Source organism: Rodentibacter genomosp. 1 (assembly GCF_001999285.1).
Taxonomy (GTDB): Bacteria; Pseudomonadota; Gammaproteobacteria; order Enterobacterales; family Pasteurellaceae; genus Rodentibacter.
On the sequence record NZ_MLHN01000004.1, the window covers coordinates 57,672 to 115,342 of the forward strand.

The 57,671-nt window shown below is 39.4% G+C and carries 51 protein-coding genes and 1 pseudogene (2 of these 52 cut by a window edge); 9 read left to right on the top strand and 43 right to left on the bottom strand.

Annotation, left to right across the window (positions count from 1 at the left end; all coding sequences use genetic code 11):
• The 26 genes from rpoE to rsmG form a co-directional block, all read right to left on the bottom strand.
• A protein-coding gene (gene rpoE, locus BKK54_RS02730) for an RNA polymerase sigma factor RpoE (protein WP_077541290.1) crosses the window boundary here: on the bottom strand, nucleotides 1-26 show its beginning. The gene continues 550 nt to the left of window position 1, outside the view; only the first 26 of its 576 coding nucleotides appear in the window; its start codon is at nucleotides 24-26; its stop codon lies beyond the left edge, outside the window.
• 107 nt (nucleotides 27-133) lie between these two features.
• Nucleotides 134-391, bottom strand: a complete 258-nt coding sequence (locus BKK54_RS02735) for a succinate dehydrogenase assembly factor 2 (protein ID WP_077541291.1) — start codon at nucleotides 389-391, stop codon at nucleotides 134-136.
• Between the two features lie 150 nt (nucleotides 392-541).
• On the bottom strand, nucleotides 542-2,212 hold the full coding sequence (locus BKK54_RS02740; RefSeq protein ID WP_077541293.1) for a fructose-specific PTS transporter subunit EIIC: 1,671 nt from the start codon (nucleotides 2,210-2,212) through the stop codon (nucleotides 542-544).
• Between the two features lie 4 nt (nucleotides 2,213-2,216).
• A complete protein-coding gene (gene fruK, locus BKK54_RS02745) occupies nucleotides 2,217-3,158 on the bottom strand; it encodes a 1-phosphofructokinase (protein WP_077541295.1) in 942 nt (313 codons plus the stop codon).
• Complete coding sequence (gene fruB / locus BKK54_RS02750) at nucleotides 3,158-4,690, bottom strand: fused PTS fructose transporter subunit IIA/HPr protein (protein WP_077541297.1); 1,533 nt, start codon at nucleotides 4,688-4,690, stop codon at nucleotides 3,158-3,160. Before fruB ends, fruK begins: the two co-directional genes overlap by 1 nt.
• A gap of 73 nt (nucleotides 4,691-4,763) precedes the next feature.
• Complete coding sequence (locus BKK54_RS02755) at nucleotides 4,764-5,285, bottom strand: hypothetical protein (protein ID WP_077541299.1); 522 nt, start codon at nucleotides 5,283-5,285, stop codon at nucleotides 4,764-4,766.
• Between the two features lie 81 nt (nucleotides 5,286-5,366).
• Complete coding sequence (locus BKK54_RS02760; protein WP_077541301.1) at nucleotides 5,367-6,659, bottom strand: hemolysin family protein; 1,293 nt, start codon at nucleotides 6,657-6,659, stop codon at nucleotides 5,367-5,369.
• 160 nt (nucleotides 6,660-6,819) lie between these two features.
• Nucleotides 6,820-7,344, bottom strand: coding sequence for a DUF1523 family protein (locus BKK54_RS02765; RefSeq protein WP_077541438.1), 525 nt, complete (start codon nucleotides 7,342-7,344; stop codon nucleotides 6,820-6,822).
• A gap of 27 nt (nucleotides 7,345-7,371) precedes the next feature.
• The gene (locus tag BKK54_RS02770; protein WP_077541303.1) at nucleotides 7,372-8,154 is read right to left on the bottom strand and encodes a YchF/TatD family DNA exonuclease; all 783 of its coding nucleotides are present in this window, start codon (nucleotides 8,152-8,154) and stop codon (nucleotides 7,372-7,374) included.
• Nucleotides 8,155-8,204: 50 nt separating this feature from the next.
• The gene (locus BKK54_RS02775) at nucleotides 8,205-9,188 is read right to left on the bottom strand and encodes a DNA polymerase III subunit delta' (protein ID WP_077541305.1); all 984 of its coding nucleotides are present in this window, start codon (nucleotides 9,186-9,188) and stop codon (nucleotides 8,205-8,207) included.
• On the bottom strand, nucleotides 9,185-9,817 hold the full coding sequence (tmk, locus tag BKK54_RS02780; protein WP_077541307.1) for a dTMP kinase: 633 nt from the start codon (nucleotides 9,815-9,817) through the stop codon (nucleotides 9,185-9,187). Before tmk ends, BKK54_RS02775 begins: the two co-directional genes overlap by 4 nt.
• A gap of 1 nt (nucleotide 9,818) precedes the next feature.
• Complete coding sequence (gene mltG / locus BKK54_RS02785) at nucleotides 9,819-10,865, bottom strand: endolytic transglycosylase MltG (RefSeq protein WP_077541440.1); 1,047 nt, start codon at nucleotides 10,863-10,865, stop codon at nucleotides 9,819-9,821.
• A gap of 66 nt (nucleotides 10,866-10,931) precedes the next feature.
• Nucleotides 10,932-11,864, bottom strand: a complete 933-nt coding sequence (locus BKK54_RS02790; RefSeq protein WP_077541308.1) for a peptidylprolyl isomerase — start codon at nucleotides 11,862-11,864, stop codon at nucleotides 10,932-10,934.
• Nucleotides 11,865-11,939: 75 nt separating this feature from the next.
• A complete protein-coding gene (pyrR, locus tag BKK54_RS02795; RefSeq protein WP_077541310.1) occupies nucleotides 11,940-12,479 on the bottom strand; it encodes a bifunctional pyr operon transcriptional regulator/uracil phosphoribosyltransferase PyrR in 540 nt (179 codons plus the stop codon).
• Nucleotides 12,480-12,614: 135 nt separating this feature from the next.
• The gene (locus BKK54_RS11900) at nucleotides 12,615-13,022 is read right to left on the bottom strand and encodes a hypothetical protein (protein WP_208605811.1); all 408 of its coding nucleotides are present in this window, start codon (nucleotides 13,020-13,022) and stop codon (nucleotides 12,615-12,617) included.
• Nucleotides 13,023-13,347: 325 nt separating this feature from the next.
• Nucleotides 13,348-13,863: a hypothetical protein gene (locus BKK54_RS02805; RefSeq protein WP_077541312.1), complete on the bottom strand. Its 516-nt coding sequence runs from the start codon at nucleotides 13,861-13,863 to the stop codon at nucleotides 13,348-13,350.
• A 187-nt stretch (nucleotides 13,864-14,050) separates the two neighbouring features.
• Nucleotides 14,051-14,479, bottom strand: a complete 429-nt coding sequence (locus BKK54_RS02810) for a F0F1 ATP synthase subunit epsilon (RefSeq protein WP_077541314.1) — start codon at nucleotides 14,477-14,479, stop codon at nucleotides 14,051-14,053.
• Nucleotides 14,480-14,509: 30 nt separating this feature from the next.
• Complete coding sequence (gene atpD / locus BKK54_RS02815) at nucleotides 14,510-15,883, bottom strand: F0F1 ATP synthase subunit beta (protein WP_018355849.1); 1,374 nt, start codon at nucleotides 15,881-15,883, stop codon at nucleotides 14,510-14,512.
• Nucleotides 15,884-15,899: 16 nt separating this feature from the next.
• Entirely contained in the window at nucleotides 15,900-16,769 is an 870-nt protein-coding gene (gene atpG, locus BKK54_RS02820; protein ID WP_077541316.1) for a F0F1 ATP synthase subunit gamma, read from the bottom strand.
• Between the two features lie 17 nt (nucleotides 16,770-16,786).
• On the bottom strand, nucleotides 16,787-18,328 hold the full coding sequence (atpA, locus tag BKK54_RS02825) for a F0F1 ATP synthase subunit alpha (RefSeq protein WP_077541318.1): 1,542 nt from the start codon (nucleotides 18,326-18,328) through the stop codon (nucleotides 16,787-16,789).
• 15 nt (nucleotides 18,329-18,343) lie between these two features.
• Nucleotides 18,344-18,889 (bottom strand): F0F1 ATP synthase subunit delta, encoded by a 546-nt coding sequence (gene atpH, locus BKK54_RS02830; protein ID WP_077541320.1) that lies wholly within the window; start codon nucleotides 18,887-18,889, stop codon nucleotides 18,344-18,346.
• Nucleotides 18,890-18,902: 13 nt separating this feature from the next.
• Complete coding sequence (gene atpF / locus BKK54_RS02835; protein WP_077495785.1) at nucleotides 18,903-19,373, bottom strand: F0F1 ATP synthase subunit B; 471 nt, start codon at nucleotides 19,371-19,373, stop codon at nucleotides 18,903-18,905.
• Nucleotides 19,374-19,421: 48 nt separating this feature from the next.
• Entirely contained in the window at nucleotides 19,422-19,676 is a 255-nt protein-coding gene (gene atpE, locus BKK54_RS02840) for a F0F1 ATP synthase subunit C (RefSeq protein WP_005539567.1), read from the bottom strand.
• A gap of 56 nt (nucleotides 19,677-19,732) precedes the next feature.
• Nucleotides 19,733-20,521 (bottom strand): F0F1 ATP synthase subunit A, encoded by a 789-nt coding sequence (gene atpB, locus BKK54_RS02845; protein WP_077541322.1) that lies wholly within the window; start codon nucleotides 20,519-20,521, stop codon nucleotides 19,733-19,735.
• A gap of 29 nt (nucleotides 20,522-20,550) precedes the next feature.
• Nucleotides 20,551-20,925 carry an ATP synthase subunit I gene (locus tag BKK54_RS02850; protein WP_077541324.1) on the bottom strand — a complete coding sequence of 125 codons (375 nt, stop codon included), beginning with the start codon at nucleotides 20,923-20,925 and terminating at the stop codon, nucleotides 20,551-20,553.
• A gap of 123 nt (nucleotides 20,926-21,048) precedes the next feature.
• On the bottom strand, nucleotides 21,049-21,660 hold the full coding sequence (gene rsmG / locus BKK54_RS02855) for a 16S rRNA (guanine(527)-N(7))-methyltransferase RsmG (RefSeq protein ID WP_077541325.1): 612 nt from the start codon (nucleotides 21,658-21,660) through the stop codon (nucleotides 21,049-21,051).
• Nucleotides 21,661-21,887: 227 nt separating this feature from the next.
• Between rsmG and BKK54_RS02860 the strand changes: the two genes are divergently transcribed.
• A complete protein-coding gene (locus BKK54_RS02860) occupies nucleotides 21,888-23,984 on the top strand; it encodes a TonB-dependent receptor domain-containing protein (RefSeq protein WP_077541327.1) in 2,097 nt (698 codons plus the stop codon).
• Between the two features lie 148 nt (nucleotides 23,985-24,132).
• On the opposite strand, the gene mnmG is transcribed toward BKK54_RS02860, so the two are convergent.
• The 3 genes from mnmG to BKK54_RS02875 all read right to left on the bottom strand — a co-directional run bounded on the left by mnmG (nucleotide 24,133) and on the right by BKK54_RS02875 (nucleotide 27,154).
• On the bottom strand, nucleotides 24,133-26,025 hold the full coding sequence (gene mnmG / locus BKK54_RS02865) for a tRNA uridine-5-carboxymethylaminomethyl(34) synthesis enzyme MnmG (RefSeq protein WP_077541329.1): 1,893 nt from the start codon (nucleotides 26,023-26,025) through the stop codon (nucleotides 24,133-24,135).
• 422 nt (nucleotides 26,026-26,447) lie between these two features.
• A complete protein-coding gene (mioC, locus tag BKK54_RS02870) occupies nucleotides 26,448-26,885 on the bottom strand; it encodes an FMN-binding protein MioC (protein ID WP_077541331.1) in 438 nt (145 codons plus the stop codon).
• A 50-nt stretch (nucleotides 26,886-26,935) separates the two neighbouring features.
• Nucleotides 26,936-27,154, bottom strand: a complete 219-nt coding sequence (locus tag BKK54_RS02875; RefSeq protein WP_077541333.1) for a cell division protein ZapB — start codon at nucleotides 27,152-27,154, stop codon at nucleotides 26,936-26,938.
• Nucleotides 27,155-27,312: 158 nt separating this feature from the next.
• Here BKK54_RS02875 and glpX point away from each other — a divergent pair, with 158 nt between their 5' ends.
• Both glpX and BKK54_RS02885 read left to right on the top strand, forming a co-directional pair.
• Nucleotides 27,313-28,326 (top strand): class II fructose-bisphosphatase, encoded by a 1,014-nt coding sequence (gene glpX, locus BKK54_RS02880; RefSeq protein WP_077541335.1) that lies wholly within the window; start codon nucleotides 27,313-27,315, stop codon nucleotides 28,324-28,326.
• 195 nt (nucleotides 28,327-28,521) lie between these two features.
• A pseudogene (locus BKK54_RS02885) lies at nucleotides 28,522-29,139 on the top strand (gamma-glutamyltransferase); the annotation flags it as partial.
• A gap of 45 nt (nucleotides 29,140-29,184) precedes the next feature.
• Here the strand turns inward: BKK54_RS02885 and BKK54_RS02890 are convergent.
• The 3 genes from BKK54_RS02890 to BKK54_RS02900 form a co-directional block, all read right to left on the bottom strand.
• Nucleotides 29,185-29,610 carry a universal stress protein gene (locus tag BKK54_RS02890; RefSeq protein ID WP_077541337.1) on the bottom strand — a complete coding sequence of 142 codons (426 nt, stop codon included), beginning with the start codon at nucleotides 29,608-29,610 and terminating at the stop codon, nucleotides 29,185-29,187.
• 76 nt (nucleotides 29,611-29,686) lie between these two features.
• Entirely contained in the window at nucleotides 29,687-32,320 is a 2,634-nt protein-coding gene (locus BKK54_RS02895; RefSeq protein WP_077541339.1) for a TRAP transporter permease, read from the bottom strand.
• A gap of 76 nt (nucleotides 32,321-32,396) precedes the next feature.
• Complete coding sequence (locus BKK54_RS02900; protein ID WP_077541342.1) at nucleotides 32,397-33,359, bottom strand: TAXI family TRAP transporter solute-binding subunit; 963 nt, start codon at nucleotides 33,357-33,359, stop codon at nucleotides 32,397-32,399.
• 960 nt (nucleotides 33,360-34,319) lie between these two features.
• Between BKK54_RS02900 and gyrB the strand changes: the two genes are divergently transcribed.
• The 4 genes from gyrB to BKK54_RS02920 all read left to right on the top strand — a co-directional run bounded on the left by gyrB (nucleotide 34,320) and on the right by BKK54_RS02920 (nucleotide 42,677).
• Nucleotides 34,320-36,743 carry a DNA topoisomerase (ATP-hydrolyzing) subunit B gene (gene gyrB, locus BKK54_RS02905; protein WP_077541344.1) on the top strand — a complete coding sequence of 808 codons (2,424 nt, stop codon included), beginning with the start codon at nucleotides 34,320-34,322 and terminating at the stop codon, nucleotides 36,741-36,743.
• A 187-nt stretch (nucleotides 36,744-36,930) separates the two neighbouring features.
• Complete coding sequence (locus BKK54_RS02910; protein ID WP_244153091.1) at nucleotides 36,931-39,207, top strand: TonB-dependent hemoglobin/transferrin/lactoferrin family receptor; 2,277 nt, start codon at nucleotides 36,931-36,933, stop codon at nucleotides 39,205-39,207.
• Nucleotides 39,208-39,280: 73 nt separating this feature from the next.
• The gene (locus BKK54_RS02915) at nucleotides 39,281-41,026 is read left to right on the top strand and encodes an ABC transporter ATP-binding protein/permease (protein WP_077541346.1); all 1,746 of its coding nucleotides are present in this window, start codon (nucleotides 39,281-39,283) and stop codon (nucleotides 41,024-41,026) included.
• The gene (locus tag BKK54_RS02920; protein ID WP_077541348.1) at nucleotides 41,019-42,677 is read left to right on the top strand and encodes an amino acid ABC transporter ATP-binding/permease protein; all 1,659 of its coding nucleotides are present in this window, start codon (nucleotides 41,019-41,021) and stop codon (nucleotides 42,675-42,677) included. Before BKK54_RS02915 ends, BKK54_RS02920 begins: the two co-directional genes overlap by 8 nt.
• A gap of 41 nt (nucleotides 42,678-42,718) precedes the next feature.
• Here BKK54_RS02920 and BKK54_RS02925 read toward each other — a convergent pair whose 3' ends face one another.
• The 9 genes from BKK54_RS02925 to rbsD all read right to left on the bottom strand — a co-directional run bounded on the left by BKK54_RS02925 (nucleotide 42,719) and on the right by rbsD (nucleotide 51,663).
• Nucleotides 42,719-43,951 (bottom strand): aromatic amino acid transporter, encoded by a 1,233-nt coding sequence (locus tag BKK54_RS02925; RefSeq protein WP_077541350.1) that lies wholly within the window; start codon nucleotides 43,949-43,951, stop codon nucleotides 42,719-42,721.
• 88 nt (nucleotides 43,952-44,039) lie between these two features.
• A complete protein-coding gene (gene tnaA, locus BKK54_RS02930) occupies nucleotides 44,040-45,461 on the bottom strand; it encodes a tryptophanase (protein ID WP_077541352.1) in 1,422 nt (473 codons plus the stop codon).
• A gap of 96 nt (nucleotides 45,462-45,557) precedes the next feature.
• On the bottom strand, nucleotides 45,558-45,629 hold the full coding sequence (tnaC, locus tag BKK54_RS12255; RefSeq protein ID WP_077434851.1) for a tryptophanase leader peptide: 72 nt from the start codon (nucleotides 45,627-45,629) through the stop codon (nucleotides 45,558-45,560).
• 153 nt (nucleotides 45,630-45,782) lie between these two features.
• The gene (locus tag BKK54_RS02940; RefSeq protein ID WP_077541355.1) at nucleotides 45,783-46,799 is read right to left on the bottom strand and encodes a substrate-binding domain-containing protein; all 1,017 of its coding nucleotides are present in this window, start codon (nucleotides 46,797-46,799) and stop codon (nucleotides 45,783-45,785) included.
• Nucleotides 46,800-46,827: 28 nt separating this feature from the next.
• Nucleotides 46,828-47,748 carry a ribokinase gene (gene rbsK / locus BKK54_RS02945; protein ID WP_077541357.1) on the bottom strand — a complete coding sequence of 307 codons (921 nt, stop codon included), beginning with the start codon at nucleotides 47,746-47,748 and terminating at the stop codon, nucleotides 46,828-46,830.
• 74 nt (nucleotides 47,749-47,822) lie between these two features.
• Nucleotides 47,823-48,701 (bottom strand): ribose ABC transporter substrate-binding protein RbsB, encoded by an 879-nt coding sequence (gene rbsB / locus BKK54_RS02950; protein WP_077541359.1) that lies wholly within the window; start codon nucleotides 48,699-48,701, stop codon nucleotides 47,823-47,825.
• Nucleotides 48,702-48,710: 9 nt separating this feature from the next.
• Nucleotides 48,711-49,688, bottom strand: a complete 978-nt coding sequence (gene rbsC / locus BKK54_RS02955) for a ribose ABC transporter permease (RefSeq protein ID WP_077541361.1) — start codon at nucleotides 49,686-49,688, stop codon at nucleotides 48,711-48,713.
• A gap of 60 nt (nucleotides 49,689-49,748) precedes the next feature.
• Entirely contained in the window at nucleotides 49,749-51,230 is a 1,482-nt protein-coding gene (rbsA, locus tag BKK54_RS02960; RefSeq protein ID WP_077541363.1) for a ribose ABC transporter ATP-binding protein RbsA, read from the bottom strand.
• A gap of 13 nt (nucleotides 51,231-51,243) precedes the next feature.
• Nucleotides 51,244-51,663 (bottom strand): D-ribose pyranase, encoded by a 420-nt coding sequence (rbsD, locus tag BKK54_RS02965; RefSeq protein WP_077541365.1) that lies wholly within the window; start codon nucleotides 51,661-51,663, stop codon nucleotides 51,244-51,246.
• A gap of 225 nt (nucleotides 51,664-51,888) precedes the next feature.
• Here rbsD and BKK54_RS02970 point away from each other — a divergent pair, with 225 nt between their 5' ends.
• Both BKK54_RS02970 and BKK54_RS02975 read left to right on the top strand, forming a co-directional pair.
• Nucleotides 51,889-52,611: a lysine/arginine/ornithine ABC transporter substrate-binding protein gene (locus tag BKK54_RS02970; protein ID WP_077541367.1), complete on the top strand. Its 723-nt coding sequence runs from the start codon at nucleotides 51,889-51,891 to the stop codon at nucleotides 52,609-52,611.
• Nucleotides 52,612-52,739: 128 nt separating this feature from the next.
• Entirely contained in the window at nucleotides 52,740-54,977 is a 2,238-nt protein-coding gene (locus BKK54_RS02975; protein WP_077541369.1) for a TonB-dependent hemoglobin/transferrin/lactoferrin family receptor, read from the top strand.
• A 111-nt stretch (nucleotides 54,978-55,088) separates the two neighbouring features.
• On the opposite strand, the gene BKK54_RS02980 is transcribed toward BKK54_RS02975, so the two are convergent.
• The gene (locus tag BKK54_RS02980) at nucleotides 55,089-56,267 is read right to left on the bottom strand and encodes a hypothetical protein (protein ID WP_077541371.1); all 1,179 of its coding nucleotides are present in this window, start codon (nucleotides 56,265-56,267) and stop codon (nucleotides 55,089-55,091) included.
• Nucleotides 56,268-56,453: 186 nt separating this feature from the next.
• Nucleotides 56,454-57,671, bottom strand: partial view of a putrescine-ornithine antiporter gene (potE, locus tag BKK54_RS02985; protein ID WP_077541373.1) — the 3' portion only. The gene runs 102 nt beyond the window's last position; the window shows 1,218 of its 1,320 coding nt (coding positions 103-1,320); its start codon lies off the right edge, out of view — the gene reads right to left on this strand; the stop codon is at nucleotides 56,454-56,456.

The following is a 57,671-nucleotide window of genomic DNA, read 5'->3' on the forward strand; positions in this document are numbered from 1 at the left end:
GCTTGATCTGTTAGCTGTTCAGCCATATTTCTCCTAATGCTATGTCTAACACGCCTTAATATCCAAGACAGCAAGCTCTCACTGTTTTATCTGACATAGGGGGGGTTAAAAAGTTCAAAGGTTAAAAATAAATTTAAGTAGTGGGCATTTTTTGTATGATTTGAATATATTCCACTATATTTTGAATTTCAATATCTTCAGATTTACCTCGGTTAAAAAACCAAGAGAAAAGTTGCAAATCCGTGCAGGCAAGTAAGCGAATAAACACATCTTTTTGGTTATCTGAGAGCTGCTCAAAATGCTGTTTGTAAAATGGCATAATGATGTTATCCAGTTCCAACATACCACGCCGGCAATCCCATTCAATGCGAAGTTTGTTATATTTTTCCATATTGCCCTCTGTCTATAAAAGTGCGGTCAATTTTTTCAAAGATTTTTGGTTTATTTGTAGGGACACACAGTGTGCCCCCACGTTTTTCATTTTGTATATTTATTACATAGTGCTAAAAATACCCAAAAAGCCAACCGCACTTTAGTTGGATTATTCCGTTGCTTTCGGTTTAATCACCGCATAAATCACGCCGGTTACCAAAGCCCCTGCTGCAATAGCGGCTAAATAGCGCATTGGTTCGGAAACGAATGGAATAACAAATAATCCGCCGTGTGGCGCCTGTAATGTGATATCCGAAGCCATGGAAATTGCCCCTGCTGTTGCACCACCAATAACGGAGCTAATAATCACTCGAATCGGATCCGCCGCCACAAAAGGCAATGCCCCTTCTGAAATAAAACATAACCCTAGCACAAAAGAAGCTTTACCTGCGTCCCGTTGGTTGGCGGTAAATTTATTGCGGGCAATCCAAGTGGCAATCGCCATACCGATTGGTGGCACCATACCTGCCGCCATCGCCGCTGCCATTGGTGTGTAAATTTGCGAAGCGATCATTCCTACTGAGAAGGTATAAGCCGCTTTATTGACAGGTCCGCCCATATCAATACACATCATTGCACCGATTAGAGTCCCCAATACAATGGCATTCACTTCACCCATCGATTTTAACCATTCGCTTAAAGCACTCATCACTTGTGAAACCGGCGGATTGATCACATAGATCATCGCCAATCCCACAATTAATGAGCCTAAAAGCGGTAATATTAAAATCGGTTTTAGGGAGGTTAAACTTGCCGGTAATTTAATCGCAACGTTCAACCCTTTTACTACATAACCGGCAAGGAAACCGGCAACAATTCCCCCTAAAATCCCGGCTCCGGCCGTTGTAGCAAGCATACCACCAATCAACCCCACAGCAAGCCCCGGTCTATCAGCAATAGAAAATGCCACATAACCGGCAAATACGGCGATCATTAGATGGAAAGCTGCGCCACCGCCAATATCCATCAAGGCTTTTGGAATACCATGGAAAATAGTTTCATCTTTAAAGGCTTCAATACCAAACATAAAAGAAATAGCAATTAATAAGCCACCAGCAACAACCAAAGGCAGCATATGGGATACGCCTGTCATCAAGTGCTTATATATACCTTTTTTCTCACCAGTTTCATCAGCACTCGTATTTTCTGTATTCCCTCCCTCAAATACTTTGGCTTCTTTAAAGGCCTTGTCGAACTCTTGTGCTGTTTTCTTCAAAGCTAGCCCCGTAGAAGTACGATACATCGGTTTGCCTTTAAATTTGTCCAACGGCACATCAATATCTGCTGCCACAAAAACAAGATCAGCCGTCGCCACTTCTTCAGGGGTAATTTCATTACCTGCACCCACCTGACCTCGGGTTTCTACTTTTACATTCCAACCCTGTTTTTTCGCATAAGTTTCTATCGCCTCTGCGGACATAAAAGTATGGGCAACGCCTGTTGGACAAGCAGTAACAGCCACGATATTTTTCACGCCAGAAATGCCGGCAAAATTGACCGCACTTTCAGGTGCAACATAATCAACACCGTTTGCTAAAGCATTCGCCAAAGTCACTTCCGGTGAATTCATCGCAATATCAACGCCCACCATAAACACTTTTTTACCCATTAATACGGGATTATTTGGTAATTGTGAACCGAATACGAGGGCTAAATCAGCCTCTATGATATTTTCTACCAGTGAAACATTTGCTTTCTGTGCAGCCGCACGAAATACTTCACGTAATAAATAGAATTTTGCTCTGCCTATATCGGGTGATTGGGTTAAAAATAACTTCATTTTATTATCCTTCAATCTCTGTAATCTTCACTTGGTTTAAAATTGGGTCAAGTCGTGCAGGATCGCTTACTCCCACATTACTTTGCGAAACGGCAAACGCAGAAACCGCACTGGCAAAGGCTAAGGTTTCTGATTTTGATAAACCTTTTTCAATGCCATAAATTAACCCTGCCACCATAGAATCACCCGCCCCCACGGTGCTGACAATATTCTCACATTTTGGCGGCTGTGCTTTTATCACACCTTCATTATTAATCCATAATGAGCCTTCAGCCCCCATGGAAATGATCACATTTTCAATTCCTTGTGCTTTTAACTGCTGTGCAGCATTGATAATCTCTTCTTCTGTATTAAGCCGATGACCAATCCAACTTTCTAATTCACGATGATTAGGTTTTACCAACCAAGGATGCGCCTTCAAACCGGCATTCAGCGCCGCATTGCTTGTATCTAACACCACTTTTACGCCTTCCTGATGCAATTGATTTAACCATTCAGCAAATAATTCCGGTGTAACACCACGAGGTAAACTACCACACACAGCGACAATATCGTAATCCAAACAATAGGCTAAAGAATCCGCTGCAAATTGCTGCCAGGCCTGTGGATTAATGTCATAACCAAGAAAATTTAAATCCGTAACATCTGCTTCGGTTTCGGTGATTTTGACATTAATACGGGTTTTTCCGGCAACGCGATGAAATTTATCTTGCAAACCCTGTTTATTAAACATTTGTTCAAAATCACCGGCATTGTCTTCACCAAGAAATCCACCGACTGCGACATCAACGTCTAAATCCTTCAGCACTTTTGCCACATTAATGCCTTTACCGGCAGGGAAAAGCCCTAGGGTTTCAACGGTATTGACTTCACCTAATTCTATACGTGATAAACGACCGACTAAATCATAGGCAGTGTTTAAGGTTATAGTTGCAACCTTTGCCATCATTCTTCCCCTTTCCCTTTCCCTTCGCCAAGACCTGATTCAATGGCAAGACGAATACCTTCAATAGCTTCTTTTGCTTGCTCACCCGTTGCCACGAAACGTAAACGGGAACCTTTCACCACCCCTAACGCTACAATTTTCATCAGGCTTTTCGCACTCACTAATTGGGAATCACGATCAAGATTTTGTACGGCGACTGAAGCATTGTATTTTTTCACTTCATTGACTAATACGGCACTTGGGCGGGCATGTAAGCCGTGTTCGTTATTAATCACAAATACCGCTTCAATAGCATCGGAAGGTAACCCACTATCTTCCGCTACCGCCGGTGCATGACTTTGTTCACCCATCACTTCAATCGTATCCGGTTCTGCCGGCGAAACTGAAGAAACATTTTCGCCTAAGCCCTCGGCAATCGCCTGACCAAGAGATTCAATCGCTTGTTTGGCATCATCACCTTCCGCCACAAAACGCAGACGATGTCCTTGTATCACACCCAATGCCACGATTTTCATCAGGCTTTTCGCACTCACCACCTCACTACCACGAGTTATATTTTGTACGGTGATTTTTGCCGCAAATTTTTTCACTTCATTGACTAACACTGCACTTGGACGAGCGTGTAAACCGTGTTCATTACGAATCGTAAAAGTTCCTACCACAGTATTTGAAACCTGTGCAGTCTGAATTTTCTCCGAAACAGAAACATCACCGCCAGAAAGAGCGGTCAAAATCTCAGTAGAATTTCCATTTAATAGCGCTGTTTGCACATTTTCTTCAAGCAAACGGGCTAATACCGGAGCAATCGCATCACTCACAGCAGAAATGGTGATGACACCTTTTACCGGCTTGCCATTATGATTAAAAATAGTTTTTGCTCGGCTAAATACTAATGAATTTTTTAGATTACCCGAAACCGAATCAGTGACCCATAATCCTTTACCCAATGGTAATGCCGCATTACCAATCACTTCAGAAACAAAGCGATGTTCTACCGCACTTTGTGTTTGTAATTGACCGGCATTCATTGCTACCAAAGTCAGTAAACTTTGGGTATCAACATCTAAATGAATATTTTCTTTAGGAAGACAAAAATCTTCTGTCGTTTCGCCTATTAAAATGGCTCGAAACTGTGCCACATCCGTTATTTTCGCTAATTTTGCTGCGGTATCCTCATCACCAAGCACATGGGTTAATTGACGTAATAACGCCAAATGTTCATCAGAACGTGCGGCAATCCCAATTACTACATAGGCAATATTGCCTTCCCCCCATTCAATCCCTTGGGGAAATTGAAACACTTGCACACCGGTTTTTTTCACCATTTCACGGGTTTCCAAGGTTCCATGAGGAATGGCAATACCATTACCGAGAAACGTGGAGGTTTGCTGCTCACGCGCCAACATTCCCTGTAAATAGCCTGGTTCTACATTGCCCGCAGTTTCCAATGCTTGAGCAGCCATTTCAATGGCTTGTAGCTTAGTTTCTACGCGAATATTTAAATGAATGTTGCTTTCCGAAAGTTCTAACATTCTTACTCCTTAGTCTAAGATTTAGAAAAAGAAAAACTGTTGATAAAACAATTTTTATCAACAGTTTAATTTATTATTGAGATGTACAAATTTTTAACAGTTCATCGCTGCCTTTTGCGATGTATTCATCATTTTCATCTCGAGCTTTACCTTTCTTCAAATCACGCATAGCGTCATAAATCCCTTGGGTGATACTTGGTGAATCTAATTTGCTCCAACAAGTTTGACTTAAACGGTTGAAATTGTTTTGTAGAGCTTCTGCATGTAGCACGCCACTGTAATAAGCATATACATCGGAATCATGCCCACCGGTATAAAGGTTGTCTTGGATTTGTTTAATCGGCACTAAAATACGACCTAAATACCAATCATTAGCACCACTGGCAAAATTATCGACATAGAAGTTTTCATTCACACGGCCTTTATAAGTCGCCACCGTTGCTTCATACGCCGCCGCATAAGATTTCTGATCAATCTTGTCTTTATCTAAATTAATCACTTTTTTATCACTATCCATAAACGGGATATAGGATGTGACGGAAGAACAGGCTGTCAAAATAATGGAAAACAGCAATACTGAGATTTTTTTTAACATAGTCATTCCTATTTAATTAGGGTCTGAGATAAATCGCCGCCATTATACTGACTGAGAGGGATTACGCAAGAAAGCTGAGATTTATTCACTTTCTTTAACAAAAGACACTAAAATTTGGTCAATTTTAAAGTTCTCTGTATCAATCACTTCAAATTTATATTTGCCATAAATGACAAAATCGGTCTTTTTAGGAATTTTACGTAACATATACATCATAAAGCCGCTGATTGTTTCGTAATTTTCTTCATCGGGAAATGATTCTATATCCAATACACGCATAACATCTTCAAGAGGCGTTGCACCGTCAATCAACCAAGAATTTTCATCCCGGCTAACGATTTGTTCTTCTTCACTGGAAACCAATTCTCCCATCACAATACTCATTACATCATTGAGTGTGACAATCCCCACGACTAACGCATATTCATTAACGATAATAGCAAAATCCTCACCGGTAGATTTAAAAAGCTCCAGCACTTCATAAAGCGAAAGGGTATCCGGCACAAATAAAGATTTGCGTAATAACTTAGGATCCGTCAATGAGACATTCGCATTTTGCAGATACATTGTCAGTAAGGTGTGAGATTCGACATAGCCTAAAATTTTATCAAGCCCATTATCACAAATGACAATCTTAGAATGGGAGTCACGCGAGAGGGTATCCATGACTTCTTGACGGCTAAAAGTGCGGTCTAAATATACGATATTTTCACGTGTCGTCATCGTGGAGGTAACGGTACGTTCCTGCATATCAAAAATATTTTCAATAAGATAATGCTGTTGGGTCTTTAATACACCGGCTTCTGCACCGGCTTCAACAACGGCAACAATATCTTCCGGGGTCATATTATCATCACGTAGTGTTGACACACCAAAAAGTTTGAAAAGTAAATTTGATAATCCATCAAACACCCAAACGATTGGTTTTAATAGAAAAATAAGTACCTGCATAATGCCAACAGTCCGTAATGCAACGGCTTCAGGATTAATCAGTGCAAGCCGTTTCGGCATTAAATCCGCTAAAAGAATAAAAGAGCAAGTCACAAGCAGAAAAGCAATCCAAGATGAAGCGGAGTCAACCCAAGCTTCTTGAATATATCCACTCAAAAGGTGTTGTAAATGAATACTAAGGTTTGCTTCACCAATCATTCCTCCAAGCACCGCAACCATATTTAATCCAATTTGCACTACGGTGATAAATCGTCCGGGCTGTTCTTGCAATTTCAAGACTTGTGCGGCTTTCAGATTACCTTCATTTGCCATATTTTGTAATTTTATACGGCGGGCACCGGCAAGAGAAATTTCGGCGGATGAAACAATAGCACTAATAATAATTAATACGATTATGACTAAAATCGCTGCAAATAAACTCATAATTTTCTCGTAAACTTGATGGGGTTTAGTAGGGACACACTGCGTGTTTCCTCTAACATATTGAAATCATTTGATTTTATAACGGACACACGCAGTGTGTCCCTACATTAGTATTGAATAATACCGTTATTTTTGACCGTACTTTGAAAGAAATGAAATCTTAATTTTCGCTGTCAAACCAGCCGCGAACAAATTGAATGGAAAGGAATAATGTTACCAGTAAGAACGCATAAAACATCCAAGCTAAAATCGGATGGCTTGGGGTAACCTCACCACTGATTTCTTTCACGGAGACAGCATTACGGAATTCATCAAACATGGTGAGACGCCAACCATAATATTTGATTTGTACCAATTTATTTTCATTGCCCATAGCTTGTGCTTGAGCCTGTAAATTAGCAGAACCAAATTTAAAATAGAAAGGAAAACCCCAACGAGTATCTTCGTTGCGGTAAACCATAATTTTCCCCTCATCATTTTGTGTATTGATGTAATACACATCACGTGTTGGACCATCTGCCGGATTGGATTTGGTAATCGGCCCATCTTTATCAACACTTTTCACTTCCACACCCATTACTCGGGTGACATCATAGTGGGGGAAAACATAGTTCACCACGGAAAACATAAAACCGTGGAAAGCAAATAACACTAAAAATAGAAAATATTTGAAAAATTTACGCATCATGGTTTCTCTCTTGAATTTGGGCATTTATTGTACATTAATTTTAAATAAACGCTCGAAATTTTGTGTGGTGATCTGTGCAAATTCTTCCATAGACACACCTTTTAAGGTTGCTACATATTCACACACTTCCCGTGTATAAGCCGGTTGATTTTCCTTACCACGATAAGGCACCGGTGCAAGATAAGGCGAATCTGTTTCTACCAATAAACGATCGACCGGGACATAACGAATCGCTTCACGAATCGCTTCAGCATTTTTAAACGTAATAATGCCGGAACAAGAAATATAAAATCCTAAATCTAACGCTTTTTTGGCAAAATCTAAGGTTTCGGTAAAACAATGAATCACTCCACCGCACTTTTCTGCATGATGCTCACGCAACATAGAAATCGTATCATCTCCGGCTGAACGGGTATGAATAATCACCGGTTTATTGAGTTGATTTGCAATGTCAATTTGACTGGCAAATATCCCTTGCTGCTCCGTTTTATTATCTATGCTGTAATAATAATCCAATCCAATTTCACCAATAGCAATCACTTTTTTATCTTGTGCCAAACGCAATAAACGTGCTGCATCGTAAGGTTCTTCTTCAAAATCCAGCGGATGAACACCACACGCCAGTGAAATATTGTCAAATTGGCACAATGTCTCATAGGCTTTTTCAAAACGACTTAATGTCACACCAATCGCAAGTAGATGTTTCACATCACGTGCATAGGCTTTTTCTACCACATCAGCAATATTTTTGTGTAAATTTTCATAATCCAATGCATCTAAATGGCAGTGAGAATCAACAATAAACATCAATTTTTTCCTTTATATCTCAATTTTCAGCGGGAAATAACCTTCTATTATTACTTTTCAAACACATCCGTGACAAGTTTGGTTAATCCATCTAGCAACATTAATTCTACGTTTACACCATTAATGGAAAGGAGATCTGACCGCACTTTTTGCATAATTTGGATGGCTTGCAACAAACCAAGTGGTGTCTGTTCATCACTAAATTGTTGAACACCTCTCACTAAATCTGTCACTTGACGATGGCTATTAATGTCAAGTTTATATTTTAGGCTGTCGGCAAGAAACGCCAAAATCCAATCCAGTTGTCGAATATAGTGTTCTTTGTCAAATAGAGGGAGAAGTTCCAAAGGGGAGCGGCGGCGATAAAAACGCCAAAATTGGCGAAGAAAATCTTTCCGATGTTCAATCAACCCCTGTTGTAGTACCTCTAAGGCAAACAGTGGGCGACCTAAGCTCATTGAAAGTGCGGTAGAAATTTCTTGTATTTCTGCCTCACATTGCGTTTTCAGCCAATCCTGAGCCATTTGCTCTGAAGGAGCAGGCAAATTCCATACCTGACAACGGCTGTAAATTGTCGCTAACAAACTCGCAGAACTGTCCGCCTGCAACAAAAAATAAGTGTTTGGGCGAGGTTCTTCCAAAGTTTTAAGCAACGCATTAGCTGCCGCTTCCGTCAAGCGTTCTGCTTCTTTTATATATACGACTTTATTGCCATTTTGTTGGGCGTGCTGTGCGACAATCTCATTAATTTCACGCACTTGATCCACACCAATATCTTTCCCTTCTATCGGGTGTAATTCGTGGTAATCAGGGTGACTTTGAGCCTTCATCAAATGGCAAGCATGGCATTGCCCACAAGGTTCAGTATTTTGAGGAGCCAGACACATAATATAGTGAGAAAGCGTCTCAAAGAGGTATTCTACACCTAATCCCGAATCGGATTTTATTAGCACAGCATGATGTCCTAAACCTTCTGAGAAGGTTTGGGCTATTTTGGTGTAAGTCGGCACAAGCCAGGGGTAAAGTGCGGTCATTTTTCGTTATGTTTCCACCAATTTTTAACTGCACTTTCAATATCCGCACGCACTTGTTCAATGCTCTGTTCTGCGTTGATAGTAACGGCTTTTGGATTATCTTTCACCAATTCCAAATAACAGGCTCGGGTACGGTAGAAAAAATCAAGATTCATTTGTTCAATGCGATCCAGCTCCCCCCTCCCACGCGCACGTGCTAAACCAATAGTAGGATCAATATCTAAATAGAGGGTCAGATCCGGCTCAAAATCTCCTAGAATGGTCTCTTTCAAAGTTTTCATTAAATATGAATCAAGCTGACGCCCGCCACCTTGATAAGCTTGTGATGACATATCGTGGCGATCACCCACCACCCATTTGCCTTGAGCAAGTGCCGGCTTAATCACATTTTCGACTAATTGAATTCGAGCAGCATAGATCATTAATAATTCCGCTTTATCGGTTACCGGCTCTTCTTTTTCGTGTTTTATCAGCTGACGTAATTTTTCCGCCAAAGGCGTTCCCCCCGGTTCTCGGGTAAACACAACATCGTCAATTCCCAATTCATTTAATACATCCACAACTGATTGATGTGCGGTACTTTTTCCCGCCCCTTCTAATCCTTCAATGACTATAAATTTTCCGGTCATATTATTTTCCATTCTTTTGGCTACGATACCAGTGTAAATAGTCTTGTACCGCTTTATTATGTTCATTTAAATTACGTGTAAATTTATGTCCACCACTTCCATCAGCGACAAAATAGTAGAAATCCGTTTTTTCAGGATGTGCAACTGCCTGCAAAGCACTTTCACTCACCATCGCAATGGGGGTTGGAGGTAATCCATCAATAATATAGGTATTATATGGTGTAGGTGTCTCTAAATCTTTTTTACGAATATTTCCCTGATAATTATCTCCCATACCGTAAATTACAGTTGGATCTGTTTGTAATTTCATTTTTGCATTGAGACGATTAATAAACACAGAAGCCACTTTAGCCCGTTCAGCCGCAATACCTGTCTCCTTTTCTACAATAGAAGCCAACACTAACATCTCGTGAGGGTTTGCTAAGGGGAGATTCTCATCACGTTCATTCCATGCCTTATTCAAGGCTTTTTTCAAACGTTCCGCTGATCGTTGGAGCAATTCTAAATCAGTTGAGTTTGGTGTGTAATTATAGGTATCGGGATATAACCAACCATCAAGATTTTTGTATTCATCAATATTTTTTACGATATGAGGAATATTAAGTAAATTAAAAATTTCTTGATCACTTTTATCTTTTAAAGTTTTCATTAAGTGCGGTGCATTTTCGAGGTTTTTTCGCCACTCTTTGAAGGTTTTTCCCTCAATAAATTGTACGTTAAATTGTGCCTCTTTTCCCGAATTAAGGAGAATTAATAGCTCTTGTATGGTTTTAATTCCATTTAAAGAATAAACACCTGCTTTAATTTTGTTTAATTCCGGCTTGAATTTTAATAAATAAGGAAGAAGCTGAACATTCTCAATTAATTTTTCTTGTTCAAAAAGTGCGGTCAATTTTTTTCCTGTTGTGCCACGTTCAACAAACAAAAGCTGATCGGGTTGTGCCTTGATGGTTTCTTGTTGAAAAGCGGTGAGTTTTTGATAGCCAAAAAATCCGGCACTCATAAAAACCAAAAGAAAAATAAATAAGCTAATAAAAAATTTTTTCATAGAATTAAGACAATAAAGTAAAAACAACAAAAGGGGCAAAACGCCCCTCTCATATAAAATGCGAAATTATTGATTAAAATATTGAATATCTGCCGTTTTACGTAATGCTTTTACCCAATCTTTGGTGGCTTCTTGTAACTGGCTATTCACTATTTTCTCATATGCTTTTTGACGGTATGCATCTTCTGTACGATCGCCATCACGTATACCGGTTACTTCCAAAATATGCCAACCAAATTCCGATTTAAAAGGTGCTGAAATGCTACCTTGTTTAGTCGTTTTTACCGCTTTTGCGAAAGGCTCAACATAGGCTTCAGGGAAAGCATAACCTAAACTCCCACCATTAGCGCCTGATAAATAATCTTTAGAATATTTTAATGCAGCATCAGCGAAAGTCGTTTTACCGGAAAGAATATCCGCACGAATTTTATTAAGCTCTGCCTTTGCTTGCGCATCATTTAATAAAGGGTTGAGTTTTAAGAGGATATGGCGAACTTCATATTGTTTTCCGGTCACTTTTTGTTCTGTTCCATTAGCTCTTGCTTCGTCTAACATTTTTTGTCCAAGCGTATCCACTTCTTCCCGTGAGATTTGTACGCTGTTGCTAATCGCATGATTACGTACTCCCGACATTATCATTTGATTCGCAATTTGTTGGCGAAATGCGTTAAGGGAAATCCCCTGATAATCCAAGGCATCTAAGAACTGACCATAGGTTAAACCATTTTTAGCTGCAATATCTTCCACAATAAAATCAATCTCACGAGGATTAACCTTCACACCAGATTCTTTAATCGCTTTCTGAACCAAAATATCATCAATAACTTTATCTAATGCTGCTTGGTAATTACCTTTTTTACCCATTGCTGCACGCACCTGACTTTCTAATATAGGCGCACCATCCACCGTTGCAACAACACGTTCTTCAGCATTAACAAAGGAAAATGCAAATATACCCAATACAGTAATAAAAAGAGATTTTAGTCCTGATTTTTTCATCTTCATCGTTCTTTAAATAAGTCAACAACGCTCGTTAGAGTATCAATTTTAAACAAGGTTCACAATAGATTAGGATTATTTTGATAATAGTGCCACTTCATAGCATCCATCATATTTTTGAGTACGAACTTGCACTTTTTCTTCTCGGCTGGTCGGGACGTTTTTACCTACATAATCTGCCCGAATAGGCAACTCACGATGTCCACGATCAACAAAAATAACCAATTCAATTTTTGCAGCACGACCAAAATCAGTGAGTGCATCCATTGCCGCACGGATGGTTCTCCCTGTAAATAAAACATCATCAATTAAAATGACATCTTTATCTTTCACATTTAAATATTGTGATGCACCACTATACACCGGCATTGAATTTTCAGGCTCAATATGCTGTAAATCATCACGATAAAATGTGATATCTAACTCCATTGAAGGGAGATCCACATTAATCAAATCCATAATTTTACGTTTGATTAACGTCGCAATTTCAGCACCACGACGTTTAATGCCAACAATGACAATATTGTCTAGGCTAGGGTGTTTTTCAATAATTTCATGAGATATACGAGAAATCGTGCGATGAAACTGATTTTCATCAATAATGATCTTTTCCATAATTCATCCAAATTAACTGTGAAATAGTCGGTAAAATAGCACAAAAAGCAAGGAAATTTAATTACTTTTAAGAATGGTTGGTATAGAAAACAAAAAGTGCGGTTAAATTTAACCGCACTTTAGTAGATAACAATACTACTTTTCATTTTTTGACCCAATTATCCAAAATCCTAAATCTAGCAGTTTCATTTGTGGATAAGGTAATTTTCCATCTATGTTAGATGATGCTCTTACCTCTTCAAAAATTGCACGATTTTTTTCATAAAATTCAGCTAATTGATAAATTGATTTTTTGATTGACGTCAATTGATAAATATTCTTTGTGATATCGTTTTTTTGTATTCCATTTACAAAAAAACGATCATAGGAGGGTATGCAACCTAATGTACCAAGTAAAACTTTTGTAATAAGAACAATAGAAACTTCTTTTTCCTTTAATATCTCATTCTTTTCTTGATAAACAATTTCTCTAATATCACTATAGAGTATATTCAGGTGATAACTTAAATCGACTAAATTATTTTGCACAGTAACATCATTCAATAAAGTACGGCAATCAAGCCCTAGTAAACAATCATATTTAGGTTCCAAAATTTTTTAACGATCGGAATATGTACTTGATAATCATATTGTAATAAGAATGATGAACCTCGATACACTCCCCAACTAGCTAAATAAAAAGCAAGATGTAAACTTAGTTTATCAATTAATTCATCAGTTTTTTGCTTATTATCTCTTGCATGATAAAATTGTTGATAACAATATTCCCATGATAAATATTTCTTGTTTTTCCTTTTTGATAAAACTAATCAAAGGATTTAATAAGTTCTTGAACTAAAAAGTTCATATTTTATTTCCTTTTTTATAGTTATTGATTCTGTTTTTGTTTTTCTAAATATTCTTTTATTTTTTTCTTTTCTGAGCCATATTTTCTTTCTATCATATCCTTTAATTTAGTTTTGGCATTATCATCAACAGTACATACTTCTTTACCATACACACTCTCAATTGCCAGCGCTTTATTAAAAAGATTGGCTTCAGCTCCCCCAAGAACAAAAAGTTTTGGGATTTGACTTCTGTCTTCATGTAATTTCTGCATCATACTTAATATGCGATTTGAAGAGCCTACATACATGAATGCTAACATATAGTCTGTACAAGCACCATTTTCAATATCAACTCTAACTTTTTGCATTGGATCATTATACCTATCTTCCAATTCTTCCCAAGAAGTGTCTATCATTACACTCTTTCCTGTAATTGATGATATATCTTTAGAAAGTACTTTTTTAAATTCTTCAACATAAATATTAAGGCTTGAATTTGCAAAAGATGAAGAAATAAAAAATAGCCCACCCAATATTAATAAAAATTTTTTAAACATAAAATTATGTCCTTATACAAAAATAATTTTTTTACCAGAGGTATTTCATTAGATATGTCAATATCTAATGAACTCAGTGTACACTGAGTGAAAATTGATTATTTTTGAATGGTCACTTAAATATTGGGAGGATAAATATATCTACGAGAGAAATAAAAAAGTGCGGTTAAATTAACCGCACTTTTTATTATCTTTTTGATTTCACAAGTTTTTCTGTCAACTCGTAGGCTCGAAGTTTTGCCAATTCTTTGGAAAGTTTTGCCACCAGTAGCTCATGATCAACATCAGCAGCATGTGCCACAATATTTTCCTCAGCTTTGCGTTTTGCTTCTTGAATACGGCCAGCATCCAATTCACTACCACGAATTGCTACATCAGCCAAAACAGTAACGATTTTCGGTTGGACTTCTAAAAAGCCGCCTGACACGTAGATCACTTCTTCTTTATCATCTTCAAGAGTGAATTTCACAATTCCCGGCTTAATCGCCGTTAACAATGGTGTGTGGTTAGGTAAAATACCAAGTTCACCTTCCACGCCTGTTGCTTGGATTTGTTTCACTGCCCCTTCAAAAATTTTTCGTTCTGCACTGACTATTGTTAGGTTAAATGTCGCCATTTTTGTTCTCCTTCAAATGACTTGAAGTGATTACATATTTTTGGCTTTTTCTAGCACTTCTTCAATTGAACCCACCATATAGAACGCTTGTTCTGGAATATGGTCGTATTCACCCTCTAAGATACCTTTGAAACCACGAATGGTGTCTTTTAATGACACATATTTACCCGGTGAACCTGTAAAGACTTCTGCAACGAAGAACGGTTGTGATAAGAAACGTTCAATTTTACGAGCACGTGCTACCACAAGTTTATCTTCTTCAGATAGTTCATCCATACCAAGAATAGCAATAATATCTTTCAACTCTTTATAGCGCTGTAAGATACCTTGTACGCCACGTGCAACATCATAATGTTCTTGACCAACTACAAGCGGATCTAATTGACGTGATGTGGAATCTAATGGGTCAACCGCCGGATAAATACCTAAAGAGGCAATTTGGCGACTTAATACCACCGTTGAATCCAAGTGTGCGAAGGTCGTAGCCGGAGAAGGGTCGGTTAAGTCATCCGCAGGTACATAAACTGCTTGTACGGAAGTGATAGAACCTGTTTTAGTTGATGTAATACGTTCTTGCAATACACCCATCTCTTCTGCAAGGGTCGGCTGATAACCTACTGCTGACGGCATACGACCTAAAAGTGCCGAAACTTCAGTACCTGCAAGGGTATAACGATAAATATTATCCACGAAGAATAATACGTCACGACCTTCATCACGGAATTTTTCAGCCATAGTTAAGCCTGTTAATGCAACACGTAAACGGTTACCCGGTGGCTCATTCATTTGACCATAAACCAACGATACTTTATCTAATACGTTAGATTCTGTCATTTCGTGATAGAAATCGTTACCTTCACGAGTACGTTCACCTACACCGGCAAATACGGAATAACCGGAGTGTTCAATCGCAATATTACGGATTAATTCCATCATATTCACGGTTTTACCTACACCTGCACCACCGAAAAGCCCAACTTTCCCCCCTTTTGCAAAAGGACAAATTAAGTCGATAACTTTAATACCGGTCTCAAGTAATTCCGTACTATTTGATTGTTCTTCATAACTTGGCGCTGCACGGTGAATAGACCAATTTTCTTCCGCACCGATTTCACCACGCTCATCAATTGGTTCACCTAACACATTCATAATACGCCCTAGGGTTTTAGTCCCAACCGGTACTTGAATTGGATTTCCGGTATTTTCTACTTTTAAACCACGTTTCAAGCCGTCAGATGTACCCAATGCGATACAGCGAACAACACCGCCACCTAATTGTTGTTGAACTTCAAGGGTTAAACCGGATTCAACTTTTAATGCATCGTAAACTTTTGGTACTGCATCTTGTGGGAATTCAACGTCAATCACCGCACCGATGATTTGTACAATTTTTCCTGCTGACATTACCTTTCCTCTTTCCTTAAATCGCAGCCGCACCGGCGACGATTTCATTTAATTCATTTGTAATACTTGCTTGACGGGCTTTGTTATAAACTAATTGCAAGTCATTAATTAAATTTCCTGCGTTATCAGTTGCCGCTTTCATTGCTACCATACGGGCAGCTTGCTCGGAAGCAAGGTTATCCACCACAGATTGATATACTTGTGATTCCAAATAACGAGTAAGCAAACTATCTAATAAAACTTTTGGCTCCGGCTCGTAAAGGTAATCCCAAGTATTTTGTTTTTGTTCTAAATTATCGGTTTCTAACTCCGGCAATGGAACCAATTGCTGATAAACAGGTGATTGTGCCATCGTATTGATGAATTTATTGTAGGCGATATAAACAGCATCTACTTCACCATTTTTATAAACATCAAACATCCCGTTTGCTACACCAATTAAGTCTTCCATTGATGGATTGTCACCCAAACCAGAAAGTTGTCCACGCACAGATAATCCTAACGAACGGAAAAAGTTAATCCCTTTTGAACCAATTAAACCTAATTCTACGGAAACACCTTTATCCTTCCATTGCTTGATTTCTGTCATTACGGTTTTGAATAAATTAATATTCAACCCACCACACATTCCACGGTCTGTTGAGACAACTAAAATCCCAACCTTTTTCACTTCTCGTTGAACTAAAAATGGATGTTTATAACCGATATTGGCTTTAGATACGTGGCTGATAACATTTCGTATTGTTTCAGAATACGGGCGAGAAGCTGCCATACGATCTTGCGTTTTACGCATTTTCGAGGTAGCAACCATTTCCATTGCCTTAGTAATCTTCTGTGTACTTTGTACACTGGCAATTTTGGTTTTTATCTCTTTTGCACCTGCCATCTTCTTTCTCCGTTATATTACCAAGCACCGTTGGCTTTAAAACTATCCAAAATCGCTTTCAATGTGCCTTTTATCTCATCATTGTAATTACCGGTTTTGGTTAATTCTGCCATAAAGTCGCCATGGTTACGGTGAGCATAGTCTAAAAGAGCGGTCTCAAAACTTGCAATTTTTTGTAGTTCTACATCTTCCAAGTAACCAAACTCAACAGCAAAAAGCAACACAGATTGCTCCGCAACACTAAGTGGTGAATATTGCTTTTGTTTCAATAATTCTGTCACTTTTTCACCATGAGAAAGCTGTTTACGGGTTGCATCATCAAGGTCAGAGGCAAATTGTGCAAATGCAGCTAATTCACGATATTGTGCTAATGCGGTACGAATCCCACCGGCTAATTTTTTCACCACTTTAGTTTGTGCAGCACCCCCTACGCGAGATACCGAAATACCAGGGTTTACCGCAGGGCGAATACCAGAGTTAAATAAGTTAGATTCTAAGAAAATCTGACCATCGGTAATAGAAATAACGTTGGTTGGTACGAATGCAGACACGTCACCGGCTTGGGTTTCAATAATAGGAAGAGCAGTTAAAGAACCGGTTTTTCCTTTTACTTCACCATTGGTAAATTTTTCTACATATTCTTCATTAACACGTGCTGCACGCTCAAGTAAACGTGAATGTAAATAGAAAACATCTCCAGGGTAAGCTTCACGACCCGGCGGACGACGTAGTAATAATGAAATTTGACGATAGGCTACAGCTTGTTTTGACAAATCATCATAAACAATTAACGCGTCTTCACCACGATCACGGAAATATTCGCCCATCGCACAACCTGCATAAGGTGCAAGGTATTGTAATGCGGCAGATTCAGATGCTGATGCAGCAACCACAATAGTATTTGACAATGCACCATGTTCTTCTAGTTTACGCACAACGTTTGCGATAGTCGATGCTTTTTGACCAATTGCAACATAGATACATTTAATACCTGAATCACGTTGATTAATAATTGCATCAATAGCTAGAGCTGTTTTACCGGTTTGACGGTCTCCAATGATCAATTCACGCTGACCTCGACCAATCGGCACCATAGAGTCCACCGCCTTATAACCGGTTTGTACCGGTTGATCGACTGATTTACGTTCGATAACCCCCGGTGCAATCACTTCAACCGGTGAAAATCCATCGTTTTCGATCTCACCTTTACCATCAATCGGTTCACCAAGAGTATTAACAACACGACCTAATAAGCCACGACCTACCGGCACTTCTAAAATACGACCTGTACATTGAACTTCCATACCTTCAGCTAAATCAGCATAAGGTCCCATTACAACCGCACCAACCGAGTCACGCTCAAGGTTAAGTGCCATTGCGTAGCGATTCCCCGGTAATGCAATCATTTCCCCTTGCATTACATCGCTCAAACCGTGAATACGAATAATACCGTCACTTACGGAAACAATTGTCCCAGTATTGCGAGCTTCACTTACTACATCAAACTGAGCAATTCGTTTTTTAATCAATTCACTAATTTCTGTTGAATTTAGTTGCATCTTTTATTCCTCTTATCATTGCAACTCATTTGCGAGACGGTCGAGCTGTCCACGACTACTGCCATCAATCACAAAATCTTCCGTACGGATAATTACACCAGCAATAAGTGAATTATCCACGTTGCAATTTACTTTCACTTTGCGAGCTAATCTTTTTTCCATTGCCGCCACAATTTTTTCAATTTGAGTTGCATTCAATGGTTGTGCAGAAGTTACTTGTACCTCTGCTATGGCTTGATGTTCTTCCACATAATGGGTAAATTCGGAAAATACCGCAGGAATAGCACTCAAACGCTTATTTTCAGCCATTAACCGAATAAGATTTTGCCCATATTGATCTAGCTGTTCACCACAAATTGAAATCACCACATCTGCAACTTTTTGTGAAGAAAGTGAACTAACGAGAAATTCTTTCATTTGTTCATCTTCCACAAGAGCGGTCAAAAATTTCAACATTTCTGTCCATTTTTCTACCGCACTTCTATCATTCACGGATTGCTCTATGGCAAAATCAAATGCTGCTTTGGCATAAGGGCGAGCTATCGTAGTTAATTCTGACATAAGCTAAAGCCTCTTATAGTTCTGCAACTAATTTATCAATAATGTCATTGTTTGCCGCTTCATCAATTGTGCGACCCACAATTTTCTCGGCACCGGCAATTGCTAATGAAGCCACTTTAAGACGTAATTCCTCTTGAACACGTTTACGTTCAGCTTCCACTTCAGCATATCCTTGTTCAATAATTTTTGCTTTAAGTTCTTCTGCTTCAGTTTTCACTTCGTCAAGCACTTCATTACGTCGCTTGTTTGCAGCATCTAAAATTTCTTGAGCCTGAATTTTCGCTTTTGAAATTTCTTCTTCAGCAAGTAATTTAGTATCTGCTTGCTCTTTCTTCGCAGCTTCCGCAGACGCTAATGCATTGGCAATTTGGCTTTGACGTGTTTCAATTGCTTTAATAATTGGCGGCCATACAAATTTCATGCAGAACCACACGAATAGTGCAAATGAAATAAGTTGACCAATTAATGTTGCATTTAAATTCACAACGTCCTCCTTAAAATGCTTGTTTCACGTTGATAAGCAAATAAGGGATTATTGTAATAAACCGATAAATGGATTTGCAAAGATGAATAGTAAGGAAATACCAACCGCAATCATCGCAATCGCATCTAAAAGACCTGCTACGATAAACATTTTAGTTTGTAGGCTTGACGCAAGTTCAGGCTGACGCGCTGAAGATTCTAAGAATTTACCACCTAAGATAGCAAAACCAATTGCAGTACCTAATGCAGCAAATGCAAGAAGAATCGATGCTCCGATGATTGTAGCTGTAATTACAGTTTCCATAATGTTCTCCAATAGAAGTTAAGTTTTAGCCCTAGAGCCGGTTAATAAAAAAACGATTAATGATCTGCTTTATTGTAAGCAATGCTTAAATAAACGACCGTCAACATCATAAAAATAAACGCTTGTAAGGTAATAACCAAAATATGGAAAATTGCCCAAGCAAGGTGTAAAGGAATACCCAATGCAGCGATAGCCATATTAGCTGAATACATCACAGCAATAAGGATAAAGATCAATTCCCCTGCATACATATTACCAAATAGACGGAACGCAAGAGAAATAGGTTTAGCGAGTAAGGTGACTGTTTCCAAAATAAAGTTAACAGGAATAAATGCCCAATGATTAAATGGATGAAGGGTGTATTCTTTCACTAATCCCTTGAAACCTTTGGACTTAACGGTGTAGAAAAGAATTAAGAAGAAAACGCAGAGAGACATACCAAGCGTTGCACTAATATCAGCGGTTGGTACTGCGCGCAAATAATGGATACCAAATAGGCCGGCTAACTGTGGTAAGAAATCAACCGGAATTAAGTCAATCGCATTCATCACAAATACCCAGCAAAAAATAGTTAATGCTAGGGGAGCAATAACATCACGTGAACCATGGAAATTTTCCTTAACAATACCATTGATCCATTCCACCACAATTTCAACCATACATTGCATTTTTCCGGGTACTCCGGTTGTGGCTTTTTTTGCTACACGAGAAAAAATAAAAAGAAAAATGACTGCGGCTAAAATAGAAAAGAACAAAGTATCCACATGAACATGCCAAAACCCATCTCCTGTTTTTAGAAAAGATAGATGGTGACTAATATATTCCGATGTTGTTTGTCCAGACATAGCGAATCCTTTAGAACGATAGAAAAAAATCAAATTCGGCGAAATAAAAATGGAATCAAATTATTCAACATTAATGCCATAAAAAAACCACTAAAGAAAATCACAAAGTTTGTCACAAAAAACCACTTTAACGATGCAATGATCAATATGATAGTTAGCACAAACTTAATGGCTTCACCTCTATAAAGTGCGGTCAATTTTGCAGATAAATATTGTTTTCGATAAAACACGATATATACAAAAACGCTGAAAGGAAGCAATGCCGAAAGAAACCCTAATAAAAAATCAAGTGCATTTCTTGTTTGCCAAAAAGCAAAAAAACAAGCAAGTAGTAACATGATGGCTATTTCAATCTGAATAGCTTTTCGATACTGAATTTTCGCTTGTTGTACAATTCTCGACATTATTTTCAATAACCTTAAACCTTGGCAATTATACTCTTGAAAAAATCAGATTCAACTTAAAAACTACCAAAAAAACGTTAACTAAATCACAGTTTTGAAAAAAATTTACAAAAATGTAACGATTTACTGCAAAATGATTAAATGTCGTTCACCCACTAATTCCGGAACCTGTAATGGTATTATTTGTTGCACGGTATATTTATCATTCAATTCTTTAACTTCTTCGATGTGATAGATCCCTTTTAATGCATAAAAATATCCATTTTCTTTCGGAAGATGGTGACACCAATTTGTCATATCTTTAAGTGAAGCAAATGCCCGACTTAACACGCCATCAAATTTTTCATTGGGTTGATATTCTTCTACACGGCTTAATATTGGCGTCACATTTGTCAATTTTAGCTCACGCACAGCGTTTCGAATAAAATTAATACGTTTACCAAGGCTATCCAACAAAACAAATTGTTTATCCGGATTCGCAATTGCCAAGGGCAAACCGGGTAAACCAGGGCCTGTACCAACATCGATAAAAAATTCCCCCTGCAAATAAGAGCTGACTACAAGACTGTCTAAAATATGTTTTACCAACATTTCTTGTGGATCACGCACTGAGGTTAAATTATAAGCTTTGTTCCACTTGTTCAATAAATTGACGAAATCAATTAGTTGCTGTTTTTGTTGATCGTTTAGTTGAATATTTGCCTGCATAAGCAATCGATCTAGCTTTGTTTTCATTGATGATTACTTCTCTATGTAAGAATATGCCCCATTCTACTTGAAAGTGCGGTTGTTATTCTATGTCTTTTTTCGTTTTCTCTCCTTTACTATCCAATAGACTATTTCAAATATCTGCTTTCCTTTATTCCTGTACATTTTATTTAATTTATGAAGTTGACATTTAATACAATATTAACAATAATTATGATAATTATTATCATTAAATTAACTAAAAGGAACCTTAAATGAGAAACCTCAAATTACTTCCTCTCACTACTGCAATAATGGGTGCATTATACGTAGGCAATGCCTCAGCAGAAAATAATGATGTTGAAACACTTGATACGGTCGTTGTTACAACCAATCAAGGTTTGAAAGTGCAAAGCAATGTTGTTACGACTAAACTGAAAGATGAAAGCACTGAAACCGATTTGCGAGGATTACTCAAATACGAACCAGCCATTAGTTTAGGAGGGGGTAACGGTACCTCTCAATTCCTTTATATTCGTGGTATGGGACAAAATTCTATTGATGTCAAAATTGATAATGCCTACTCAGATAGCCAAATTCATTATCACCAAGGACGTCATATGCTTGATCCTGCCTTAGTGAAAATAGTCTCTGTACAAAAAGGTGCGGGAAGTGCTTCAGCAGGTATCGGGCAAACCAATGGTGCAATCGTTGCGAAAACTTTAGATGCACTAGATTTATTGAAAGAAAGCAATAAAAACATTGGAGCAAAAATAGGTGGAGGCATAAGTACTAACCATGCTCACAACTATAATGCTTCAGTATTTGGCAAGGGTGAAATTTTTGATGCGCTCATAGCTGGTAATCGTGTAAAAGAGAGTGATTATCGAGGCGGTAAAAATTATCAAAGCGGAGCAAATCCAAGTTCGAATCGTGTTCCTAATTCTGCACTTGATAAAATGAGTTATTTAGTAAAATTAGGTGCAACTATTGGTGATCAGCATTTCGTGTTAAGCCATTTAAATGAACAACACGAAGGTGAACGCACAGTGCGTGAAGAATTCCCTATTGATGAGTCAAATCCTCGTTTAAACGCAGCAAGACAAGCACCTACTAACCGTAAAATGTCTGTCACTAATACTAACTTAGAATGGACAGGTAAAAATTTAGGATTTGCACAAGAGGCAACAGCGAATGTTTATCGTTTAATTCATAGTCGTTGGTCTGCAGATGATAAAGGTAACGGCTATGCTGGCGGTAATCGAAATAGTGGTTCAACGAAAGCAAAAGTGGTGACTCATGGTGCAAATCTTAATTTTGATTCCTCACTTCATGAAAATATATTACTCAAATACGGTATCAATTATCGTCATCAAGAGGTGAAACCTCACGCTAAATTTAATCCTCAAGTTGTTAATCAGGAAAAAACAGACACAGGTATTTATATTGAAGCCATTACAACGCCTATTGACAAAATTATCTTAACAACAGGTTTACGCTACGATCATTTTAACTTTAAAGCGATGGATGGTAAGAAACGTCATGATGGTGCGTTCAATCCAAGTGTGGGAATAATTTATGAACCTATTGAACACTTAAGTTTAAGTGCAAGCCATAACTATGCCACCCGTAGCCCACGTATGCACGATGCGATTATGTCTCATGGTGGCGGCAGTATTGTTACAATTGGCGATAACACTAAAGCAGAGCAAGCCCGCAATACTGAGATTGGCTTTAATTATAATGACGGTACATTTAGTTTCGATGGGAGCTATTTCTGGCAACATATTAAAGATGCACTAGGTACAACTAACGGGCGTGATAATCATGGCAATGATGCGCAGGAGATAGTCAATGCAGGTAAAATTAAAAATCGTGGTTATGAGTTAAATGCGGGATACCATAATAATGGCTTTACCGCTCGTATCGGTGTTGCACACAGTAAACCTCGTTTCTATTCACAAACGAGATGGGGAACAAATCGTCAGGGACAACCTCAAGAAATCAGCCTATTAAGTGGTAATCCTGAATATGCTTCTGCAATTGGTAGAACTTGGACTGCTTCTTTAAGCTATCGCTTTGAACAACCAAATTTAGAAATTGGCGTACATCATCGCATTGTAGAAAAAGTCAAAGCATCCGATAACTACTTTATCACAGGCGGAACATTAAAAACCGGCTCAGATAAAGGCAAAGATGGCTATAATGTCACAGATATTACATTAAACTGGAAACCATTCAATAATGATCAAATGAATGTCAATTTTGCAATTGATAATATCGCTAACAAGCTTTATATCGCTCACGGTCAACGTGGGGATCTCCCTGCTCGTGGTCGTGAATATCGCTTAGATGTCAACTACACATTCTAGTTTCTATTGAGTGGATAATTCCACTTTTACAAACAAAAATGCCTTTACTTACTAAAAGTTAAAGGCATTTTTCTATCCCCAAATTAATTTTCACGAAAGGGCTATTTCGTCATAAAAATAAGCAAAAATTCAACCGCACTTTTTGATTTTACAGTTCCCCTCGCTTCAGCATTCCTTGTTTTTTCAAATTAACTAAGATAATTGAAATTGCCGCCGGGGTAATACCCGAAATCCGGCTTGCCTGCCCGATAGATACCGGACGATGTTGCTCCAATTTGGCACGGACTTCATTAGACAAACCCGATACTTTGGAATAATCAAATTGTGGTGGAATTGCCGTATTTTCATGACGTTTTTGTTTTTCGATTTCTTCTTCCTGATGTTCAATATAACCTTGATATTTTATGGCGATTTCCACTTGCTCCACCGCTTCTTTATCAGCCATTGCCGGTTGATAAGGGGTTAAGGTAGTTAAAATCTCGTAATTCATTTCAGGGCGGCGTAATAAATCTTCCCCATTGGCCTCACGCACAAGCGGACTGCTTAGCACTTTATTGGCTTCTTCTAAATATTCTGAGCGAGGATGTAACCAAATACTGCGCAAACGTTGACGTTCAAGCTCAATATTTTCCATTTTTTGATTAAAACGAGCCCAGCGAGCCTCATCAATTAAACCAAACTTATGGGCAATCGGTGTTAAACGAATATCTGCATTATCTTCACGCAGTAATAAGCGATATTCTGCACGAGAAGTAAATACCCGGTAAGGTTCTTTCGTTCCTAGCGTGCAGAGATCATCAACCAACACGCCAATATAGGCCTGATCACGACGTGGGAACCATGCCTCTTTCTCTTGTACATAAAGCCCTGCGTTGATCCCTGCAAGTAATCCTTGTGCGCCCGCCTCTTCATACCCGGTCGTTCCATTAATTTGACCGGCAAAAAACAATCCTGAGATTGCTTTAGTTTCTAAAGTAGGTTTTAGATCACGTGGATCAAAATAATCGTATTCAATGGCATAGCCCGGTTTGATAATTCTGGCATTTTCTAAGCCTTTCATGGAATTAACGATTTTCACTTGAACATCAAACGGAAGACTGGTTGATATGCCGTTTGGATAAACTTCATTACTGGTTAATCCTTCCGGTTCTAAATAGATTTGATGAGAATTACGATCCGCAAAGCGCATCACTTTATCTTCAATAGATGGGCAATAACGAGGTCCGATCCCCTCGATCACACCGGTGTACATTGGACTACGATCCAAATTATTACGAATGACTTCATGAGTTTGATCATTTGTATGGGTGATATAACAAGGAATTTGTTGTGGATGATCCGAAACAGATCCCATAAATGAAAACACCGGTAATACGGCGTCCCCATGCTGTTTGGTGAGTATATTAAAATTGATCGTACGGGCATCAATACGGGGTGGTGTGCCTGTTTTAAGACGATCGACACGTAAACCGAGATCACGCAAACGTTCTGCAAGAGTCATTGAAGCAGGATCACCTGCTCGTCCCCCTTCATAATTTTTCAAACCAATGTGGATCTTACCTGCTAAGAAAGTACCGGCAGTTAAAACGACTGATTTCGCGTGGAATTTTAATCCCATTTTAGTCATGACACCGCTAACGCGATCATTTTCGATCAAAATATCGGTCACTTCCTGCTGGAAAATGTCTAAATTAGATTGATTTTCTAATGCAATCCTGACAGCTTGTCGATATAACACACGATCTGCTTGCGCACGAGTTGCACGCACAGCAGGACCTTTACTACTGTTTAGCGTACGAAATTGGATCCCCGCTTTATCCGCGGCATGTGCCATTAATCCACCCATCGCATCAATTTCTTTCACTAAATGACCTTTTCCGATCCCACCAATAGCGGGATTACAAGACATTTGTCCTAAAGTATCGACGTTATGTGTTAATAAAAGGGTTTTTAATCCCATACGGGCAGGTGCTAATGCCGCTTCTGTTCCGGCATGACCACCGCCAATTACTATCACATCGTAAGTTTCAGTATAAAACATTGGTTTTCTCTATTTTATTCGGATCTTAAAATGCGTGCTATTCTACAAAAATTCGATTTTGCTTGAAAGCAAGAAATTTGATCCTAAATGATATGGATAAAAAGATCGAAAATGGTTCTTGTAGTAAATATAAGATCTCTATTTATAGATAAAGATCTTATTATTGTTACTATTAAGATCCTTTTAGATTGTGAATAAGATCTTTTTAGCTTTATAAATGAATAAGTTAGATCTCATTGAAATATGTTGATCAATGGTAAACATCATCAGTATTTATTGTGGATAATTTGCTTAGTTATCCACAGACAAGAAAAAATTAGATATTATTCAGTGATAAAATACAGCTTTTTGACAGGTTTTTCTCTAGTTATCCACAGATAATAAAACGATGATTTTAAGATCATCGTTATTTTCCTTAATACTTAGAGTGTTTGAATAAATTTAGGGAGCCATTCTTCGCTATAGTGTTCAGGATCATCAACATTTAGTACATCAATCTTCAAGGTTTCACAAAGTTTAACCGCACTTTTCTGCGTTAGAATTTTTTCAATATGATTTGTGGCATAACAAAAAGTATCATAATCTGAATTACCTAAACCAACGATGGCAAAACGCAAATATGAAAGATCGAGATCGGATTGCATTATTTGATCGAAAAGTGGGTGTAAATTATCAGGGATTTCACCTGCACCATGGGTAGAAGTGACGATCAACCACAGAGGCTCATTAATCACCTCATCATACTGTGCGCCGTGAAAAAGTGCGGTTGAAAATCCTTGTTTTCTTAAAAAATCTTCCAAATGTTCAGCGACATATTCTGCAGTACCAAGGGTGCTGCCCGAAAGAATACAAATTTTCATAGTTGATAGTACCCAAAGAAAAGGCTTAGAAAACTAAGCCTTTGATATGATTATACATTGTCAAATTTACCAAGTAATGAACGAATATGCTCTTGCCAGTTACGGTGCTCATTTTTTAATTGTTCATTTTCACTTTGTAATGCTTCTATAGTTTGCTGAGATTGACCGTTTTGTTCTTTTAATTCTTCTACTTCAAGTTGAAGTAATTGAATGGTTTCTACCGCTTGCTTAATCTTGTCTTCAAGCTGGTTTAAGATTTCTAATGACATAGTGATTTTCCTTTTAAAATAAAGTCCGAAACGGCTTTATTGTACCCACTTCACTTTTCTTTTTAAAGCTTTCAGTAAAAATTTATTATGCAAACGTTTGCATAGTGTTAGAATGACACGATTTTTTGCTTGGAATAAATTAAATGGAGATATAAAGAATGAATCGTGCGTTGGCTATTGAATTTTCTCGTGTGACGGAAGCGGCAGCACTGGCTGCATATACTTGGCTCGGACGTGGTGATAAAAATGCGGCTGATGAGGCCGCAGTGAAAGCAATGCGTTATATGCTGAACCTTATTCACATGGATGGTGAAATTGTTATTGGAGAAGGCGAAATTGATAAAGCCCCTATGCTTTATATCGGTGAAAAAGTCGGTTCCGGTAATGGGGAGCTTGTTTCTATTGCTGTTGATCCCATTGATGGTACACGTATGACGGCAATGGGACAATCCAATGCTATTTCTGTGTTGGCAGCTGGAGGAAAAAGAACTTTCTTAAAAGCACCGGATATGTATATGGAAAAAATTGTCGTAGGTCCGGAAGTCAAAGGAATGATTGATCTCAATTTACCTATTGAGCAAAATCTTCGTCGCACCGCTTCACGTTTAGGAAAATCCTTATCCGATCTAACAGTAATGGTGCTAGCTAAGCCTCGCCACGATGTTGTTATTCAACAAATGCATGATTTGGGCATTCGTGTTATGGCAATTCCGGATGGAGATGTTGCGGCTTCCGTTTTATGCTGTTTACCCGATGCTGAAGTGGATATGGTTTACGGCATTGGTGGGGCGCCTGAAGGTGTGGCCGCCGCTGCTGCAGTTCGAGCATTAGGCGGTGATATGCAAGCGCGTTTAATTCCTCGTCATGAAGTAAAAGGTGAGACCGAGGAAAATCAAAAAATTGCGGCTGAGGAAATTCAACGTTGCGAAGAGCTGGGCGTTAAAGTCAATGAAGTGCTGAAACTAGAAGATTTAGTTCGTGATGATAATCTTGTTTTTGCTGCTACCGGTATTACCCATGGTGAATTACTTAAAGGTATTTCCCGTCGAGGCAATCTTGCTACCACTGAAACCCTATTAATTAGAGGCAAATCACGTACTATTCGTAAAATTCAATCCACCCATTATTTGGATCGCAAAGATTTCGAAATTTATAATATTTTGAGAAGCTAGCGATAATAAAAGTGCGGTTAAAATTTAATGAGTTTTTTACATTATTCATAACTTTAAAAATAGGGACTGTCTGGATAACTAAAACAAATTTCCATTTAAGTCCCTATTGTTAGAACGCTGTTCACACTCCGTCAACTGTACTCAAATGAGCTTTGAGAATATCTCTAAACTTCTGTAAATGCTGTTTTGCTTGATGCTAAGGAAATTAAGCCCGGTAAGCCTCAACCCTATGAAAGTGATCAAACCACGCACTATTCGGTTATGGATAATGCCGGTAACGCTGTTGCCGTTACTTATACACTAAATCTGAATTTTGGTACCGGTATTGTTGCTGAAGGAACAGGTATTTTACTAAACAATGAAATGGATGATTTTTCTGCTAAACCCGGAGTGGCCAATGCATTCGACTTAATCGGCGGTGATGCAAATGCAATTGAAACGAAAAAACGTCCGCTTTCGTCAATGACACCGACTATCGTGCTAAAAGATAATAAACCTTGGCTAGTGACAGGTAGTCCGGGTGGGACTCGAATTATTACAACGGTTCTACAAAGTATTTCTAATACTATTGACCACAATATGAACCCTGCGGAAGCGATTGTTGCGCCAAGAATTCATCATCAATGGTTACCGGATGAATTACGCATTGAGGAAGGGATTAGTCCCGACACCTTCGCATTACTCACCGCTAAAGGGCATAAAATTAAGCTAAAAGCCCCAATGGGACGTGTGCAAATTATTCAAGCGCGCGACGGCGGCTTCTATGGTTATTCCGACCCTCGTAATCCTGATAGAAAAACATTAGGATTCTAATAAATATAAAAATCCCTGCTTGAGTATTTCAGGCAGGGATTTTTGTTATTTCAAAATCAATATCGGTTTGTTCCCATATTTTGCCACTCGTCGGGTATTATTACTTAAGCCTTTAGTGTGAGGCTTGCTACTGGCGAGCATGATGATTAAATCTACCGATTTTTCTTCCGCAATCCGATTAATTTCCTCATAAATTGTGCCGTGTGCGACGATGTGTTGCACTTTAGCATTTGCCGGAAAATGTTTGGCGGTAAAATAGTGTAACGCTTTATTCACTTCTGCAATCAGGGATTTATCAAAATTTTTTGGTAGGAAAGCGGAAATAAAGCTATCATCTACCGGCTCAACAATGGTAACGACACGAAATAGTGCATTGGGATTATGTTCAACCAAGCGTAATGCAGTCTCAACCACTTTTTCTGAACCTTTTGGATTGTTCAGATCAATGGCGAGCAGTAATTTGTTATACATAATTTATCCTTTTCATCAGTATGGCGGACATTCTTAATCTTAATCAAAATATATTCAAAAATGACCGCACTTTTCATTAAGATTTTGCTCTTCGCCGCTGATTCCAGCCGACAAAAGCGATAATTAACAATCCCGGAATAAACATCCATTCTTTGGCTAATGAAACAAGCGGTAAAGAAATATCAATGATGGTTTGATCCCAATTCAATCCTGCTTTTGCTGCCGGAGAATCCGTTTCCACCATATCAATCACGACTTTATCTATTTGTTTTCCGTCCACCTCAATTTTTTCCTGCGTATGCAATAGGGTTAAACCGAGATTTTGCAAACGTTGTTCACCCGTTTCTCCCTGCGGTACGGAAAGTTGCGAGTAAAATTCGATTTGTTTACCGTAAGGATTCATTCCCGATACCTTGAGCAACAGATTTTGCCCGGCCGGTGTTTTTTCCAGCTCTTGTACTAAATATGACGGCTCAATATGATGAGATGTTGGTGATACATATTCCATAAAAAAGCCCGGTCGGAAAATGACAAATGCACCCAAAATTAATAGTGCCGTTTCCCACCATTTGTTTTTCACAAAGAAATGATTCATCGTTGCTGCGGTAAATGCCAATATAGCCAATGTTGAAACCACCGCGACTAGGGTTCCTTTTACCCAACCAACATCCAGTAACAATAAATCCGTATTAAAAATAAACAAGAAAGGAAGAATTGCCGTACGCAGGCTATAAAAGAACGCGATCATTCCGGTTTTTATCGGATTTCCGCCCGAAACTGCGGCAGCGGCAAACGAGGCTAATCCCACAGGGGGTGTTACATCCGCCATAATGCCGAAATAGAACACGAATAAATGCACGGCGATGAGTGGCACAATCAACCCGTTTTGTTTGCCGACTTCAACGATAACCAATGCCATTAATGAGGAAACAACAATATAGTTAGCGGTTGTCGGTAATCCCATTCCCAAAATCAAACTGAATATGGCGACGAGAATCAGCATTAATAAAATATTGCCCATCGACAACACTTCAATAATCCCCGATAGCTGTACGCCGAATCCGGTTAAAGAAACAACGCCGACGATAATTCCGGCGGTTGCCGTTGCAATGCCGATACCAATCATATTTCTCGCCCCTGTTTCTAACCCGTCGATTAAGGTTTTTACACCTTCAATGAAAAGCGAGGAGTTAATCGGTTGCTTACGGAAATAATGTAGCAGCGGTTTTTGTGTGAGTAAAATCACCGCAAGCGCCATTGTTCCCCAGAATGCGGAAAGCCCCGGCGATAACATTTCCACCATTAAACACCAAATTAATACCACGACGGGAATGAGAAAATGCAGCCCAGCATTCACCGTCGGTTTGGCTGACGGCAGTGCGACCATCGGCGCATTAGGATCATCGACTTCCAAATCAGGAAATGTTGCCACTCGGTGGATAAGTAATAAATAAACCGCTGTAAGCAATGCGCAAACAATCAGGAAAGCATAATTCGGTGCAACGGTTTTAATCCACCCCAAACCAAAATGAACCACGCCGGTTAAGCCGATGACGACTAAAAGTGCGGTCAAAATTTTTAATAAAACGATCAAAATCGGATTAGGTGGATCGGTTCTTGGTAAACCTTGTAAATTCATTTTTAAGGCTTCCAAATGAACGATATAGACCAAGGCAATATATGAAATTAATGCCGGTAATGCCGCGTGGGTGATTAATTGGCTATATGGCATATTCACATATTCAATCATCAAAAAGGCGGCAGCACCCATAACCGGTGGCATAATCTGCCCATTTACGGAGGAGGCGACTTCAACCGCGCCTGCTTTTTCGGCGGAAAAGCCGACCCGTTTCATCATCGGAATAGTAAATGTTCCCGTCGTTACCACATTGGCAATAGATGAACCGGAAATTAATCCGGTTAAGCCTGAGGATACGACAGCTGCTTTCGCCGGGCCACCGCGTAAATGCCCTAAATAGGCAAAGGCGGTTTTGATAAAATAGTTGCCCGCACCAGCTTTATCCAGTAACGCACCGAATAAGACAAATAAAAACACATATTTCGTGGAAACGCCCAATGCCACGCCAAATACGCCCTCTGTGGTTACCCATTGCTGATTGACTATTTGAGAAAGTGAGCCTGAACGGTGGCTGATAATCCAATCTGTCGGTAAAAATTGTCCGAAATAGTTATACAGTAAAAAGACGGAAGCGATAATAACCAAAGGTAATCCTAAACTACGCCGACAAGCCTCCAGTAGCAAAATAATCCCTAAACAGCCGGCGATAATATCCGATGTATTGGGTGCGCCGAAACGGGTAACTAATCCCTCGTAAAAGAAAATATAATATGCCCCTAAAAATGCGCCTAAAACGGCAAACAACCAATCTTGATAAGGAACACGGTGTTTTGGAGAAGCGGCAAACGCCGGAAATGCCAAGTAAGCCAGAAATAGAGCAAAAGCTAAGTGAATGGAACGCGCTTTGGTATCATCAACTACCACATTCCATTCCCAACCCCAACTGCGGATCACTTCTTGCAACCAAAAGGGAAATGGCGAGGTGTAATAAAGCTGGAAGATTGACCACAAAATAGCCGTAACAATAATTAGATTTTTGGTTAAGCCTTTTGGATTTCGTCCTCCCGCATCATTAGATGCAACCATATCTTGCAGATCGTCATAATCCGATTTTTCAGATTTTACCGACATAAAACCTCCGAAAATAAATATTACCGATTAAAACAGGAAAGGCAGGATAACACCTGCCTAAATTTAATATGCTCGGCTATTTTAACCAGCCTTTTTCTTTGTAATAACGTACTGCGCCTTCATGTAATGGTGCGGATAGCGCATTTTTGATCATCTCTTCCTGTTTTAAATGAGCAAATGCCGGATGGAGACGTTTAAAGCGATCAAAATTGTCGAAAACGGCTTTAACAATGGCATAAACACTGTCCTCATCCACATCGGAGGAGGTGACTAAGGTCGCATACACCCCAAAGGTATCCACCGGATTATCTGTGCCTTTATACAAACCGCCCGGAATGGTTGCTTTCGCATAATACGGATTATCAGCAACCAATTTGTCAATTTCCGTACCGGTAATAGGCACTAAATGCGCATTGCACGAAGCCGCCGCTTCTTTTAACGCCCCATTCGGATGACCGACATTATAAGTAATTGCATCTAAATTGTTATCACACATTACCGACGCCATTTCTGCCGGTTTTAATTCTGACGCGACTTTAAATTCTTTATCCGTCCAACCTTTCGCGGCTAAAATCACATTCATTGTTGCCCGCGTACCAGAACCCGGATCGCCCACATTGACACGTTTTCCTTTTAAATCATCAAATTGTTGAATCCCCGAATCGTCGCGGGCCATTAGCGTAAAAGGTTCAGGGTGAATAGAAAAAACAGCACGTAATTTATCATTTTTCTTGCCTGCAAATGAACTTGTGCCGTTATAAGCGTGATATTGCCAATCGGATTGGGCGATCCCCATTTCCATTTGATTTGCCGCAATCGCATTCAAATTGGCAACAGACGCACCGGTAGAAGGGGCATTACACTTAATTTGGGTTTTTGCCGTATCGCGGTTTACTAATTGGCAAATGGATTGACCCACCACATAATAAACACCGGTTTGTCCACCGGTGCCGATGGTGACAAATTTTTCTGCGGCTTGAGCAGAGAATACGCCCATTGCTAATAATGCAGCAAGAGAAAGAGTGGAATATTTTTTCATTGTAAAGCCCTCTTATCGTGGATTGTAGAAAATTTAGTAAGATGTTGTGTTATTTTTATTCAATAACCCTGACAACATATACTTGTGCGCCAATATGCGCAATCGTTTTCTTTCAAAAATATGAGGTATTTCACATTTTTTTAACATGAAAAATACAATTTATCTCTAAAAGTTCATTTCTATTAGAGAAAAAAGTCATTGGTCATACTGTTACAGTCCACCTTACCGGTATTTTTATCTTATTTATAGAAATCACCACACCTGTTATTGAAACCTATGATCTATGCCCAAATCGGTTATTTAGTGATTCTTTTGCACGAAAGTTTAGCTGTGCAATTTGTTAGAGCCTTAGATGAAAAATTCTTGCTCCTGAGTTTAATAAATTAGCATAGCAAGGATTGTTATTTGAAAAATTGGAGAAATGAATAGTGAATCAAAAAGTTATTATGAGATTTTATAATAGTGGATATGAGATTAGATTGCGATAATAACAGCCTGTTCATTCTTGTTGGCCAGTCTGTGAAACCTGTCATACAGGTAAAGAGAGCTATTTTCATCCGTTTGAACAAACTTCAGAACCTGATTAGGTTTTATTCATTAAATTAGTATAACTGATAGCCAGTTACAAAGGGACTGACCCGCAAATTTCCTACATCGCTCAGCTGTATATGAAAGGCATAAAATGGAGTGTGCAAAAAGTCGGGGAAGAAGAAAGTAAACCGACTTGGCTGACACGGTTCAGGATCGCGAAGAAACCATTTGCGAAGCTATCGATCTAACCTATCACCTCACTGTTTTATTGGCAGATGTGATCGGTAAATTGAAAGAATATCATACGGGATAATTTTCACCTCAAGGAACTGCTTTTTAGAATAAGAGCCTTTTTGGTTATTATTCGCTAATTAGCCCATTTTTTGCTATAATCCCGCCCAATTTTCATTTACAAAATAGAGATTAATTATGTCAGAAACGACCACAACCGATAACTATGGTGCATCCAGCATTAAAGTATTAAAAGGGCTTGATGCCGTCCGTAAACGCCCAGGGATGTATATTGGTGATACCGATGATGGCACGGGATTACATCATATGGTATTTGAAGTGGTGGATAATGCGATTGATGAAGCATTGGCAGGTCATTGTTCTGACATTATTGTCACTATTCACGATGATAACTCTGTTTCTGTTCAAGATGATGGGCGTGGTATTCCGGTGGATATTCACCCTGAAGAAGGGGTTTCAGCAGCGGAAGTGATTATGACGGTGCTTCACGCAGGCGGTAAATTCGATGATAACTCTTATAAAGTATCAGGTGGTTTGCACGGCGTGGGGGTATCGGTCGTTAATGCGCTTTCTGACAAATTACAGCTTACTATTCGCCGTCAAGGTCATGTGCATGAACAGTTCTATCATTTAGGTGAACCGCAAGCGCCATTAGCCGTGATTGGTGATACTGATGTCAGTGGTACGACCGTGCGTTTCTGGCCAAGTCCAGATATTTTTGCCATCACAACCTTTGATTACAAAATTCTGGCAAAACGTTTACGTGAGCTTTCATTTTTGAATTCTGGCGTATCCATTCGTTTGGTCGATAAACGTGATGGTACGGAAGATCATTTCCACTACGAAGGTGGAATTCAAGCCTTTGTTGAATATTTAAACAAAAATAAAAACCCGATTCATCCAAAACCTTTTTACTTCACTGCAGAAAAAGACGGCATTGGTGTGGAAGTAGCGTTACAATGGAACGATGGCGTGAATGAAAACGTCTATTGTTTTACCAATAATATTCCACAACGTGATGGTGGTACTCATTTAGCCGGTTTCCGTGGCGCATTAACCCGTAGCCTGAACAGTTATATGGAAAATGAAGGTTTATTGAAAAAAGAAAAAGTTGCAACTTCAGGCGATGATGCTCGTGAAGGTTTAGTGGCGATTATTTCTGTGAAAGTGCCTGACCCAAAATTTTCTTCGCAAACGAAAGATAAATTAGTTTCTTCTGAAGTGAAGAGTGCAGTGGAATCGGCAATGAATGAGAAAATGCAGGAATATCTATTGGAAAATCCTGCCGATGCGAAAATCATTGTTAATCAAATTATTATGGCGGCAAGGGCTCGTGAAGCAGCACGTAAAGCCCGTGAGATGACACGCCGTAAAGGGGCATTGGATATTGCCGGGCTACCGGGTAAACTTGCGGACTGTCAAGAAAAAGACCCTGCGCTTTCAGAACTTTACCTAGTGGAGGGGGATTCCGCAGGGGGGTCGGCAAAAGTGGGACGAGATCGTAAAACCCAAGCTATTTTGCCGTTAAAGGGAAAGATTCTCAATGTTGAGAAAGCTCGTTTTGACAAAATGCTTTCTTCTCAAGAAGTGGGAACATTGATTACTGCATTGGGTTGTGGTATCGGGCGTGATGAATATAACCCGGATAAATTGCGTTACCACCATATCATTATTATGACTGATGCGGATGTGGATGGCTCACATATTCGCACCCTTTTACTCACCTTTTTCTATCGCCAAATGCCGGAGCTTATTGAGCGTGGTTATGTGTATATTGCCCAGCCACCCCTTTATAAAGTGAAAAAAGGCAAACAAGAGCGTTACATTAAAGATGCAGAGGAAATGGAGCAATATGAACTAACCCTTGCGCTTGATGGTGCAGCGTTGCATATCAGTGAAAACGCGCCGGCAATGAATAGCCTTGTTTTTGAAAAATTGGTGGCGGAATATAACAGCGTACAAAAATTAATTGTGCGTTTAAGTCGTCATTATCCAATGCCATTATTACAAGGATTAATTTATCAAGTTCCGCTTACTATTGAGATGATGCGTAACGAAAGTGCGGTTGAAAATTGGGGTAAATCTTTTATTCAACAACTGGAAGAAAAAGAAACCGAAGCTCATCAATATACGATGCGTACCCAATTTAATGCTGAACGTCAGATTTATGAAGCCATCATTACTGTGCGTAAACACGGCATAGATAGCGATTACTTCATTAACTTTGATTTCGTGAGCGGTAATGAATATGCGAAAATTATTTCACTTAATAATCAATTAAATGGTTTATTAGAGGACGGAGCCTATGTTGCACGTGGTGAAAAAGTACAGCCGGTACGCACCTTTGAACAAGCCGTAGAATGGTTAGTGAAAGAATCTCGTAAAGGTTTGGAAGTGCAACGCTACAAAGGACTAGGTGAAATGAACGCTGATCAGCTTTGGGAAACAACGATGGATCCAAATGCTCGCCGTATGCTGAAAGTATCTATTAAAGATGCTGTTGCAGCAGATCAACTTTTCACCACCTTAATGGGCGATGAAGTGGAGCCACGCCGTGAGTTCATTGAATTAAATGCATTAAGAGCAAATCTCGACATTTAATCAAAAAAACAGGAAAAAATGACCGCACTTTTATTCTTATAGGGTGCGGTTTTTTTGATAAAGATCACAAAATGAAAATTATTCTCAATTGAATCTGTTTTTATTTAATTTCATTCTTTATAATCATTCTCATTTAAATAATGATGAGAAAATGATGATGAGAAAACATAAGCTATTGTTTATTAGTATGTCTTTACTAAGCGCTAATTTATCAAATGCGGAAGAGATATTAGATGAAATTAGAGTTCAAGATGAACTGGTTTCAACCCGTCAAACCCAATCCTCAGTAATTCACAAAAATGCAGAAACTATTCAAAAAGAGTTGATTCGCGATACTCGAGATTTAGTTCGTTATACCTCCGATGTTGGTATTAGTGATAACGGTCGTTTTTTGAAAGGTTTTTCTATTCGAGGTGTTGAAGGGAACCGAGTTGGCATAAGCATTGATGGTATTAATTTACCGGATAGCGAAGAAAATTCTTTATATGCCCGTTATGGCAACTTTAATAGTTCACGTTTATCTATTGATTCCGAATTAGTTCGTGAGATTGACATCGTTAGAGGCGCAGATGCATTTAACTCAGGAAGCGGTGCGTTAGGTGGCGTTGTGGCTTATCGTACACTTGAAGCAATTGATATAGTTAAGCCCGGCAAAAAATTTGGTGCGCTATTACGTGGTGGCTATGCTGGAAAAAATAGTGAATGGGTTCGTACCTTTGGCATAGGTTATGTTGGTGATAAGTTTGATGCATTACTTATGTATTCCCAACGTACGGGTCATGAAATGAAAAGTAATGGTGATGGGGATTTATATTACCACAGTGAAAGTCAGCACCCCGATCCGTCAACACATCGTTTTCATAGTTATTTAGCGAAATTAGGTTATCAGATTAATGATCATCATCGGATTGCTTTTGCGATAAATGGTCAAAAAGGAAACCGTTATACGGATGAACGTAGTTATACGCTTTATGGCGGCGCTTGGCGCGAAGCGGATGATCAAAATAAACGCTACAATATTAATTTGAATTATACCTATGCTCCCGAATCAAATTGGTTGGCTTTTGCGAAACTGGATTTGGATTATCAAAAAACGGATCTTGCAACAGTTAATTATAAAGGTGGTTCTAACTGGTTAACGAAAGAAAAAGAACTTGATGAAATTTTTGACAGAAGAATGAAAACCGAGTTTAAACGTGCAAATCTAGAATTTGAAAGTCTGGCGTTTAATTTATTGGGAGAGCATACGCTCACGTTAAAAAGTTATATCAGTGAACGTGAATTTAAAAATATTAACCACGATAGAATCGGCATTGGGAAAAATTATGAAAGCGATGATTGGTACACGATTCAACGTCCGGTTAAAACAACAATGTATGGCGTTTCTTTAAAAGATCACATTGTATGGAATCCTATTTTTTCTTCTGATTTAGGTATTCGTTATGATTATGCCAAATTAAAACCTAAAGCGCTTAATGCACAATGTTCTAAAGCTTGTTTGGAAGGCGGAGAACTGAACTCAAGTAGTTTTGCGAATTGGAGCGGTTTTATTGGATTAAATGCTCAGGTTACGGAAATATGGAAACTAGGTTATCAGCTCTCCACCGGTTATCGTATTCCAACGGCATCGGAAATGTATTTCACTTTTCAAAATGCTTATGGTTCTTGGCGGGCAAATCCGGATTTAAAATCAGAACGTAGCGTTAGCCATACCATTTTCGCCCAATCCCGTAGTGATGTAGGGTTATTTGATGTCAGTGTTTATCGGTCCCTCTATCACAATTTCTTATTTGAACAAGAAAGTGTTATCACCTCTTATTCCTATGGGAAAAAATTTCAGAGTTTGGAACAACAAATGGTTAATGTTGATCGCGCGCGAGTGAGTGGCATTGAAATAAAAACCCACTTAAATTTAGATCAAGTTGCTTCATTTATTCCAAAAGGATTTAAATTTTATGGTTCATTAGGTTATAGCAAAGGTAAACTTTCAAACGGAACCGATTTACTCTCTATCCAACCAATAAAAACCGTATTTGGGTTAGATTATGAAGATCCGAACGGGAAATGGGGAATCTTTAGCCGTTTCACTTATTTAGGCGGTAAAAAAGCAAAAGATGCAAAAACGATTCAAAATAATCGATATTGTGTTCGAGAAGAATTTGATTATTGGTTCGGCACTTCTATCTGCAAAGAGCATGATTTTAAACAAGAAATTGTGACTTACAAATATCTCAATAAATCCGCTTTTATTACCGATTTATTCGGTTATTACAACCCAACGGATAGCATTACGTTAAGTGCGGGTGTTTATAACCTATTTGATAAAAAATACCACGCTTGGGATGCGTTACGGGGAATTAATGCGCATAGCACGACAAATGCCGTTGACCGTAACGGTTATGGGCTTCAACGTTTCTACGCACCGGGCAGAAACTTTGCCGCTTCCGTTGAGATTCGTTTCTAGTATTTTTTAAATCGTTATACCGAAAGTACGCATTTTATTAGGCGTACTTATTTTCGTTTTAGGAGTAATCGTTATGATGATAGATAAACGCCTGATTAATACCGTGGCGGAGAGCAAAAAATGGATTGCCGTTACCGTCCTTTGGAACTGGCTTGCTTTGGTTGGAGGGATTGTTACGGCGGTAGTATTTTCATATATCCTACAGGCCTCATTTTTAGGCGATCTTCGCATACCAAGTGCGGTTGGTTTAGGTGCAATTTTGCTGGCTGCACTTGCTCTGCGAGTATTTGCCGGTAAAAAATCCGTACAAGCATCTTATTTTGCCAGCACAAGGGTAAAACATGAATTACGCAGTTTGATTTATCGTAAACTGGCGGGAATGCCGCTGAATCAAGTCAATCAACAATCTACTTCGAGTATTATTCAGGTTGCCTCAGAAGGTGTGGAGCAATTAGAAATCTATTTTGGGCGTTATTTACCCCAGTTATTTTATAGCTTGCTTGCCCCCCTCACCTTATTCTTTTTCTTGGTCTTTTTTAATGCACCGACTGCGTTAATTTTGTTGGTATGCGTACCGCTTATCCCAATGTCTATTATTGCTGTGAATAAAATCGCTAAAAAACTCTTGGCAAAATATTGGGCGATCTATGTCGGGCTGGGAAGTAGTTTTTTAGATAATTTACAGGGTTTGATTACACTAAAAATCTATCAAGATGACGGCTATAAAGCCAAACAAATGGATGCGGAAGCAGAACAATTTCGCACTATTACAATGAAAGTGCTAACTATGCAGCTCAATTCCGTTTCATTAATGGATTTGCTTGCCTATGGCGGTGCAGCGGTGGGAATTTTAACCGCACTTTTGCAATATCAGGAAACGCAAATCAGTATTTTTGGTGTAATTTTGTTTATTTTGCTCGCCTCTGAATTTTTTATTCCTTTGCGCTTATTGGGTTCTTTTTTCCACGTGGCAATGAATGGCAAAGCCGCCTCTGATAAAATTTTTACCTTACTTGATACACCGGTCGAAGCACAACAAAGTGCGGTTAGTTTTACGGAAAAAAATAATATGCAAGTAGAAATACAAGATTTACATTTTGCCTATTCCCCTGAAAAAACGGCTATTCAGGGCTTGGATTTAATGATTCATCCAAATCGACTTACTATGTTTGTAGGGAAAAGCGGTTGCGGAAAATCCACATTGGTTTCTTTGTTGATGGGTTTTCACAAGCCGCAACAAGGGGCAATTTTGTTTAATGGACAAAATGCCTTTGAAATTGACCGCACTTCTTTCTATGAAAATGTTTCATTGGTGAGTCATAGCAGCTACCTGTTTAAAGGTACATTGCGTGAAAATATGCTAATGGCAAAAAACAGTGCTACTGATGAGCAAATTTATCAATGTTTGGAACAGGTCAATTTAGCTGATTTTGTGCGTGAAAATGGCGGTTTGGCGATGCCTTTATTAAGTCGGGGGGCAAATTTATCAGGAGGACAAATTCAGCGTTTAGCCTTGGCTCGGGCATTGCTACATAATGCGATGCTTTACATTTTTGATGAGGCTACCAGCAATATTGATGTAGAAAGTGAAGAAGTGATTTTGAAATTTATCCAACAATTTAAACAACACAAAACCATTGTGATGATTTCCCACCGCCTTGCTAATGCCGTAAATGCGGATTGCATTTATGTATTGGATAAAGGCAGATTGATTGAACAAGGCACACATACCTCGTTAATGGCAGAAAATGGGGTTTATGCGGAAATGTTCCAACAACAAAAATCTTTAGAGCAAATTAGAGAGGTGGCAAATGCGTAAGAATGGATTTTTAGTGATGTGGCAGTTACTCCGGTTAGTAAAACCCCTCGCACATATTATGCTATTTACTATCACAATGGGGATACTTGGTTTTTTAAGTGCAATTTTTATTATGGTTCTGGGGGCGATGGGATTGACGCATTTGCTCGGTTTTGACGGGCATTTAAATTTAACCCAAATTTTGACCGCACTTATTGCCCTTGCTGTTGCCCGTGGGATTTTGCGTTACTTAGAACAAATGTCTGGTCATTATATTGCCTTTAAATTGTTGGCATTATTGCGTGATAAAGTCTTTTCCGCCTTGCGCCGTCTGGCATTTGTGAAATTGCAGGATAAACAAGCCGGGCAACTTGTCTCACTGGTAACCAATGATATTGAATTACTTGAAGTATTTTATGCTCACACCATTGCGCCGATTATGATCGCCTTTTTTACCTCAGCGATCTTAGTTGCGGTATTTGCCCATCTTTCCCTGTGGTTTGCCTTAGTCGCATTCGTGGGATATTTTTGTATTGGCGTGGTTTTACCGATCATCACCACCCGATTAGCCCGTGAAGACGGCAGACAATATCGCGAACTGGTAGGTGAAATGAATGATTTTTTCCTCGACAGTATTCGTGGTATGAAAGAAATTCAGCTTTTCGGTTATGAGCAGAATCGTTTAGAGGAAATCCAACAGCGTAGCCAAGCCATTGATAAGGTTTTTCGTAAAATTAAAGATCAAGAAAGCAAAGTGCGGGTTTATACGGAAATTGCGGTTTCCGTATTCAATATCATTATTTTATTTGTCGGTTTGATTTTATTCAGCTTGAATAAACTGGATTTTGCCGGTTTTTTAATCGGAGTAATTTTATTGATGTCGAGTTACGGCCCGGTTATTGCCTTGAGTAATCTTTCCAGTAATTTATTACAAACGTTGGCATCCGGTGAGCGGGTATTAAGTTTGTTGGCGGAACAGCCTGCATTAAAAGAGGTAGAAAGTGCGGTCAATTTAGAGAGTGTTTCTGAAATTGGTGTAGCAAACCTGAATTTTGCTTATGGTAACGAACAAATTCTGACAGACATTAATTTGCAGTTACACAAGGGACAAATTTTAGGTATTCATGGCAGAAGCGGTAGCGGAAAAAGCACGTTATTGAAGCTTTTAATGCGTTTTTACGATCCGCAACAAGGAAAAATTTGCATAAACGGTACAATGCTTGCTGATATTAATACGGCGAGCCTGCGTGACAATATGGCGTATATTACTCAACAAACCTATATTTTTAATGACACGATTGAAGAAAATATTCGCCTTGCACACCGTTCTGCGACGCAAGAACAAATTATTGAAGCCGCTAAGCAGGCATCAATTCACGATTTCATTATGAGTTTACCGGAAGGTTATCAAACCAAAATGACGGAGTTAGGCGGTAATCTTTCTGATGGAGAAAAACAACGCATTGGTATTGCCCGTGCTTTTTTACACAATGCCCCAATCATTTTACTGGACGAGCCAACGAGTAATTTGGATAGTTTAAACGAAGCAATTATTTTACAATCGTTGCGCAACGTTAAGGCGGATAAACTGATTATTCTTGTCAGCCATCGCCAATCTACGGTGGCAATTTGCGATCAGGTTATTCGAATAGAAAGCGGACGGATGTCGTAAAAAAGTGCGGTTGAAAATGACCGCACTTTTTTATTGCTAAATTAACCTCTAAAGTGAGGCAGATAATTAAACATCGCTAAAAAATGGGTGATGGCAACAAATACACCAAATAAAGCGGTGAAAATAATTAATCCGTTTCCCCCGACAACGTGAAATCCTGCCGTATGGTGGCGTTTTCTTGATTTGTAAACCAAAAGTGCCGGAATAATGCAAGTCCAAATCGTTGCTACCGCACCGGCATAACCAATGGCTTTCAAGAAGCCCAATGGAAATAGGATCGACATAATGAGGGGTGGAAAGAAGGTCGCAATCCAAGATTTTGTACGTCCGCTTTTGCTGTCATCAAATTTAAAGAAATCGGCAAGATAATCAAATACGCCTAATCCTACGCCAATAAAGGAAGATAAAATGGCAGCGATGGAAAACGCATTAATCATTTGTTTAACCGTATTTGATTCAATAACATTACCGAGGGTATTCAGTAATACATCTAAATTTCCGCCACTCTCCAGAATAGGCGCAAACTGATCCCGAGGAAGATTGCCAAAAATCACAAAAACCCAAATGAGATAAAGTGTCAGGGCAATTCCCGTTCCTCCTAAAATGGCATATTTTGCTTTCCGTTCTTCGCCATAATATGCGCGCATACTACAAACAGAGTGATGATAACCAAAGGAAGTTAAAGCAACCGGAAACATCCCAATCGCATATTTTGCATAATCGCCCTCTTTTCCGCCAATATCAAAAAGATTGTCAAAAGAAATATTGATGGCTAACCCAGAGATACTAATAACAAAAGTGAGCCCCATAAATACAATAAGCAATACGGAAATGCGATCTACAATACGGGTGGAATGCCAAACAAAATACGAAAAGATTAATACGAATACAGTCGAACAAATAGCTAATCCGAAAGAACCTAAGTTAATCCATGGTTTAATTAAGTTTTCTATGATGCCGCCGGAGGCGGTGGTATAAGCATAAAGTAAGATCCCTCCTACGAAATAGATGGCAAGATTATTAATCGCATTAATGGTGGAACCCAACATATCTTTCGTGACGGTACTAAATGACGCTCTTAAATCATAGGTGGAGTAGGCTTCAAGTAATAACCAGCCTGATAATGTCATGAGTATCATCGTTAAACAAATTGCGACAGCAGACCATATTGTCCATGCGCCTGCACCCGAGGTCGGTAATCCAAGCATTCCGGCACCCACACAAACGCTGGCAATAATACAGGAACCACCGAAAATGGAAGGTTGTTTTTTCATATTGAATCCTTATCAATAACAATGTATTGAAATAAGTCTTAGAGAAAAAATGCAGCTCAAAATGAACTGCATTTTCTAGGAGAATTTTTTATGATTCCACTTCTTTCAATCGTGCGGTGAAATGACGTAAAACTTTCGGCTCATAAGTAAAGGTTAATCCTTTAATATTTGCCGCGTTTTCTTTCACTTTTTGGAAGGCTTCAATAATGAAATCCATGTGGGTTTGGGTGTAGGTCGCACGCGGAATCGTAAGGCGTAATAACTCGGCAGGACAAGGTAATTGTTCACCTGTTTTTGGGTCACGCCCTAATAAAAATGAACCAATTTCGACTGCTCTTATACCGGCAACTTTATAAAGTTCACAAGAAAGGGCTTGAGCAGGGAATTGTTCCGGCGGAATATGTGGTAATAATTTACCGGCATCCACGAAAGCGGCATGTCCGCCGGGTTGTTGGCAGGCTACACCAATGTGTTCAAGCCCTGCAACCAAATATTCAATTTGTGCGATGCGATAAGCTAACCATTCTTGACGCATTCCGTCACGTAAACCGATTGCCAAACGTTCCATTGCTCCGCCTTCTAAACCGCCGTAAGTCGGGAAACCTTCTTGTGCAACGCAAAGGGTGCGACATTCATGATAAACGTCTTCCATCGATTGATCTTTAAAGGCTAAAATTCCCCCCATTGGCACCATGGCATCTTTTTTGGCAGACATTGCCAAGCAATCGGCATAACGATAGCTTTCGTAAGTAATTTGTTCGATTGTCCAATCTTTATAAGCTTCTTCACGTTGCTGAATAAAATAGGCATTTTCAGCGAAGCGGGCGGAATCCATAATTACCGGAATATCGTATTTCCGTGCAATTTCATACATACCTTTTAAGTTAGCGATGGAAATAGGTTGTCCCCCGGCGGAGTTACAAGTGATGGTACAAACGATATAAGGCACATTATTCGCACCGACTTCTTGAATACCTTGTTCCAATTTTTCTAAATCAAAATTACCTTTGAACGGATATTTTACTGAAGTATCAAAGGCTTCTTTGATATAAACGTTACGCACCGTTGCCCCATTTATTTGGCTATGACCTTGTGTGGTATCGAAGAAATAATTGGAAAACACCACCATTTTGCGGCGATCTAAGCCTTTTTCACGCTCACGTTTGGCAATTAATACGGGAATATAAATTTGTTCCGCCCCACGACCTTGGTGGGTCGGAATGGTGTATTCATAGCCAAAAATTTCTTTCACGGCATTTGCCAAGGCATAATAACTACGGCTGCCACTGTAAGCTTCATCACCACGCAACATGGCAGCCTGCATATCTTGTGTCACCGCACCGGTACCACTATCGGTTAAAAGATCAATGAAAACATCTTTACTATCTAATAAAAACGGGTTCATTCCGGATTTTAAAATTGCCTCTTCACGATATTCTCGGGTGGTTCTTTTCACCGGCTCAATAACACGAATGCGGAAAGGTTCGGGTAAATGTTTAAAATTTTCCATAGCAAAATCCTCAAAAATTAATTTGATTAATGTAAGTAAAAGTTATTTTCTAAAATGAAAATAGAACGGAAGTAAATAGAAAGAAAGGAGGGTGGACTATGGAAAGTAAAAAGATAATCTTGGATCGATCAGTACCCAAGTTTGGTTCGGTGAAAGCAAGTTAAGCATATTAAAATCCTTTGTAAGAAAATAGAAACTTAATACTACTAACGACTTACTTCTGACTGCGAAGTTAGATCAGAATAATACAAAAATAAAATCTGTCATCTGTTATTTTCTTAATTTGTGAAGCTTGTCACATAATATTTGTAATGAAAAATTTTAAATAATTTTGCTTTGATCATTTATCTTTTTTATAGATTTTCGTAATTTTAGAGTGGGGCTTAAGGTTAGTGTTTGGTAAGGCTCATTCGGGTTTTTTATCCGTTGCAGTAATAATTCTACGGCGAGTTTGCCTAATTCGGCTTTGGGTTGACTGATAGTGGAAAGAGGAGGGAAAAGATATTGAGAAAGTTCAATATCATCATAACCAATGACGGAAATGTCCTGTGGAATGTTTAAACCTTGTTGCTGAATGATGTAGTATGCTCCCATAGCAATGGTATCGCTACAACAAAACACTGCAGTTGGGCGTTTGGTGGTAGCGAGTAATTTTTGCATTCCAATACTTCCCCCTTCAAAATCAAAATGGCTTTCAATGATCCAATCATTATTCAATGGGATTTGAGCTTCCGACAAGGCTTTTTTGTACCCTTCTAAGCGGTTTTTCGCCACTGATTTTTTAAGATTGCCTGTAATAATGCCAATGTCTTTATGTCCGGCTTCAATTAATGTTTTTGTTGCCAAATAGCCACCAAGTATTGAGTTTTCAAGGATTTTATCGGCATTAAGCTCTTTGAACCACCAATCCATAATCACTAAAGGTACAGAAATCGTTAGTTCCGTATCTGCATTAAAACGGCTGTCGCCACACATCAATAATAAGCCGTCCACCTGTTTATGAAGTAGTGTCCGTAAATTTTGCTGTAATCGTCCGGCATCACCACCGGTGGTGGCAATAATGAGATTGTATTGATGTTGTTGGCAATATTGCTCTACGCCTGCCATGACTTCGGCAAAGAAAGGATTATTGGTTGCAGTAACAAGTAACCCGATGGTTTTGGTTTCGCGTACTTTCAGGCTACGCGCTACGGCAGATGGGGTGTAATTCAGTTCCGCTACCACGCTCATCACTTTTTCCCGAATTTCATCACTGACAAATCGAGAACCGTTAATAACATGAGAAACCGTCGAAGTCGAAACCTTTGCCAATCGGGCAATATCTTTCATCGTTGCCATAAAAACACCCGTATTTTTAACCGCACTTTTAGTTTTTCGTGAGAAATTCTAAGGTTTCTTGACGGCTTGGAATAGAGGGTTGTGCGCCTTTGCGTGTTACGCTAATCGCCGCCGCGGCTTGTCCGAAACGAATCGCTTCATCAAGGGATTGCCCTTCCAATAAAGCGGTAATGAAACCACCGTTGAAGGTATCGCCCGCCGCAGTGGTATCCACCGCTTGCACGGAAAAACCTTTGATAATGCGATGTTCTCCCTCTCTGCTGATAAATACGCCTTTTTCGCCTAGAGTAATCATCACACAGCTTATCCCTTTTTGATGAAAAACTTCCGCAGATTTGACCGCACTTTGTTCATCCGTTACGCGTACGCCAGTCAAGATTTCCGCCTCAGTTTCATTTGGCGTGATAATGTCGATTAAGCCCAATAAGTGATCGGATAACGGTTGGGCAGGTGCAGGGTTTAACACCACTTGTACGTTATGTTTTTTCGCGATTTGTGCGGCAAGTTCTACACCGGAAATCGGGGTTTCCAATTGCATCAGTAAACAATCTGATTGGGCAATCCGTTCTTCAGCGTTACATACGATTTGTTCGTCTAAAAACGCATTTGCACCAGGGGCTAACACAATGCTGTTTTCGCCGGTTTGAGCCACTTGAATAAACGCCATTCCGGTCATTTCTTGCGAAACCGTGTTGATATGGGCAGTATCAATGCCGTCCTGCGTAAAAGCATTTTTCATTGATGTACCTATACCATCATCCCCAATGCAACCAATAAAGGCGACATTTGCTCCTAATCGTGCTGCGGCAACCGCCTGATTTGCCCCTTTTCCACCATAGGCGATGTGATAATTTTTTCCGGTGAGGGTTTCCCCCGGTTTGGCGAAATAAGGCACGGATATGACATGATCGGCATTTATACTGCCAAGAACGGTAAGTTTTTTATTCATGTTGAAACCCTTATTGATTGTTGTAAATTTACTGCCACAAAGGTTTGTGGCAGTTATTGTATGTGATGACGTAATTATTCACTAATTACTTTTAAATCTACTGGAATTTTAGCGTCCACTTTTTCGCCTTTTAAGATTTTATCGGCGGTGATTATACCCAATGATCCAATCAAATCCGGTTGTTGTGCAATAGTGGCGGCGAGTTTACCGCTTTTTACTGCTTTTATGCCATCATCTGTGCCATCAAAACCCACAATAAGCACTTTTTTATTGGAGGCATTTACTGCTCGCAATGCACCTAATGCCATTTCATCATTTTGGGCGAAAATCGCTTGTACCTCTGCTTTGCTGGCGAGGAGATTTTCTGTTACGTTTAACCCTTTGGTTCGATCAAAATCAGCAGGTTGGCTGGCAAGAACATTGAATTTATGGGTTTCAATGGCTTGTTTGAAACCTTCCCCACGTTCACGTGCTGCAGATGTACCGGCAATGCCTTCAAGTTGAATCACTTTTGCACCATTACCTAGTTTTTGGGCAATAAAATCCCCTGCCATTTTACCGCCGGCGACATTATCTGAAGCGATATGGCTCATGACATTTCCTTTTGTAGCACCACGATCTAAAGTGATAACCGGAATGTTATTACGGTTTGCAATCGCAACTGCATTCCCCACTGCTTCAGAATCGGTCGGGTTGATTAACAGCACTTTTGCACCACGGACAGTTAAATCTTCCACATTAGCCAATTCTTTTGCCGGGTCATTTTGTGAATCAAGCACCACAAGTTTGTAACCTAATTCATCGGCTTTTTGTTGTGCGCCGTCTTTTAATGTGACGAAGAACGGATTATCCAAGGTAGAGACCGCTAAGGCAATGGTGTCCTGTGCGTAAGCTGTGCCGGAAACGGCTAAACCTAATAATACGGCGGAACTAAGTGTGGTTAATTTTTTCATAATTTCTCCTTAAAGTAAGTTACAGTTTTTTGTACCAAGATAGTTATCGGCTAAAACGGCAACCAGAATAACCAACGCTTTTGCTATCATTTGATAGTAAGATGAAATATCTAATAAATTCAGGGCATTATTTAAAAATCCGATAATTAATGCACCAATGAGCGTTCCCATTACACGACCTTTGCCGCCCATTAAGCTGGTTCCGCCTACAACGACCGCCGCAATCGCATCAAGTTCATAGGATACGCCGGCGGTAGGTTGTGCGGAAGATAAACGGGAAGTAACAATTAAACCGGCAAGGGCGGATAAAAAACCGCTCACAGCGAAAACAAACACTTTGATTTTATTAACATTAATACCGGAAAGTTGGGTGGCGGATTCGTTACCGCCAAGGGCATAAATATAGCGTCCGATCGGGGTGTGTTTCAAAATATACCAAGCCACCGCGAACACCACCGCCATAATCCAAATCGGCACCGGAATTCCCAACAGATAACCCGTACCAAGGGTAGCAAATACATCGGCGCAGTCAGAGAATCCCGTTGTGATCGGGCGACCCTCCGTATAAACCATGGTTACGCCGCGTAATAACGTCATCGTAACAAGAGTGGCAATAAAAGCTTGCACTTTCCCTTTGGCGACAATCATCCCACTGATGCCGCCAAGCATTGTGCCGAGTAACAAGGTTGCTGGAATGACCAGTAAAATCGGTAGTTCAAGGCTGACCATTGAAGCGGCAATGGCGCCGGTGAGTGCCAAAACCGATCCCACAGAAAGATCAATCCCGGCAATTAAAATCACGAACGTCATTCCCACGGCGATGATGGCATTCACAGAGGTTTGACGCAAAATATTCAGAATATTATCTACACTGAAAAAATTCGGATTAATCATCGACACAATGGCAATGAGAATAATCAGTGCAATAAAAGAACGTTGTTCAGTCAAAAATTTTCCAAATTGGAAACGGGAAGTTTGGGTTGTCATCATGTTTACCTTAAAAATTTATCCGTAAAATCGACCGCACTTTTGAAACCGACTTTAAGTCTATTTGCCAATGGCGGCGGCGAGTAATTTTTCTTGTGTTGCCTCAGAACGAGAAAATTCTGCACTGATTTTGCCTTCTCGCATAACCAAAATGCGGTCGCTCATACCAAGCACTTCCGGCATATCGGATGAAATCATCAAAATGCTCAAGCCGTCTTTTTTAAATTCGTTGATCAGCTGATAAATTTCTTTTCGTGCGCCCACATCTACACCGCGTGTCGGTTCGTCTAAAATCAATACGTTTGGGCGGGTCATTAAACCGCGTGCAATCGCCACTTTTTGCTGATTGCCGCCAGAAAGCAGCCCTACTTGTTGTTCACGACTTGGGGTTTTAATGTTAAACATCTCAATAAAATCGTCCACTGCCATGCTTTCCGCTCGGTGGTGAATTGAACCTTTTTGAGAAAAATGCTCAAGTGCTGTAAGCGACATATTTTCTTTTACAGACATCCCTAAAATCAGTCCGTCACCTTTGCGATCTTCAGAAATATAGACAATGCCGTTGTTCAAGCCGTCTTGTGGCGTGCGATTTTCAATCTCTTGATTTTTTAACCGCACTTTTCCGGCAGTTTTTGTTAAAGCACCGTAAAGTAATTTGCCAAGTTCTGTTCTGCCCGCCCCCATTAATCCGGATACGCCCACAATTTCGCCGGCATAAAGTTTAAAAGAAATGTCATCAATACCACTGCCACTGATATGTTCGACATTCAATACACAGTCGCCTTTTTCTTGTGGCAGGTGCGGATATTGTTCGTCAAGGCGGCGACCCACCATCATTTCAATCAACTCATCTTCAGTCAGATCTGCTACTGCCTGTTCACCGATGAATTGCCCATCACGTAAAACAGTAACGTCGTCGCAAATTTGGAAAATTTCTTTTAAACGGTGGGAAATATAAACAATGCCGTGTTTTTCCGCTTTAAGCTCATCAATGACCTTGAATAAAGCCTCCGTTTCCGTATCGGTTAAGGCATCCGTCGGTTCATCCATAATGATAACCTTAGATTCAAAACTTAACGCTTTGGCGATTTCCACCATTTGCTGTTCGCCGATAGAAAGTTCGGAACATAATTTTTTGCTACTATGGGTTACACCCAAACGTGCTAACAGTTTGTCTGCTTCGGCGTGCATTTTTTGCCAATTAATCGCCCCCCAGCCTGTTTTAAATTCACGTCCAAGGAAAATATTTTCTGCAATACTGAGATTGCCTACTAAATTAAGTTCTTGATGAATAATGCTAATACCGGCTTCTTGAGACGCTTTTGGCCCGTTGAACGATACTTCGTTACCAAGATATTCAATCGTCCCAGTATCTTTGGAATAAATACCGGTTAGCACTTTCATTAAGGTGGATTTTCCCGCACCGTTTTCGCCCATCAATGCCATTACGCGGCCGGCATACACTGACAGACAAGCGTTATTCAAGGCTTTCACACCGGGAAAGGATTTATTTACACCGCTGATTTTGAGTAGGGTTTCCATCATTTTACCTTCGTTAAAACGGCACGCCGGAATATAAAATCACATTGGCATAAGGCGAACATTCGCCGCTGCGTACAATCGCTTTGCTATGTTGAGAATATTGCTTAAAGGTTTCGTGTGGCACAAATTCCACCTGAATTTGATTGCCTTGAGCGGTTTCAAGTTGTTGGAGTTTCGCTAAAAGTGCGGTCAATATTTCAGGATTTTTTTGTTTGATTTCCTCGGCGATCAAAGCACGTTCCACAAACATTTCATTTATGACAACATCAAAGGTTTGTAAAAAACTTGGCACACCGGCGGTAAGGGCTAAATCTATACGTTCCACATTTAACGGAATCGGGAGTCCGGCATCACAAATAGTTATGCTGTCGGTATGACCTAAAGTCGCAATGCTATGAGAAAGTGGTGCATTTAATAACATTGTTTTTTTCATTGGAAAATCCTTTTTAGGTTTATCGAAACGTTTCGATGATTGGATAATAGAAGATGTGAGTAAAAAAAACAATGAGCAAATTTTAAATTTGAGACAGCGATCACAGAATTTTTATGCCATAATCACACCAACTTAAAATAAGTTGTTATGAATATTTGTTGAATAAATATGCAATATTAATTAATATATATTCAGATTAAATCAAGCAAACATAGGGGGATAATAATGAAGAAGCAACTTTTACTTGGTATTTTTATCGGTGCAGTGAGTGTTATTACTCATGCAGAGGAATTAACCTTCGGCACAGAGCCCAGTTATCCACCTTTTGAAATGACAACAGAAAAAGGTGAACTGGTGGGATTTGATATTGATGTTGCACAGGCAATTTGTAAAGAAATTCAAGCCACTTGTCATTTTAAAACCTTGCCGTTCGAGGCATTAATTCCTAGTTTGAAAGCAAAACGCTTTGATGCGGCGATATCAGCGATTGATATTACGCCTGCCCGAGAAAAACAGGTTTTATTCAGTGAGCCTTATTATGATAGTTCCGCAAGCTATATTGCATTGAAAGGCAAAGGAAATTTGGCGACGGTGAAAAATATTGGCGTGCAAAATGGTTCGACTTTCCAGCAATATACCGTTGCCGAAACCCCTCAATATTCACCGAAATCTTATGTGAATTTGCAAGATGCAATTTTGGATTTGCAAAATGGGCGGATTGATATTGTGTTGAGTGATACGGCATTGTTGGCAGATATAATGAAGAAAGAGCCAAATATTGAATTTGTCGGAGAAAAAGTGACAAATGAAAAATATTTTGGTCGTGGTGTTGGGATTGCTTTACACAAATCCAATAAAGCCTTACAAGAACGTTTGAACCAAGGTTTGAAAACCATTAAAGAAAATGGCGAATATCAAAAAATTTATGATAAGTGGATGACAAAATAATCAATAAAACTGATAAAAAATTGACCGCACTTTGAGTATTCAAGTGCGGTTTTTTTATTAAAAAAACCTGAAATTTTTTTAAAACTCAGTATAATGATAATTGTTATCAATAATAAAAAGGTTGTTTTATGAAAAAAGTAAATAAAAAAACGAAAATTGCAACATTGGTCACACTTTGCTGTGCCTATCCAACGGTATTTGCACAAGAGCAGGCTGTTGAAAAACTGGATGAAATCGTTGTGGCAGATACAGAGATCAGCGATGCATTAGTCAATACTCATCTTTATCGCCAACAAATTTTCTTAAAACAATCTCGTGATGTTAAGGATTTGTTTAAGGATAAAATGGATGTGAATGTAAGCCAATTACAAGGTACACGTTCCGGTGGGGAAGGTGTGAATATTCGTGGTTTACAGGCTAATCGTGTAACCAGTACGGTTGATGGGATTCCGCTTCCGGAAGCACAGGAAAGCAAGCACTTTATCTCTTATGGTGTGGAATTTGGTCGTACTGATTATATTGATGTAAGTGGGTTGCGTAGTGCAGATGTACAATATGCCGGTTCAGCAAATAGCCTTTCCGGTCAAGTTAATTTTGCAACGCTTGAACCATTTGATTTATTAAAAGGTAAAAATATAGGTGGTTTTGTCGGAACCGGTTATAACAGCGTGGATAATTCCGTTTATGGTTCTATTGGTGGAGCGGTAAAAGTGGGTGATTATCAGGGGATGGTGATGACAACCTATCGAAATGGCGATGAAACCAAAAATAAAGGGAATAATGGCGGAACGGGAATTGATCGTACAGAGCCAAATCCTGCGGATATTCACAATAACTATGTACTGACCAAGCATTATTATCAACTCAATGAACAAAATCGCTTAGGTTTGACGTTTGAACACCAAGGTAAGAAAACCAAAACCAATTTATTAACCCTTACGGATACCAATATTGATGCAAGAACCGGTGTACAAACACAAGGTAATGCAGTAGATCGCATAAAACGTAGCCGTTTTTCTATTAGCCACGATTATAATAATGAACATGGTTGGCTACAAAATGCGAAAACCCAAATTTACTATCAAGATGCCTCAACTGAAAATGAGCGTTATCGCTTAGGTGAGAGAAATTACCGCCAAGAACAGTCAGAAGTGAAACATAAAAGCTATGGGATCACGAGCAATTTAATGACTTATATTGACGGCAATATTCCACAAGTGCTGCGTTATGGATTTAGTTATCACCATACCAAAGGATCGAATTATCTGCATTATGAACGCCCGGCTTATGGCAATTCCAGACAGGCTTATTTTGATGGAAAACCGACTTCGGATACCAAACAGGATAAATTTAGTGCCTATATCGAAGATGAAATTGCCTTCGGTAAATTGGTGGTGACACCGCAAGTGGGTTTTATTCACTACCGCGTGAAGCCCACTTCTAATGATAGCGTCATTGCTGAATTTAGACCGGAGAAACGTTCTGAAACAAAATTTGCCCCGAAATTAAGTATTGAATATCGTGCCATTCCGGAATTTACCCCTTATATGCAATATTCTCGTGGGGTGAGAACACCATCGACACAACAATTAACCTCATATTTCTTCGAAAGTGTGAGTTATTTTATTCCAAGACTGGGCCCTCAAACTGCAAATGTCGCCGTGGTGGGGAATCCGAATTTAAGCTCAGAAACAGCGGATAATTTTGAAATTGGATTTAAAGGTGAAAGTAGTGCCTTACAATATTTAGTGACCGGTTATTACAACCGTTACCACAACTTTATTGATTGGGTTGCGAAACCAACAGCCGGTTATACCAGCTTTATCCAATACGATAATTTGGATAAAGCCAAAGTTTACGGGATAACAGCGGATGCTAAATGGAATTTCTATGAGGATTTCTATACTACGGCGGGGATTTCCTATTCACGTGGTAAAGCAACCAATAATGGCGTAACCACCCCAATTAACAGCATTCAACCACTCAAAACCAAACTAGGATTGGGTTACGAAGGTGAAAAATTTGGTGCAAATATCCAATGGACTTATAGTCGTGGTAAATCAGACAAAGATATTGAGCAATCTTCTGCTTATCTCTATAACCCAACCGGAGGTTACTCGCTATTTGATTTAGGGATTTATTGGAAACCGACCGGAAATCTCACTTTTACGGCTAATGTCAATAACTTATTCGACAAAAAATATTGGAATTGGAACGATATTTCCTATCTTGCTTTATTGAGTAAAGCGACACAGGATCAAGGTCGCCCGGCAGCCAGTATCCCACTTGCAATAACTTCGGCAAATGCTGATCGCTACAGCGGACCGGGACGTAACTTTAACGTAGGTATTCGTTACGAATTCTAAATAAAAAATGACCGCACTTTGAGTATGAAAGTGCGGTTTTTTTATGTGTTTTTAATAGCTTGATTGAGTTAAAAAATAAAATATCGGTTTATTATATTTATAATGAACAGATTATTTATCTTCAACGACCCAAACTTGCCCATTTTTAAGAAGTAAATAGACGCGTTGATTATCAGCTCGTGTTTTTTCAATGGGGGCCGGCAATTGGGTTTCTAAGGGGCGCAGTTTGCCTTGTTTATCCATAATACTCACCTGCTTATAGCCATAATGGGGAATCACAGCAAATTGCTCAGTTTTAGCGGTTAAATCAGTTTCATACTTGCCGTATTGATGGTTGCTGAACCCTTGACCGATAATTTTTTCTTGCAAGATTTTCCCTTCTTGTTGATATTCAACCAGTTTTCCAACCAAGTGGGGCATTTGTACTGCATAAAGGGTTTCACCAAAGTGAAAAGGAGACTGCCAACGGTGTGAAGGGAGTGGCTGGCTTTCTGCTAGTAAGGTTAAGGCATCATTTTCTATGCCGATTATGGCTGCTTTTGCTCCCATTCCGCCACCGGAAATCGTGGTTACTAACAGATTTTTGCCATTTTGATAAAGTGAAGCGAGCTGATTGGCTTCAAAGACAAACCCTTCTTTTAAATTAAGCATTGTGGCTAATGGCGTTAATGAATGGCGTTCAAGATAGAGTAAATCCGTGGCTTCCCATTGATCCCCCAATGCGGCATGTTGATAGCGTTCGCTATCAGGCGAAGCCAATACGGCGATATGCCCTTGTTTTTCATCTTTAGCGGTGAGATTTATTTGTATAGGGTGGGCATCGGGTAAAACTGCTTGGTTGGATGTAGCGGTAATCACTGCTTGATCCCCTTGAGTTTCAATGCGTGCAAGTTTATGAATATTCCCCTCTTTGACTACACCAATGGTGGCAAAGGCCAGACCGATCATACCGGCATTTTCCGCCATTGGGATTTGAGAGGAATAAATTCTATCTTTTGTCCATAATAAAAAATTCCCTTTGTTATCGCTGAGGGCAATGCGCCCATAGTCGGCTTTTGGTGCAATGTCTGACGAAGCATTATTCAATAATAACTGAGAATCAGTTTGTTGCGTTTTCCATAGCTCGCCTTTTTGTGTAATGACAACAAGCTCGCCATCCTCTGTTGCCTCAATTTGGCGAATATCATGGATTGAGTTGGTAGGGGCATAAGGAGTGAGGGTGATCTCGGCATATGCGATATCGGAGAATAAAATGGATATTAAAAGAGGGATAAGGTGATTTTTTTTCATATTTTGACGTTTGTTCAAATTAAGTGAGGGGGAAAGATTGTACAAAATGATTGTGGTGATGACAAAGCCTATATCAGGTGATATTTATGATGAATTCTAAGGGAGAATAGACTGCTCTTTGTGTAAAGTGCGGATATTAAGCACTATACAAAAAAGCCCACGATAACGTGGGCTTGGGTATGTAAACTATTCTTTTATTGACCGATAGAGATCAAATTTATAAGACACGAAGCCATACAATGTCCAACCGATAAAGGTAGCAATGGAACCATATAACATTGCTTGCTCACCCGCCGCGTAAAGGGCATATATGCTGTATATCGAACCGATAAATGCAACAAATACGGTGGTTTTATATTTTCGCGCTGGCACATTTTCCACTTTTAGCAGAACAGCTAATGCAGCCATGGAAAGCAAGTACGGAATGACATTGGTGACCACAGCTAAATCAACCAATACATTAAATTGTTTATTTAATGATGGGCTGATGGTTAATAAAGATAATAGGGTTTGAATTGCTGTAATGGTTACCATACCGATAATCGGTGCGTCTTTGCTTGTGACTTTTTTGAAGAATGCCGGGAAATAGCCTTCTTCTGCGGAAGATTTAAATACTTGTGCAATGGTGAATTGCCAGCCTAATAAAGAACCGAAACAAGACATCACCATTAAGCCCATAATGACTTTACCGACGGTTTCATTAAACATGTGGGCAAATGCCAATCCGAATGGTGCGGTAGATTGTGCTAAATCCATATTTGGTACGATACCGGCAATCACATTGGTTGAGACAATATAAATTACCGCCGCTCCCAGTGTTCCTCCCAATACGGCAATAGGCACGTTTTTCTCCGGATTTTCAACGGCATCAGCATTGGCACAAGCGGATTCTAATCCTAAGAATGCCCATAAGGTCATAGAAATGGAGACGCCAATTGCTTCAAAAGTTGGCACATTGTGAGGGTTCCAAGAGTTAATATAGAGTGAACCATCGAACCAATACCAACCGATGATACAAAGACCAACAACTGGAATGATGACGCCCCAAATGGTGAATGAACTAATATTTCCTGTAATTCTTGCACCGCCGAAGTTAAGGACAGTGGCAAGCCATAATGTAAAAATTGTCCACAGTGCAATGGAGAGCGGTGAAAGGGTTGTGCCTAACAGTTCGGAACCATAGCCTACGGCAGAAATTGCAATTGCTGTATTGGCGATAACTAAAGAGACACCGTAGGTGTAATTTGCCATGAAGTTACCCGCTTTACCGAAAGAATACTCGGCATAGCCACCCATACCGCCGGATTTTTTACTGAACATTCCACATTGTGCAAATGCGTAAGCAAGAGCGGTTGAACCGACAGCGGTAACTAACCAAGATACGATAGAAATAGTGCCAATTTC

Coding starts and splice junctions, on each gene's coding strand:
- BKK54_RS02970 (WP_077541367.1), top strand. CDS start 51,889: ATGAAGAAGCAACTTTTACTTGGTATTTTTATCGGTGCAGTGAGTGTT.
- BKK54_RS02765 (WP_077541438.1), bottom strand. CDS start 7,344: ATGCGTAAATTTTTCAAATATTTTCTATTTTTAGTGTTATTTGCTTTC.
- BKK54_RS02890 (WP_077541337.1), bottom strand. CDS start 29,610: ATGTATAACAAATTACTGCTCGCCATTGATCTGAACAATCCAAAAGGT.
- mnmG (WP_077541329.1), bottom strand. CDS start 26,025: ATGTTTTATACTGAAACTTACGATGTGATAGTAATTGGCGGTGGTCAT.
- BKK54_RS02920 (WP_077541348.1), top strand. CDS start 41,019: ATGCGTAAGAATGGATTTTTAGTGATGTGGCAGTTACTCCGGTTAGTA.
- tmk (WP_077541307.1), bottom strand. CDS start 9,817: ATGACCGGAAAATTTATAGTCATTGAAGGATTAGAAGGGGCGGGAAAA.
- mltG (WP_077541440.1), bottom strand. CDS start 10,865: ATGAAAAAATTTTTTATTAGCTTATTTATTTTTCTTTTGGTTTTTATG.
- BKK54_RS02925 (WP_077541350.1), bottom strand. CDS start 43,951: ATGAAAAAACAACCTTCCATTTTCGGTGGTTCCTGTATTATTGCCAGC.
- mioC (WP_077541331.1), bottom strand. CDS start 26,885: ATGAAAATTTGTATTCTTTCGGGCAGCACCCTTGGTACTGCAGAATAT.
- BKK54_RS02900 (WP_077541342.1), bottom strand. CDS start 33,359: ATGAAAAAATATTCCACTCTTTCTCTTGCTGCATTATTAGCAATGGGC.
- fruB (WP_077541297.1), bottom strand. CDS start 4,690: ATGTTAGAACTTTCGGAAAGCAACATTCATTTAAATATTCGCGTAGAA.
- BKK54_RS02790 (WP_077541308.1), bottom strand. CDS start 11,864: ATGAAAAAATCAGGACTAAAATCTCTTTTTATTACTGTATTGGGTATA.
- glpX (WP_077541335.1), top strand. CDS start 27,313: ATGAATCGTGCGTTGGCTATTGAATTTTCTCGTGTGACGGAAGCGGCA.
- BKK54_RS02940 (WP_077541355.1), bottom strand. CDS start 46,799: ATGGCAACGATGAAAGATATTGCCCGATTGGCAAAGGTTTCGACTTCG.
- rbsD (WP_077541365.1), bottom strand. CDS start 51,663: ATGAAAAAAACAATGTTATTAAATGCACCACTTTCTCATAGCATTGCG.
- atpG (WP_077541316.1), bottom strand. CDS start 16,769: ATGGCAGGTGCAAAAGAGATAAAAACCAAAATTGCCAGTGTACAAAGT.
- atpH (WP_077541320.1), bottom strand. CDS start 18,889: ATGTCAGAATTAACTACGATAGCTCGCCCTTATGCCAAAGCAGCATTT.
- BKK54_RS02895 (WP_077541339.1), bottom strand. CDS start 32,320: ATGTCGGTAAAATCTGAAAAATCGGATTATGACGATCTGCAAGATATG.
- fruK (WP_077541295.1), bottom strand. CDS start 3,158: ATGGCAAAGGTTGCAACTATAACCTTAAACACTGCCTATGATTTAGTC.
- BKK54_RS02810 (WP_077541314.1), bottom strand. CDS start 14,479: ATGGCGACATTTAACCTAACAATAGTCAGTGCAGAACGAAAAATTTTT.
- BKK54_RS02760 (WP_077541301.1), bottom strand. CDS start 6,659: ATGAGTTTATTTGCAGCGATTTTAGTCATAATCGTATTAATTATTATT.
- BKK54_RS02805 (WP_077541312.1), bottom strand. CDS start 13,863: ATGTTTAAAAAATTTTTATTAATATTGGGTGGGCTATTTTTTATTTCT.
- BKK54_RS02850 (WP_077541324.1), bottom strand. CDS start 20,925: ATGTCGAGAATTGTACAACAAGCGAAAATTCAGTATCGAAAAGCTATT.
- rsmG (WP_077541325.1), bottom strand. CDS start 21,660: ATGAAAACAAAGCTAGATCGATTGCTTATGCAGGCAAATATTCAACTA.
- BKK54_RS02980 (WP_077541371.1), bottom strand. CDS start 56,267: ATGAAAAAAAATCACCTTATCCCTCTTTTAATATCCATTTTATTCTCC.
- atpB (WP_077541322.1), bottom strand. CDS start 20,521: ATGTCTGGACAAACAACATCGGAATATATTAGTCACCATCTATCTTTT.
- tnaA (WP_077541352.1), bottom strand. CDS start 45,461: ATGGAAAATTTTAAACATTTACCCGAACCTTTCCGCATTCGTGTTATT.
- rbsC (WP_077541361.1), bottom strand. CDS start 49,688: ATGACAACCCAAACTTCCCGTTTCCAATTTGGAAAATTTTTGACTGAA.
- atpD (WP_018355849.1), bottom strand. CDS start 15,883: ATGTCAGCAGGAAAAATTGTACAAATCATCGGTGCGGTGATTGACGTT.
- BKK54_RS02915 (WP_077541346.1), top strand. CDS start 39,281: ATGATGATAGATAAACGCCTGATTAATACCGTGGCGGAGAGCAAAAAA.
- BKK54_RS02875 (WP_077541333.1), bottom strand. CDS start 27,154: ATGTCATTAGAAATCTTAAACCAGCTTGAAGACAAGATTAAGCAAGCG.
- BKK54_RS02860 (WP_077541327.1), top strand. CDS start 21,888: ATGAGAAACCTCAAATTACTTCCTCTCACTACTGCAATAATGGGTGCA.
- BKK54_RS02775 (WP_077541305.1), bottom strand. CDS start 9,188: ATGACCGCACTTTACCCCTGGCTTGTGCCGACTTACACCAAAATAGCC.
- rbsK (WP_077541357.1), bottom strand. CDS start 47,748: ATGAATAAAAAACTTACCGTTCTTGGCAGTATAAATGCCGATCATGTC.
- BKK54_RS02770 (WP_077541303.1), bottom strand. CDS start 8,154: ATGTTTATTGTTGATTCTCACTGCCATTTAGATGCATTGGATTATGAA.
- BKK54_RS02975 (WP_077541369.1), top strand. CDS start 52,740: ATGAAAAAAGTAAATAAAAAAACGAAAATTGCAACATTGGTCACACTT.
- BKK54_RS02755 (WP_077541299.1), bottom strand. CDS start 5,285: ATGTTAAAAAAAATCTCAGTATTGCTGTTTTCCATTATTTTGACAGCC.
- gyrB (WP_077541344.1), top strand. CDS start 34,320: ATGTCAGAAACGACCACAACCGATAACTATGGTGCATCCAGCATTAAA.
- BKK54_RS02910 (WP_244153091.1), top strand. CDS start 36,931: ATGTCTTTACTAAGCGCTAATTTATCAAATGCGGAAGAGATATTAGAT.
- pyrR (WP_077541310.1), bottom strand. CDS start 12,479: ATGGAAAAGATCATTATTGATGAAAATCAGTTTCATCGCACGATTTCT.
- BKK54_RS02740 (WP_077541293.1), bottom strand. CDS start 2,212: ATGAAGTTATTTTTAACCCAATCACCCGATATAGGCAGAGCAAAATTC.
- BKK54_RS02735 (WP_077541291.1), bottom strand. CDS start 391: ATGGAAAAATATAACAAACTTCGCATTGAATGGGATTGCCGGCGTGGT.
- atpA (WP_077541318.1), bottom strand. CDS start 18,328: ATGCAACTAAATTCAACAGAAATTAGTGAATTGATTAAAAAACGAATT.
- rbsB (WP_077541359.1), bottom strand. CDS start 48,701: ATGAAAAAATTAACCACACTTAGTTCCGCCGTATTATTAGGTTTAGCC.
- rbsA (WP_077541363.1), bottom strand. CDS start 51,230: ATGGAAACCCTACTCAAAATCAGCGGTGTAAATAAATCCTTTCCCGGT.
- atpE (WP_005539567.1), bottom strand. CDS start 19,676: ATGGAAACTGTAATTACAGCTACAATCATCGGAGCATCGATTCTTCTT.